The organism is Nocardioides sp. 503, assembly GCF_004522095.1.
In the GTDB taxonomy this organism is placed as follows: domain Bacteria; phylum Actinomycetota; class Actinomycetes; order Propionibacteriales; family Nocardioidaceae; genus Nocardioides.
In genome coordinates, this window is record NZ_SPUI01000003.1 from 1,300,752 (window position 1) to 1,356,674 (window position 55,923).

The following is a 55,923-nucleotide window of genomic DNA, read 5'->3' on the forward strand; positions in this document are numbered from 1 at the left end:
GCCTGGACCCGGCGCACGTGCACGTCGTGACCGTGCCGCCCTCGGGTTCCGGCGGCGACGAGCTCTGGCTGCGCTTCTGCGCGGTCCTCGGCATCGACCCGGCCTGGGCGCCGCGCGACAGCGAGCTGGTCAACGAGTCGCTGGGGGTCGCCGAGACCCAGGTCGTCCGGCGCCTCAACCGGAGCATGGACCGCGCCACCCGCCGCGAGTCGACGTTCGACGAGCTGATCCGCGAGATGCTCGCCCACAACGAGCTCGTGGGGCGGGTCTCGCCGCCGGTGCGGATGCCGCCGCGGCTCCAGCCCTGGGCCGAGGCCGAGACCGGACGCTGGGTGGAGTGGATCGAGCAGAGCGGCGTCGACGTCGTCGGCGACGTCGCGGACCTGCGTCCGCTGCCCCTGCCCGCAGGCGAGCGCTACGTCGACCCCGACAAGGTGTCCACCAAGCAGCAGCTGCGGGTGGCGATGGACGCGCTCACCGCCATGACCCACGAGGCCGCCCGGCGCCCCGACCCCGACCAGCAGCTCATCAAGAAGGTCCGCACCCACGCGAAGCGGATCCGCGAGTAGTGGCCGGCGACGACGGCCGGCGGCGCGCGTGGGGGTGGGTCGCCCACCTGCGCGACGGGGGTACGACGCCGTGGGCCGGCTGGCACGCCGAGGCCGAGCGCGGCCCCTACCTGCCCGGTGCCCAGCAGCTCGAGCTCCTGCGCCGCCTCAACCTCGCAGGCAGGCCCTCGGCCGCGCTGGTCGACCGCGTCCTCTCCGCCAGCGCCCCCGGACGCGGCACGCCCGACCTCGAGCTGGTCGGCGCCGACTCGGGCTCGGCCTTCGGCCCCCGTCCGGTCGACCCCGCGCAGCTGCCCGAGGTCGAGCTGACCCGGGTGGCGAGCAGCCTGGTGGCCGACGACCTCGTCACCGCCGGCACGCCGGCCCTCCGCGAGCCGGCGTTCGTGCGGCCCTGGCGCACCCGCTACCGCCTGGTGGGCGACCCGTGGCTGGCCGACCCCGCGCGCGACGCGCTGACCGCCCGCGGCCGGCCGCCCGGTGGGCGCGGCGCCGTCGTGCTCGTGCTCGGGACCGACCTGGCCACGATGGTCGCCGACGTCTGGACCGCCCGCGCGTTCGGCGCCGGCGTCGCGTCGTGGCGCGAGTGGCTCGACCCGCTCGCCCGTGCCCGCAGCGTGCCGCCGCGGGTCGACCTCCCACGGACGGCGACCGCCTGGGCCGGACGCGTCGGCGCGGGCCGGGTTCGGGTGGTCCTCGACCCCGCCGCGCTGCCCCGCCTCGTGGGCGTACGCCGGTCGCTGCCGGCCCGGCCGCGCCCGAGCGCCGACGCGACCGACCTCGCCCGCCGGGTGGGGGCGGTGCTCGGCATCCTGGTGCTCCCGCAGCGCCGCACCGAGCTGCTGCGCCGCTCGCTGCTGCCGCGCCTGCTCGAGGGTCCCGGGGCACCCGGCGCACCGCTCGCCGTACCTCCTCAGCACGCCGACTGGGCCCTCGACCGGGCCGCCCGGATGCGCGACGACCTGACCGGCGCTGGCTACGCTGTCCACGGCGACCCGGACCTGCTGCTGCCCCGCCGCGAGGACCTCGCGGCCGCGACGGCCGGCCCGACCGAGTCGGGGGTGCTGGAGCTCGCGCTCCGGCTGCTGCTGGGGTCGGGGGACCGGCCGGCCGACACGTCCGACAGGCCCACGGAGAGGGAGGGGCACCGATGACGCGGCGCGTGCTGCTGCACGTCGGCACCCCCAAGACCGGCACGTCGTACCTCCAGGACGTGCTGTTCCGCAACCGTCCGACGCTGGCGAGTGCGGGGATCCTCTACCCCGCCGACCGCTTCGACGGCCACTTCCTCGCCGCGCTCGACCTGATGCGACTGCCGTGGGGCGGGCTGGAGCGGGAGGCGATCGGCGCCTGGGACCGGCTCGCCACGCAGGTGCGGGCCCACCCCGGCACCTCGATCATCAGCCACGAGATCCTCGCCGCGGCCTCGCGCTCGCAGGTGGGCCAGGCGATGGAGTCGCTGGGCCACGGCAGCGGCACCGAGGTGCACGTCGTCCTGTCGGTGCGCGACCTGGTGCGCCAGGTGCCGGCGGAGTGGCAGGAGAACGTCAAGCACCGCAGCACGATCAGCTACCAGCGCTTCCTGCGGCAGATCCGGGACCCCGCGCGGCGCGGCCGGATCTCCAGCTGGTTCTGGAGCGTGCAGGAGATCCCCGACATCCTCAACCGCTGGGGCCTCGACCTGCCGCCCGAGCACGTGCACCTGGTGACCGTGCCTCCGCGCGGTGGCGACCGCGAGCTGCTGTGGAAGCGCTTCAGCCACGTGCTCGGGCTCGACGGCCTGGACCTCGACCTCGAGGCGGAGCGGGTCAACCCCTCGCTGGGCGTCCCGGAGACCGCGCTCATCCGGCGGATCAACCGCGCGGCCAACCGTCAGGTCGCGCCGGTCGACTACCGTCCGCTCGTGCGCGAGCTGCTCGCCCACCAGACGCTCTCGCGGCGCACCCGCTCGCCGCGCCTCGCGCTGCCGCCCGACGTCCACCCGTGGGTGCGCGACCTCGAGGACGCCTGGGTCACCGAGATCCGCGAGCGCGGCTACGACGTGGTCGGCGACCTCGAGGACCTGCGCGGGGGTCCGCCGCCCCGGCGGTGGGCCAACCCCGACTCACCGGTCGAGAAGCAGGTCGCCCGCGCCGCGGTCGACGCGGTCAAGGCGCTGCTGCTGGAGAACGCCCGTCTGCAGCAGGAGGTCCGCGACGTGCGGGGCGAGCTCGACGAGGCCTACCGCGCCCTGGAGCGGTCCTACCTCCGACCGACGTACCGCGCGCGCGCCAAGGCCGTACGCCGCCTGCAGGCCTCGGCGATGGGCCGCAACGCGCTGCAGGCCTACCGAGCGGCGCGGGGCAGGAACTCCCGGTCGGCGTAGCGGCCGATCTTCCAGGTGAGGTAGCCGTCGGCGCCCATGCCAACGATGCCGCCCACGACCGGCACGCGACGCCCGATCGTGATCGCGAGGCGCTTGCCGGCGACCTTGGTGATCAGGTCGGAGGCGACCTCGGTGGAGATGACCTGGTCGAGGGCGGCGTCGTGCACCGGCGCGGTGGCCAGCGCCATCGGCGGCGCGGGCAGCTTCTTCTTCTTGACCAGCGAGGTGACGGAGTCCTCGCCGAGGATGGTCACGAGCAGCGCGTTGCGCACGCGGGGGTCGTCGAGGTCGTAGCCGCGCAGGTGCGCGATCGCGGCGATCATCCGGCACTGCACCAGCGCCAGGCCGGTGATGTTGGTGGGGATCGTGAGCGCGGCCGTCACGAGCCCGCCGATGTTGGTGACGAAGCCCTGGGCGCCGGCGTAGCGGACGTGGTTCTCGATGACCTCGTGGACGGCCTTGTCGACGTCGCCGTGCTGCTCCGCGAGCTGCTTGTCGGCCGCCACCGCGGCGGGCGGCAGCGGGCCCACCCCCGTGATGGCGCGGTGGAGCGCCTCGCGCACGAACGACGCCGTCAGCCCCGGGGCCAGCCCCGCGACCTTGGGCGCGAGCTGCTTGCCGACGCGTCCGGTGAGTCCCATGCCCCGATCCTAGAACGGCTACGGTCGTGGCCGTGCCTCCCGTCGAGCCTCCCCCCACCGCGTGGGTGTTCGGCGACCCCGGACGCTTCGACCCCGAGGACGACCTCGTCGGCATCGGCGCCGACCTCGAGCCGGGCACCCTGCTGGCGGCGTACCGGCGCGGGATGTTCCCGATGCCGGTCGACGAGGTGGCCGGCCCGATGTACTGGTTCAGCCCCGTGGAGCGCGGCGTGCTGCCGCTGGACGGGCTCGTGGTGTCGAGGTCGCTGCGGCGCTCGGCGCGCGACTTCGAGATCCGCGTCGACACCGCGCTGCCGGAGGTGATCGACGCGTGCGCCGACCCCACGCGGCCGGCGGGCTGGATCGACGGCCGCGTCCGCGAGGCCTACCTGCGCCTGCACGAGCTCGGCTGGGTGCACTCCGTCGAGGCGTGGCGCGACGGGGAGCTGCAGGGCGGGCTGTACGGCGTGGCGATCGGCGGCCTCTTCGCCGGTGAGTCGATGTTCCACCGCGCCCGCGACGCCTCGAAGGTGGCGCTGGTGGGGCTGGTGGACCTGCTGCGCGACGAGCACGCCGAGCGGCGGCTCATCGACACCCAGTGGGTCACCCCGCACCTGGCGACCCTGGGCGTGCGCGCGCTGCCGCGCGACGACTACCTCGCCCGGCTGCCCTCGTTGTTCACCGTCCCGCCACCGACCCGACTGGCGATGTGACGTGGTCGAAGGCGTGAAGCGGGTGTGAGGTGGGTAGGTAGCGCCTTCATCCCCGAACTGAGGAGAACCAACCCCATGAAGATCGCCCTGCTCGCTGCCAGCCTCGTCCTCGTCGGCGGTACCGCCACCGCCTGCGGTGGTGGAGCGCCGACGGACGCGTCGAAGGCTGACTTCTGCGACTCCTTCACCAAGATCAGCGAGAGCGCCGCCGGCTCGGACGGCGGGGACCCGAGCAAGGAGGACATCAAGAAGGTCAAGGACGCCGTCAAGGACCTCGAGGACACCGGCACCCCCGAGGGCATCTCCGACGACGCGCGCGAGGGCTTCGAGATCTTCACCGACGCCGTCGCCGACATCGACGACGACGCCTCCGCCAAGGACCTCGAGGAGCTCGACAAGTTCAGCGGCGACGAGAAGAAGAAGTTCGAGGCCTTCGGTGAGTACGTCTCCAAGACCTGCGCCCCCGAGACCCCGGACGCGCCCGAGACGGAGTGACCCCGACCGAGCACCGGGACGGCCCTCGCGGGTCCGGCCCGGTGCTCGGTGCTATTTCGGGCCTACTTCGGGCTTGCTTCGGGCCCCGTTGGGGCGGAGCTCAGACGACCTGCGGGGGCTGGCCGGTGTCACTGACCATCGGCCGGCCGGCCGCCTCCCACTCCAGCATCCCGCCGTCGAGGTTGACGACGTCGTAGCCCTGCTCGGCGAGGTAGCCGACCGCCTGCGCGGACCGCCCGCCCACCTTGCAGACCACGAGCGTCTGCTCGCGCGGCAGGTCGGCGAGGCGCTGCGGGAGCTCCATCAGCGGGACGTGCAGGGCGCCCTCGATGTGCCCGTGGGCCCACTCGGCGGGCTCGCGGACGTCGAGGACGGCCAGACCCTCGGGGAGGGGGTCGGGGACGCCGGAGACGGACACGGTCGGGATCGCGGTCATGGACCTATTTGAGCAGCCGGCTCATGCGCCGGTCGGCCAGGGGCTTGCCGCCGGTCTGGCAGGTGGCGCAGTACTGCAGGCTCGAGTCGGCGAAGGACACCTCGCGCACGATGTCGCCGCACACTGGGCACGGCTTCCCGGTCTGGCCGTGCACGGCGAGGTTCGACTTCTTCTCGCTCTTCAGCTCGCTCGCCGCGAGCCCCCGCGAGCGGTCGACCGCGTCGCCCAGCACGCCCCGGATGGCGGCGTACAGGGTGTGCAGCTCCTCGTCGTCGAGGCTGTTGGCCGGCTTGAACGGCGACATCCGGGCCGCGTGGAGCAGCTCGTCGGAGTAGGCGTTGCCGATGCCGGCGATCGTGCCCTGGTGGCGCAGCACGCCCTTGAGCTGCTTGCGGCCCTCGCGCTGCAGGATCTCGCTCAGCACCTCGATGGTGAACTCGTCGGCGAGCGGGTCGGGCCCCAGCCGGGCGATGCCGGGGACGTCGGCGGGGTCGCGGACGACGTACAGGGCCAGGGACTTCTTGGTGCCGGCCTCGGTGACGTCGAGGCCCGTGTCGTCGTCGAGCACGATCCGCACGGCCAGCGGCGACTTGTTGCTCGGCTTGGGCGGCAGCGCCGGGACCTCGTCGCGCCACCGGATCCAGCCCGCGCGGGCGAGGTGGAAGACGACGTGGAGCCCGGAGGCGTCGATGTCGAGGAACTTCCCGTGCCGCGTCACCCCGTCGACCAGCGTGCCCTCGAGCGCGCTGAGCGGCGGGTCGTAGGTCTTCAGCGCGCTGAACGCCGCGATGTGCACCTTGGTGATGGCGCGCCCGTCGAGCCGGCCCCGCAGGTCCAGGGCCAGCGCTTCCACCTCGGGCAGCTCGGGCACGCAGCGATTCTAGGCGGCACGACGTAGCCGGCGGGGCTGTTGTGCGCTCGCGTGGGTGAGGTTCTGGGGGTTCTCCGGCGCTTCTGGGCCGGAGTTCTGGCCCGGAAGCGCCAGGTTTTCAGCAGATGCTGAAAAACCTGCTCCCGCGCCACCTCCCACGAAACCGGTGACAGCAGGCGAGCAGCGGGCGCATGATGGGGCATGCCCGCCGCACGTCCGATGCCCGAGACGGGGTCGATCTTCCTCGACGCCCGGGGTGCGGACCGAGCCCTGCGGGTCTCCTGGCACTCCGAGGCCGACGTCGTCGTGCTGTCGCTGTGGCGCGACAACCTCTGCACCGGCTCGTTCCGGCTGGCCATCGACGAGGTCCCCGACCTCATCGACCTGCTCCGCGGCGGCCTGGCCCAGTCGTACGCCGCCGTCCACCGCCCCGACCCCTGGGACGACACCGCCACGCGACCCCGCACCGCCACCGGCTGACCGCACGTCGGGGTAGTCCCTGACGAACGTGTCGTCAAAAGTCGACATCCACAGCACGAACGTCAGGGACTATCCCGACGGCGCGCCACTCTAAGGAATCGGCTAGACATCCGGATACGGTCCTCGCATGGACCCGATCCGCAACCCGTACGCGCCCGGCGCGGGTCAGCGTCCGCCCGAGCTGGCGGGGCGCGACGAGCAGCTGCGGGCCTTCGACGTGGTGCTGGAGCGGGTGGCGCGGGGGCGACCGGAGCGGTCGCTGGTGCTCACCGGGCTCCGGGGGGTCGGCAAGACCGTGCTCCTCAACGCCCTGCGCTCGCAGGCCGTGCGCAAGGGCTGGGGCACCGGCAAGCTCGAGGCGCGGCCCGACCAGCACCTGCGACGACCGCTGAGCAGCGCCCTGCACCAGGCCGTGCGTGAGCTGGCGCACCCCGAGACCGACCAGAGCGACCACGTGCTCGGCGTCCTGCGCGCCTTCGCGCAGCGCGAGGCCGGTCCCCAGGCCAAGCTGCGTGACCAGTGGAGCCCCGGCATCGACGTGCCGGCGGCGCGCGGCCGCGCCGACTCCGGCGACATCGAGATCGACCTGGTCGAGCTCCTGACCGACGTCGGCGGCCTGGCCGCCGACCTCGGCAAGGGTGTCGGCGTCTTCCTCGACGAGATGCAAGACCTCGGGCCCGACGACGTCTCCGCGCTGTGCGCGGCCTGCCACGAGATCAGCCAGACCGGGCTGCCGGTCATCGTCGTCGGCGCCGGGCTGCCGCACCTGCCGGCCGTCCTGTCGGCCAGCAAGTCCTACTCCGAGCGGCTCTTCTCCTACCAGCGCATCGACCGCCTCGACCGGGCCGAGGCCGACCGGGCGCTGACGGCGCCGGCGGGCGAAGAGGAGGCCACGTTCACCGACGACGCGCTCACGGCGATGTACGACGCCACCGGCGGCTACCCCTACTTCGTCCAGGCCTACGGCAAGACCGTGTGGGACGTCGCCCCGCGCTCGCCGATCACCGTGGACGACGTGGCGGTGGCCGCGCCCGAGGCCGAGCGGGAGCTGGCCGTCGGCTTCTTCGGCAGCCGCTTCGAGCGGGCGACGCCGGGGGAGCGCGAGTACCTCCACGCCATGGCCGACGCCGCCGGCGACGAGGTGGACGCGGTCGGCTCGGTGCCGACCGCCGACGTCGCGGCCGTGCTCGGCAAGAAGCCGCAGTCGCTCTCCCCGGCGCGCGACTCGCTGCTCAAGAAGGGCCTGATCTACTCCGGGGAGCGGGGCCGGATCGCCTTCACGGTGCCGCACTTCGGCCGCTTCCTGCGCTCACGCTGACCCGCGACGCGACGCGGCCCCCACCGACAGGCAAGACTGGTCCCATGAGGCCGCAGGTCGTCGCCCATCGGGGAGCGAGCCACGAGAGGGCCGAGCACACCCTGGGTGCCTACCTCGCCGCGCTCGACACCGGAGCCGAGGGCCTGGAGTGCGACGTCCGGCTCACCGCCGACGGCCACCTCGTGTGCGTGCACGACCGCGACCTGCGCCGTACGGCGAGCCGCAAGGGCGCGATCTCCACGCTCGACCTGGCCGACCTCTCCGAGCTCGACTTCGCGTCGTGGAAGAACCCCTGGTCCGAGCTCGACGACGAGGCGCCCGACCGCGACGAGGAGCTCGACCGGGTCCTGACCCTGCGCAAGCTCCTCGAGACGGTCGCCGACTACGACCGCCGGATCGAGGTCGCGATCGAGACCAAGCACCCCACCCGGTACGGCGGTCTGGTCGAGAAGCGGCTCGTGGAGATGCTTCGCGACTTCGGCTGGGACCGGCCCGGCTCGCCCGTGCGCGTCATGAGCTTCTCCTTCACCGCCCTGCAGCGGGTGGAGCGCATGGCGCCCGACGTCCAGCTCGTGCAGCTGGTCGAGCACGCCGTCAGCTGGCGGATGCTGCGCCGCGTGATCGGCAAGGACTGGATCGTGGGGCCCGGCATCGACGAGCTGCGGGAGAGCCCGCGCTTCGCTCGCCGCATCGCCGGCAGCGGCCACGACGTCCACGTCTGGACGGTCAACACCGCCGAGGACCTCGAGCTGTGCCGCAGCCTCGGGGTCAAGGCGGTCATCAGCGACCGCCCGGCCTACATGCTGGAGCTGCTCGACCAGTAGGTTGCGGCCATGGCCAAGCGCAACCGCAGCATCCGTCGAGAGAACCTCCCCGCCGGCGAGGTCGGCCCCCGCCAGCCCTGCCCGTGCGGCTCGGGCAAGCGCTACAAGGCGTGCCACGGCGCCAAGGGCGGCGCGCCCGACGTGTTCGTCGGCCGCACCTTCGAGGGGCTGCCCTCGGAGTGCGACATCGTGGCGCTGCGCGAGCTCGTCCCGGCGGCCACCGCGCCGCTGACGGTCCCCACCGCCGGCGACCGCCCCGTCGTGCTGTGCTCGCTGCTGCCGATGGCGGTGCCGGCGATGTCGCGCGACAGCGGCCAGGTCTGGCTGGGCCTGCAGGTGCAGCACAACTACGGCGACCCCTCGCGCGACCTGGCCGCGGTGCTCACCCGCGCCCTGGAGGCCGAGCCCGGCATCGTGGGCCTGACCGAGGCGCCCGGCGAGGGCCCCCGGCTCCAGGACCTGGTCACGGGCACCTCGCTGGACGTGACCGTCCACGACGGCTTCGACTTCTGGGTCAGCGACGTCGAGGACACCAGCGGCATGGAGGCCGCCCTCGAGCAGGCCAACCAGCAGGCGACGCCCACGGCCCGGCTGACGTCGGTCGAGGCGGCGTACTGGACCAACGTCGGCAGCAAGGAGCACCTGCGCTGGGTCATGCCCGAGCCGGAGGACCAGCTGCTCGACGCGCTGGCCCGCCTGCACGCCGCCGGTCAGGACTCGATCGCGACCGACTCGCGCCTGGTCGGCATGTTCCGCGCCCACGGGCTGCTCGCGCCGGTCTGGGACCTGCCGGTCGGCACCGGCGCGGAGGTGCTCGAGGACAGCGCGGCGGCGTTCGCGAAGGACCTCGCCGAGGCGCTCGCGGACACCTCCGACCTCACCACCGAGCAGCGGGCCGCGCGCTCGGGTCTGGCCAACCGCCAGGTGACCATCCGCTGAGTCCCCGAGAGTTGGCCCGGGCGCGGCGGAGCGTTTAGATTTGTCGCTGGCTCGGTCGCTGCCGAATCCCCCGTTGGCAGCGGCCGAGCCGCTTGCTTCCCTCCGCCCGTGCGGGTGCCGGGCTCAGCCCAGGCGCGACTCGGCGACCGCGTCGAGGGCCTTCTTGAACGACGGCATCTCCTCGCACAGCTGGCGCACCGTCTCGTCGGTGAAGTGGATCACCTCGAGCGGCGTGAGCGCCACGATCGAGGCGTTGCGGAGCTTGTGGCCGATGATCGCCTGCTCGCCCATGACGTCGCCGGGGCCCAGCTGGGCGATCTCGGTGCCGTCGCGGCGCACCGAGACGGTGCCGTCGATGAGGATGTAGGCCTTGTCGGCGGGCGTCCTCTCCCAGATCGGCGACCAGCCCTGGGGCAGCCGCACGTGGCGGCCCTGCGCGCTGATGCGCGCGACCTCCTGCGGGGTGAACGTGTCGAAGAACGAAGCCATGCCGTGCCCTTTCGCCGTGGGGCCCTCCCCGCAGGGGATCCTCTCCCGCGCCGCGGGCACTGTCCAGCAGCGGTCCACCCCGGCGCGGGGAGAGCCCGCGCTACACCAGCGGGTCGCGGGCGACGGGGCAGCTCATGCAGCGCGGGCCGCCACGGCCCGACCCGAGCTCGGAGCCGGCGATCCGCACGACCTCGATGCCGGCGTCCTCCAGGCGGTCGTTGGTCTCGTCGTTGCGCTCGTAGGCCACCGCGACCTTGGGCGCCAGCGCGAGGGTGTTGTTGCCGTCGTCCCACTGCTCGCGCTCGGCGGTGACCGGGTCCAGGCCGGTGTCGATCTGGTGCAGCTGGTCGATGCCCATCGCCTTGGCGGCCGCCACCAGGAACGGCTCGGCCTCGGCCACCAGCAGCCGCAGGGTGCCGTCGTCGTCCTGGCCGTCCTGCGTGACGGCGTACGCCGTGAGGGTGTGCGCGACGTTGGGGTACATCACGACCTTGTCGACGTCGACCATCGTGCAGACCGTGTCGAGGTGCATGGTCGCGCGCTCCTGGGCGATCGGGACGGCGAGCACGGTGTCGGCCAGGGAGGCCTCGAACACCTGCCGCGCGAGCCGCTCGACGCCGGCCGGGGTCGTGCGCTCGCCGACGCCCACCGCGATCACGCGCGGCGCCAGCAGCAGTACGTCGCCGCCCTCGACGTGCTCGAAGTGGTGGCCCAGGATGCGGGGCGAGTCGGCGAAGCGCGGGTGCAGGCTGTAGATGATCTCGGTCAGCTGCGACTCGCGCTTGCGCGCCGGCATCGCCAGCGAGGTGATGGCGATCCGGTCGTGCACCCACACCGAGGAGTCGCGCGTGAAGAGCAGGTTGGGCAGCGGGTCGACGAGGAAGTCGTCGTGGGCCAGCAGGGAGGTGACGAGACCGAAGCCACCGCGCACCTCGTCGTTGCGGATGCCGGCGGTGAGGTAGCCGGTCAGGTCCTCGGCGCTCGCGTCGTGCAGCATCCCGTTGAGGTAGCCGCGCATCGTGTCGCCCAGGTCGAGGTCGGCCAGGGCGGTGGCGATCGCGCTGTCGCGGGCCGCCTGGGTCTCGAGCGTCTCGGTCAGCAGCTCGGTGAGGTAGAGGACCTCCACGTCGCGCGAGCGCAGGGCCTCGGCGAACGCGTCGTGCTCCTCCTGGGCCCGCGCCACCCACGGGATGCCGTCGAAGAGCAGCTTGTCGTTGTTGCGGGGCGTCAGGCGCTTGAGCTCGTTGCCGGGCCGGTGCAGCATCACGGTCCGCAGCCGGCCGACCTCGCTGTCCGCTCCGTGGGTCGCAGTCATGAGCCCACACTAGGGCCCGGGGCGGCGCTCGGGGGTCAGCGCACCAGCTCGTAGATCGTGAGGGCGGCGAGCACGAGGCACACGACCGCCCCGAGGTAGTGCAGCACGTGGATCGAGATGAAGCGCAGCAGGCTGCGACCCACGATCACCGCTAGCGCGCTCACGGTCAGCAGCGCCCCGAGGGCGCCGACGAAGACGCTCAGCGGCGCCTCGTACTTCGCCACCAGCGACAGCGTCAGCAGCTGGGAGAGGTCGCCCCACTCGGCCGCGAAGAGCACGAGGAACGACGCCAGCACGGCGCGGAAGCCCTGCACGGGCTGGGCCTTCTCGGCGAACTCCTCGCCGTCGGCCTCCTGGTGGCTGCGGCCCTCGCGGAAGAGGACGACCGCCCCCACCAGGAACAGCACGATGGCCGCGGTCTTGACGACGTCCGGCGGCAGCAGGGACGCGGCGTGGCCGAGCAGCACCGCGACCAGGGTCTGCACGGTGAAGGCCAGGCCCACCCCGATCCACACGAGGATCGGCCGGTACTTGGTGGCCAGCACGAGCGTCGCCAGGAACGTCTTGTCCGGCAGCTCCACGAGGAAGATCGCCCCGAAGGTGAGCGCGACGGCGGCGAGGTCCATGGGTGCCATTCTCCGTGGTCCGCAGGCGTGGGCCCACTCAGGGTGGGCTCACCCGGGCCAGCCGTGTGAGGTACGCCGCGATGCCGGCCGCGCCCTGCATCCAGCCCGTTCCGGGCGGCAGCAGCGGGTCCGGCTGCTCGGGGGCCACGAACCGCCAGCAGGCCCCGTCGCCGTCACGCACCGCCCGCTCGACCAGCGCGTCCCCGAGCCGGCGTGCGAAGGCGAGGTCGTGCGCGTCGCCGCCGGACTGCCACGCGTCGAGGACGATCTCGCCCACGCCGGCGGTGCCGCAGCAGCGCCCGTCGTTGTCCCAGAAGCCGGGGCGCAGCCGCTCGGGCAGGCCGGAGGAGACGACGCTCGCCAGCAGGCGGCGCCGCCAGGTCGCGGGCGGCTCCCCGGCCACGGACGGCACGCCGGCCCGCTCGAGCGCCGCGAAGAGCTGGGAGGTGCCGGCGGCGCCGTGGCACCAGCCGAACGAGTAGGGCTCCTCGTCGGGCAGCGGCTCGGGCGCGTAGCGGGGCAGGACGACGCCGTCGCCGCTCGGCACGGCCAGCGTCACGAGGTGCGCGGCCCCGGCCGTGGCGGTCTCGACGAGGTCCGCGCGGCCGAGCGCCTCGCCGGCCAGGGCCAGCGCTGCGGCGATGCCGGCGGTCCCGTGCGACCAGTTGGGCATCTCGGTGGCCGGCGTGGTGCGGAAGCGCTCCGGCACGAACCGCCACCGCAGGCCGCCCTCGGCCGGCTCCGCCTCGGCGAGGAGCACACCGGCGGCGTGCTCGGCCACCTCGCGCGCGCCCGTCACGTCGTGCTCGAGCCCGGTCACGGCCGCCAGCAGCACCCCGGCGGTGCCGAGGGTCGCGTCGCTGATGCGCGCGCCGGGGAGGAACTTCGGCGGCGTCGTGACCGTCTGCGCCCAGCCGTCCGGCGTCGCCAGCTCGGCCAGCCGGGCGAACGCCGCCTCGGCCCCGTCGGCCCCGTCGGCGCCGTCGGCGCCGTCGCCACCGTCGGAGCCGAGGGCCAGCAGGGCGCACGCGTCGCCGGGTAGCCCGTCGAACCAGGTGGCGTCGTACGACGTGGGGATGCGTCGCCGCAGCCGCTCGGCCACTCCGAAGGCGAGACGCTCCTCCTCGTCGGTCCACGGACGGGTACGGGCGACCTCGGCGAGAGCCAGGGCGAGCCCGGCCACCCCGCTGTGCAGGCCGTCGCGGTCCGGAGGCGGGCCGGCGTCGTCCGGCCACGGCACGGAGGTCGGCAGCCACGGGCCGTCGTCCCAGCGGACCTGGGCCAGGACCCAGCGCCACGCCTCGGCCGCGACCTCGGCGTACGTCTCGTGCGCGGACACCTCAGGCGAGCGCGAGGGCCCCGCGGCGCCGGCCCTCGGACAGCGAGGTCCGGGTCTGGCGCCACAGCTTGCCGAGCTGGCGCGGGAGGGTGCGGCGGTCGGTCTCGGCGAGCCAGTCGTTGGGCAGCGAGAGCCGCAGCACGCGGTGCCAGGCGCTGGCGACCTGCTGGGGGAGCGGGCGCGCGTTGTAGCTCAGGCCGTAGCGCTCGAACAGCTCCCGCACGCGCGGCGCGATCTCGGCGTAGCGGTTGCTCGGGAGGTCGGGGAACAGGTGGTGCTCGATCTGGTGGGAGAGGTTGCCCGAGAGCAGGTGCATGATCGGCGGGCCCGAGATGTTGGCCGAGCCGAGCATCTGGCGCAGGTACCACTCGCCCTTGGTCTCGCGGGTGTCGAGCTCGCGCATCTCGAACGTCTCCACGCCCTCGGGGAAGTGGCCGCACATGATGATCGAGTGGCTCCACAGGTTGCGCACGAGGTTGGCGGTCGCGTTGGCCGTCAGGGTCGCCAGCCAGCCGGGGCCGGCGAGCAGCGGGTGCACGACGTAGTCCTTGGTGATGCCCTTGGACGCCTTGGCGGCGGCGGCGCGGATGCGCTCGCGCAGCTCCGGGGTGAAGCCCTTGCCCTGGCGCAGGTGCTCGCCGAACTCGATGTCGTACATCGCGATGCCGTACTCGAAGATGCACGCGTTGACGAAGTTCCACAGCGGCTGGGCGAGGTGCCGCGGCTGCCACTCCTGGTCCTCGTCGACGCGCATGATGCCGTAGCCGAGGTCGTTGTCCTGGCCCAGGATGTTGGTGTAGGTGTGGTGCGTCTCGTTGTGCGCGCGCTTCCACTGCGCGGGCGGCGAGGCGTGGTCCCAGTCCCAGGTCGTGGAGTGGATCTTGGGGTCGCGCATCCAGTCCCACTGCCCGTGCAGGACGTTGTGGCCGATCTCCATGTTGTCGAGGATCTTGGCCAGGCTCAGCGCGGCGGTGCCGGCGACCCACGCCGGCGGGAACCGGCCGGCGAGCAGGATCACGCGGCTGGCGAGCTCGAGGCGGCGCTGGACCGCGATCACCCGCCGGATGTAGGCCGCGTCGCGCTCACCGCGCGTGTCGAGGACGTGCTGGCGGATCCGGTCGAGCTCCTCGCCGATCTGCTCCACGTCGTACGGCGTGAGGTGGCGGACCTGGCTGTGGGCCTGTCGTTCGAGCGCAGTCATGGGGTGACCTCTTCGCGATGGGGGCGCGACGTGCGGTACCCATTCTCCCCGATCGCGACGCGACCGCGCGCGCGGCCCGGTCGTGGCGGGAGGTTCTGGGGATTTCCTGGCGGTTCTGGGGCGGAATTCCGGCCCAGAACGTCAGGTTTTTCAGCAGATGCTGAAAAACCTGCCCCTCACGACCGGAACGGGTCGGCCGCGTAGACGCCCAGGATCTTGATGTCGGTGGTGAAGAACGCGAGCTCCTCGAGGGCACGGGACAGGCCGGGGTCGTCGGGGTGGCCGTCGACCTCGGCGAGGAACTGGGTGGCGGCGAAGTGGCCGCCGACCATGTAGCTCTCCAGCTTGGTCATGTTGACGCCGTTGGTGGCGAAGCCGCCGAGGGCCTTGTAGAGCGCCGCGGGCAGGTTGCGCACGTTGAAGATGAAGCTGGTGACCACCGGGCCGTCGCCGGCGGGGGCCTGGACGAGGTCGCGGGAGAGCACCACGAAGCGGGTGGTGTTGTGGTCCTCGTCCTCGACGTCCTTCGCGAGGATCTCCAGGCCGTAGATCTCGGCGGCCAGGGGCGGGGAGATCGCGGCCTGCGTGGGGTCCGCGGCCTCGGCGACCTCGCGGGCGGCGCCGGCGGTGTCGCCGGAGATCAGCGGCACCAGGCCGTGCTCGCGGATGATCTTGCGGCACTGCCCGAGGGCGTGGACGTGGCTGTGCACCGTGCGGACCTGATCCAGTGTCGCGCCGGGCACCCCCATCAGGTGGAAGCGGATCCGCAGGAAGTGCTCCGCGACGATGTGCAGCCCCGAGCCGGGCAGGAAGTGGTGGATGTCCGCGACGCGGCCGGCGATCGAGTTGTCGATCGGGATCATCGCCAGGTCGGCCTCCTCGGCCTCCACGGCGGCGAAGACGTCCTCGAACGACGCGCAGGGCAGCGTGTCCCAGTCGGGGTAGTGCTGGCGGCACACCTGGTGGGAGTTGGCGCCGGGCTCGCCCTGGTAGGCGATGCGTCGAGGGGAAGTCACGCCCAGAGTTTAGGGTCGGCGACGTGGTCTTCCTCGTCGTGCTCAGCCTGGTGGTCGCCCTCGCCTCCCTGACGGTGTCCGCGCTGGTGCTGCGCCGCCTGCGCCGCGCGAGCGACGAGATGGGGGCCGACGCGCTGCCCGAGGACGTCCACGGCCTGCGCCAGGAGGTCGCCGCGCTGCGCGCGGAGGCCCGCGGCTCGCTGCGGCACGTCGCGGTGGTGCGCTACGACGCCTTCGGCGACATGGGCGGGCGGCTCTCGTGGTCGCTGGCGCTCCTCGACGACGGCGGCGACGGCGTCGTCCTCACCTCGATCCACGGGCGCTCCGACGCCCGCGGCTACGCCAAGAACATCGCCGGCTGGACCTGCGACCAGCAGCTCTCGCCCGAGGAGGACGAGGCCATCGCCCACGCCCGGCCGTGAGCGCTGGCCCGCGAGGGCGGGTCGGGTGGACAGTGAGCAGTCGGTGAGCCGAGACAACCTCGGAGGGCGTCGGGCGTCTCATCAGCATGACCACCGACGTGACCACGAGAGGCAGGCCCATGGCCAGGACGCGTGCGGGAGCGCCCCCGACCTTCGGTGAGGCCGAGCTCTCGGAGCTGTACGCCGCCCACCGGCTCTCCCTCGTCCGCCTGGCGATCCTGCTCGTCGACGACCTGGCCTCGGCCGAGGACGTCGTGCAGGACGCCTTCGCGGCGATGGCCGGGCGCCGCGGGCGCCTCGACAACGGCGCGGCCGCGCTGGCCTACCTGCGCACCTCGGTGGTCAACGGCAGCCGCTCGGCGCTGCGCCGCCGGCGTACGGCGCGCGGCTACGTCGCCCCGCACGACACCCCGCCCGACGGGCCGGAGGCCACGGCGGTGCTCGCCGAGGAGCACCGCGAGGTCTACCAGGCGCTCGAGCACCTGGCCCCGCGCCAGCGGGAGGTCCTCGTCCTGCGCTACTGGTCGAACCTCTCCGAGATCGAGATCGCCGAGGCCCTGGGCATCTCCCGGGGCTCCGTGAAGTCCACCGCCAGCCGCGCGCTCGACGCGCTCGAGAGCATCCTCAGCAAGGAGGGCCACCGATGAGCACGATCGAGGACCGCCTCACCCGCGCCCTGCAGGCGCGCGCCGACCAGGTCCAGCCCGAGGACCTGCGCCCGCTCGAGGCCCCCACCGCAGAGGTCCACTGGCTGCGCCGCCCCGCGACGTACCTGGTCGCGGCCGCGGCCTGCGCGGGGATCATCGCGGCACCGTTCGTCCTGGGGGTCGGTGACGGGGACGTCCACCCCCGGCCGCCGGTCGGCTCGCAGGCCGCGGAGCCGACCCTGCCCCCGCAGGAGGACGTCGGCGGCGACTGGCCGATCGAGTTCCCCACGGACCCGGTCGACGTGGACGGCGACAGCGTCGAGGACGCCGTGCGCATCCGGCAGGAGCCCGGGAAGCCGCTCGTCGGCCCGCGGGCCCGCATCGAGGTCGACCTGTCCGCCTCCGGGGACACGGTCTTCGGGCTCGTCGAGAGCTTCGGCGTGCTGGTCAACGTCGCGGACGTCGTGGACCTCGACGGCGACGGCGACCGGGAGCTCACGATCTACCGGGGCGACAGCGACGACAGCAACGGTCCCGAGACCTTCGCGGTGCTCGCGCTGGTCGACGGGCAGCTCGTGGAGGCGTCGCAGCCCGACGAGCCGGCGCTCACCACCGGCACCGTGCCCGCCGAGGACGGCCGCGGGCGTGACTCACGGGTGTTCGTGCGGGAGGGCGCCCTCTACTCCTACCTCTCGGTCGACGCCTTCTCCGGCGGCGAGCCGCTCGCGCTGCCGCAGACCTACCCGGTCGAGGTCACGCGCTGGTCGCTCGTCGACGGGGCGCTGGTCCCCGGCGAGCCCGACCGCCAGTGCGTCGACCACGCCGCCACCGACCCCATGACCTACGACGGGCTGCCGATCGCGTGCCTCGACGGTGACGGCACCGCGGTGCCGCAGCTGTTCCCGGCGGCCGAGGCCACCATCGGTGTCGGGGGGTCGGAGGACTACGAGCTCGACGGCGAGCCCGTCACCGTCACCCTGGAGCGCAGCCGGGTGGTCCTGACCGGCGCCGGTCCCGAGCGGTCGGTCCCGCTCCCGCAGGGCGGGGAGCCGGTGCTGTTCATCGACCAGCTCCTGGTGCCGGGCGACGAGCTCTCGCTGCTGGTGCGCCAGGAGTCCGGGGAGTTCGACGAGCTGACCGTGGTCACGACCTTCGACGGCGGCTTCTTCGCCGCCGAGGTCCCCGACGGGGTGCTGTTCGGCAACGGCGCCACCGACGCCGGGACCTACGACACCACCATCGGCGCGGACCGCACGCTCTACACACGGCTCCTGACCGACCCCGACAGCCAGGAGTACGAGGTGAGGTCGTGGACCCTCGGGGGCACGGTCGCGGCTGGCACCGCTCCGCCGCTGCAGCCACTGAGCCAGGGCTGCGTCCGCATCGACGAGACGCTCAGCCCGCCGACCGTCCAGCGCTGCTGACGGACCGGCGGTCAGGGCTCGAGGGTGTAGCCCAGCCCGCTCGTGGTCACGAGGTGGCGCGGGTGGGCCGGGTTGTCCTCGAGCTTGCGGCGCAGCTGGGCGGCGTAGACCCGGAGGTAGTGGCCCTCGTGCTCGTAGCCCGGTCCCCACACCTCGCGCAGCACCTGCTCGCGGGGGACCAGCCGCCCGAGGTTGCGGGCCAGCAGCTCCAGGAAGGCCCACTCCGTGGGCGTCAGCCGTACGTCGGTCCCGTCGCGCGCGACCCGCTTGCGGGCGAGGTCGATGAGGAGGCCGCCGACCTGCACCGTCGAGACCGTCGGGGCGACCTCCTCGGCCCGGCGCACCGCCGCCCGCAGGCGGGCCATCAGCTCGTTCATGGCGAAGGGCTTGGTGACGTAGTCGTCGGCGCCGAGGTCGAGCGCCTCGACCTTGTCCTCGCCGTGCTGGCGCGCCGAGAGCACCACGATCGGCACGCTGGTCCAGCCCCGCAGCCCGGAGATGACCTCGGTGCCGTCGAGGTCGGGCAGCCCCAAGTCGAGCAGCACCACGTCGGGGTGGGTGGTCGCGGCGGCGTCCAGCCCGCTGCGGCCGTCGGCGGCGGTGACGACCTCCCAGCCGTGGGAGCGCAGGTTGATCGCGAGGGCCCGGGCGAGGGCGGGCTCGTCCTCGACGACCAGCACCTTGTGGCTCACGCGTCCGCCTCCTCGGGTGCCCGCGGCACCGACACCACCATCGTCAGGCCCCCGCCGGGGGTGTCCTCCGCCGACAGCGTGCCACCCACGGCCTCGGTGAGCCCGCGCGCGACCGCGAGGCCGAGGCCCAGGCCGCCGGGCGAGCTGTCGCCGAGGCGCTGGAAGGGCTCGAACATCCGCTCGCGCTGGTCGGGCGGTACGCCGGGGCCGCGGTCGACGACCATGACCTCGACCGAGTCCGGCAGCACGTGGGCCAGCACCCGCACGGGCGCCCCCTCGGAGACCCGCACGGCGTTGCCGACGAGGTTGGCCACCACGCGCTCGAGGAGTCCGGGGTCGGTGAGGACCAGCGGCACGGACTCGGCGACGTCCAGCGACACCGCCCCGGGCGGATGACCCGTCACGGCGATCGGCAGCACCTCCTCCAGCGACAGCGGACGCAGCACCGGGTGCAGCAGGCCCGTCTGGAGGCGGGACAGGTCGAGCAGGTTGTCGATGAGCCGCTCGAGCTGGTCGGTGGACCCCTCCAGCGCGTCCAGCAGCGTCTGCCGGTCGGTGGGGTCGAGGTCGCCCGAGACCAGCCCGTCGACCGCCGTGCGCATCGTGGCCAGCGGCGTGCGCAGGTCGTGGCTGACCGCCCGCAGCAGGGCCGTGCGGGTCGCCTCGGCGCTCTCCAGGGTGGCGGCGTGCTCGTCGCGCTCGCGCAGCCGGCGGTACTCCAGCACCAGGCTGGTCTGCAGCGCGAACGCCTCCAGCACCCGCTGGTCGGAGGCCCGCAGCCGCTCGCCGCGCAGGCACAGCACGTGCTCGTCGTCGACGCGCACCTGCGTGTCGCCCTGGTCGGGGGCGCAGGCGTGCTCCGGCCCGCTGGAGGTCACCACCGACCAGCCGGACCCGGAGCGGCCCAGCAGCGACACCGACTGCTGGGCGAAGGTCTCGCGGACCCGGGCGACGATCGCGTCGGCGGTGTCCTGACCGGTCAGCACCGAGCGCGACAGGGCGCTCATGGTGGCGGCCTCGCCCCGGGCGCGGGTGGCCTCGCCCGCCCGCCGGGAGGCGCGGTCGACGACGGTCGCGACCCCGACCGCGACGGCGACGTAGACGCCGAGCGCGACCACGTCGCTGCCCTGCGCGATGGTCAGCCGGCCGAGAGGCGGGGCGAAGTAGTAGTTCAGCGTCATGAAGCTGACCACCGCCGCGAGCAGGGCGGGCAGCAGGCCGCCGACGAGCGCCACCACGACGGTGCACGCGAGCAGGAGGAGCTCGGCGACCGCCAGCTGGTCGGTCTCGCCCGACCGGTCGAGCGCGAGCGCCATCACCACCGGCAGGGCGAGGGCCAGGACCCAGCCGGCCGCCTGCCTCGCTCGCGAGAGCGGCGAGAGGAACGACCGCGTGCGGGCCGCGCGGGCGACCTCGTCGTGGGTGACGAGGTGGACGTCGATGGCGCCGGCCAGGGAGGCGATCCGGTCGCCGGTCGTGCCGGCGACCAGCCGGCGCAGGCGCCCGTGGCGGCTGACGCCCACGACCACCATCGTGGCGTTGGCGCCGGAGGCGAAGTCGACCACCGCGGCCGGGACGTCCTCGCCCACCACGGAGTGGAAGGTCCCGCCCAGCGAGGCCACCAGCTCCTGTGCCCGCCCGAGTCGCCGGTCGTCGGGGGAGCGCAGGCCGTCGTCGGCGACGACGTGGACGGCGAGCAGGTCGGCGCCGGCGGCCCGCTGCGCCAGCCGCGCCCCGCGGCGCAGCAGCGTCTCGCTCTCGGCCCCGCCGGTGACCGCGACGACGATCCGCTCCTTGGCCGGCCAGGTCTCCGCGATCCGGTGGGCCCGGCGGTAGTCGCCCAGCGCGTCGTCGACCCGGTCGGCCAGCCACAGCAGCGCGAGCTCGCGCAGCGCGGTGAGGTTGCCGACCCGGAAGTAGGAGGTGAGCGAGGCGTCGACGTTGTCGGCGGCGTAGATGTTGCCGTGCGCCATCCGCCGCCGCAGCGCGTCGGGGTCCATGTCGACGAGCTGGATCGAGTCGGCGGTGCGCACGACCCCGTCGGGCACGGTCTCCTGCTGCCGGACGCCGGTGATCCGCGCGACCTCGTCGTTGAGCGACTCCAGGTGCTGGATGTTGACGGTCGTGATGACCGAGATCCCGGCCGCGCGGATCTGCTCGATGTCCTCGACCCGCTTGGCGTGGCGGCTGCCCGGCACGTTGGTGTGGGCGAGCTCGTCGACCAGCACGACGGCGGGGGCCCGGGCGATGACCGCCTCGGTGTCCATCTCGGTGAACGTCGAGCCGCGGTAGGTCACCTCGCGCCGCGGGACGACCTCCAGGTCGCCGACCATCTCCTCGGTGTGGGCGCGCCCGTGCGTCTCGACGTACCCGACCACCACGTCCGTGCCGCGCTCGCACCGACGCCGGGCCTCGCCCAGCATGGCGTAGGTCTTGCCCACCCCCGGCGCGGCGCCGAGGTAGACGCTCAGCCGACCTCGGCGCGGCTCGTCGACCATGTCCCCACTATCCCAGTGCGGCGAGGACCGCGGCGTCGAGCGTCAGGACGTTGACGTGCGGCTCGCCGAGGACGCCGAGCGTGCGGCCGTCGGTGTGGTCCTCCACCAGCCGGCGCACCTCGTCCTGGTCGAGGCCGGTGAGCCGGGCCACGCGCGGCACCTGGAGGGCGGCGTACGCCGTCGAGATGTGCGGGTCGAGACCGGACGCCGACGCGGTCACCGCGTCCGCGGGCACGGCCGAGGCGTCCACGCCCTCGCGCTCGGCGACCTCGGCCTTGCGCTCCTCGATCGTGGTGACCAGCTCGGGGCTGAGCGGGCCGAGGTTGGAGCCGTAGGTGCTCAGCAGGTCGTAGCCGTCGCCGGCGGCCGAGGGCCGCGGCTGGAAGAGCCGCTCGTCGTCGACGACCTGCCCGACGATCGCCGACCCGACGGCGTCGCCGCGGTCGGTGGTGTGCGAGCCGTCGGCGGTGACCAGCGAGCCGTCGGCGTGCCACGGCATCGTGGCCTGGGCGATCCCGGTGATCGCCAGGGGGTAGGCGACGCCGAGGACCAGGGTCATCAGCACGAGCACGCGGAGCCCGGCCAGGCTGGTGCGGAAGAGCGTGTGCAGGTCTTTCATGGCGGTGTCCTCAGAGTCCGGGGATGAGCGAGATGACGAGGTCGAGCAGCTTGATGCCGACGAACGGCGCGACCAGGCCGCCGACGCCGTAGAGCAGGAGGTTGCGGCGCAGCAGGGCCGTCGCGGACGACGGCGAGTAGCTCACGCCGCGCAGGGCCAGCGGGATCAGCGCGACGATCACGAGCGCGTTGAACACGACCGCGGAGACGATCGCCGACTCGGGGCTGCTGAGCTGCATCACGTTGAGCACGTCGAGCTGCGGGAAGGCGACCACGAACATCGCCGGCAGGATGGCGAAGTACTTCGCCACGTCGTTGGCGACCGAGAACGTCGTCAGCGCGCCGCGGGTGATGAGCAGCTGCTTGCCGATCTCGACGATGTCGAGGAGCTTGGTCGGGTCGGAGTCCAGGTCGACCATGTTGCCGGCCTCCTTGGCCGCGGTCGTGCCGGTGTTCATGGCGACGCCGACGTCGGCCTGGGCCAGCGCGGGGGCGTCGTTGGTGCCGTCACCGCACATGGCGACCATGCGGCCGCCCTCCTGCTCCCGGCGGATCAGCGCCAGCTTGTCCTCGGGCGTGGCCTCGGCGAGGACGTCGTCGACCCCGGCCTCGGCGGCGATGGCCCGGGCGGTCACCGCGTTGTCGCCGGTCACCATGACCGTGCGGATGCCCATGGCGCGCAGGTCGGCGAAGCGCTCGCGGATGCCCTCCTTGACGACGTCCTTGAGGTGGATGACGCCCAGCAGCCGGGCAGGGCCCTCCCCGCGCTGCTCGGCGACCACCAGCGGCGTGCCGCCGCTCGAGCTGACCCGGTCGACGAGCTCGTCGAGCTCGGCCGAGGCCTCGCCGCCGGAGTCACGGACCCACTGGACGGCCGCGGACGCGGCGCCCTTGCGGACCCTGAGGTCGTCGGCGTCCAGGCCGCTCATCCGCGTGGTGGCGGAGAACTCCACGAGCGTGGCACCGGCCGGGACCGGACGGCCCTCGCCGATCAGGGCCACGATGCTGCGGCCCTCGGGGGTCTCGTCGGCCAGGGAGGACAGCAGCGCCGCCTCCACCAGGTCGTCGCGGGCGACCCCGGTGATCGCGAGCAGCTCCGAGGCCTGCCGGTTGCCGTAGGTGATCGTGCCGGTCTTGTCGAGCAGCAGCACGTCGACGTCGCCGGCCGCCTCGACCGCGCGCCCCGACATGGCGAGCACGTTGCGGCGTACGAGGCGGTCCATGCCGGCGATGCCGATGGCCGACAGCAGCGCCCCGATGGTCGTCGGGATCAGGCAGACCAGCAGCGCCGTCAGGACGATCAGCGACTGGTGCGCGCCGGCCTGGTCGGCGATGGGGTAGAGCGTGGCGCACACCACCACGAACACCACGGTGAGCGCCGTCAGCAGCACGTTGAGCGCGAGCTCGTTGGGCGTGCGCTGCCGCTCGGAGCCCTCGACCAGGGCGATCATCCGGTCGACGAAGGACTGGCCCGGCTCGGAGGTGATCCGCACGACGATCCGGTCGGACAGCACCACGGTGCCGCCCGTGACCGCGCTGCGGTCGCCGCCGGACTCCCGGATCACCGGGGCCGACTCGCCGGTCACGGCCGACTCGTCGACCGAGGCCACGCCCTCGACGACGTCGCCGTCGCCGGGGATGCGCTCGCCGGCCTCGACGACCACGCGGTCGCCGGTGCGCAGGGCGGTGCTCGGCACCGCCTCCTCGCTGCCGTCGGTGCGCAGGCGGCGGGCGGTGGACTCCTGCTGCAGGGCACGCAGGCTGGCCGCCTGCGCCTTGCCGCGGCCCTCGGCGACCGCCTCGGCCAGCGTGCCGAACAGCACGGTGAGCCAGAGCCAGACGGTCACGAGGACCGAGAGGCTCGAGGGGTCCAGGACCGCCATGACGGTGGTGGCCAGGGCGCCCACCTCGACGACGAGGAGCACCGGGGTGGCCAGCAGGGCGCGGGGGTCGAGCTTGCGGAGGGCGCCGGGCAGCGCCTCGGACAGGGATGAGGCGTTCACGACAGGGACTCCACGATCGGGCCGAGGGCGAGCACGGGCACGTAGGTCAGACCGACCACGACCAGGGCGACGCCCGAGAGGAGGGCCACGAAGAGCGGCCGGTGGGTGGGCAGCGTGCCGGCGCTGGGCGGCGCCTGCTGCTGGGAGGCGAAGCGGCCCGCGAGGGCCAGCACGAAGATCATCGGCAGGAAGCGCCCGACGAGCATCAGGACGCCGAGCAGCGTGTTCCAGAACGGCGTGCCGGAGGTGAGCCCGCCGAACGCGCTGCCGTTGTTGTTGGACGCCGACGTGACGGCGTACAGCGCCTCGGAGAGGCCGTGCGGGCCGCTCTCCTGCAGCCCCGCGAGCCCGTCACCGGCGGTGAGGGCGACCGCGGCGCCGCACAGGACGAGGACCGGCGTGGTCAGCACGTAGAGGGCGACCAGGACGATCTCGCGCTGGCCGATCTTCTTGCCGAGGTACTCCGGCGTGCGTCCGACCATCAGGCCGCAGAGGAAGACCGTCACGATGGCGAGCATCAACATGCCGTAGAGGCCGGAGCCGGTGCCGCCGGGGGCGATCTCGCCCAGCATCATGTTGAAGATCGCGACGCCTCCGCCCGGTGCGGTGAGCGAGTCGTGCATGGAGTTGACCGCCCCGGTCGAGGTGCCGGTCGTGACCGCCCCGAAGAGCGCCGAGCCGGCCTCGCCGAAGCGGACCTCCTTGCCCTCCATCGCGGCTCCGGCGGCGTGCGGCGCGAGGCCGGGACCGGCCATCTCCGACCACGTCATGAGCGCGATCGAGGCGCCCAGCAGCAGCGCCATGACGCTCAGGATCGCGACGCCCTGGCGCCGGTCGCGCACGATCAGCCCGAAGGCCCACGCCATCGCGAAGGGGATCACCAGCATCAGGAAGACCTGGAGCAGGTTGGACAGGGCCGTGGGGTTCTCGAAGGGGTGGGCGGAGTTGACGTTGTAGAAGCCGCCGCCGTTGGTGCCGAGCTGCTTGATGGCCTCCTGGCTGGCCACGGGGCCGCCCGTCAGCTGCTGGTTCCCGCCGGTGAGCGTGCGGACCGGCGAGGTGCCCGACAGGTTCTGGATCGCGCCGAGCGCCACCAGCAGCAGGGCGGAGACCACCGCGCCGGGCAGGAGCACGCGCAGGACGCCGCGCACGAGGTCGGACCAGAAGTTGCCGACGCGGCCGTCGCGCTGGGAGCGGGCCAGGCCGCGGGCGAACGCCGCGGCCGCGGCCATGCCGACCGCAGCCGACACGAAGTTCTGCACCGACAGGCCCGACATCTGCATCAGGTGGCCGACGGTGACCTCGCCGGAGTACCACTGCCAGTTGGTGTTGGTCACGAAGGACACCGCGGTGTTCCAGGCGCCGTCGGAGGGCAGGGCGGAGAACCCCAGCGACAGCGGCAGGTGCTGCTGCAGCCGGCCCAGGCCGAAGAGGGCCAGGATGCTCACGAGCGAGAAGCCGAGCAGCGACACCGTGTAGGTGCGCCAGTGCTGGTCGGCTTCGGGGTCGAGGCGCAGCACCCGGTAGGCGGCGCTCTCGACACGCAGGTGGGTCGGCGAGGTGTAGAGGTGCGCGAGGTAGCGGCCCAGGAAGGGCACGGCCACCGCGAGCGCGGCGACGAGCAGGAGGACCTGCCCGAGGGCGGGGAGGACGTCGCTCATCGGTCGAGCCTCCGGTCGATCACGCCGACCAGGAGGACGGCGAGCGCGAAGAGGACGAGGGTCAGGAGGAGGAAGAGGAGATCGGGCACGCCCCCACTACAGACCCGCCGGGACCGCTCGCCGTACGTCCTTGACGCTTCCTTGACGCCCGCGGGCCGGTTGTTGACGCAATCCGTCGGCCCGGGTGCTTCAGCGTGTGAGCTCGGCGCCCATCGCCGCGACCAGCGCGTGCAGGCCCTTCATCGGCCGGACCATCACGGTGAAGGAGGTGAGCCGGCCGTCGTCGCCCCAGCGCAGCATGTCGACGCCGTGCACGGTGAGCCCGTCGACGACGGACTCGAACTCCAGGACCGCGCTGCCCTCGGCGTACCACTCGTCGACGTAGCGCAGGCCCGGCCCGAGCACGACCATCGCCGCCGCGAGGTACGCCGTGGTGACCGCCTTGCCCTCCTGCGGGGTGTGGACCGCGGGCGATCGGAACACCACGTCGTCGGCGAGCAGCTCGTCGAGGCCGGCGGGGTCGCGCGACGCGGCCACGCGGTGCCAGGCCTCGACGGGGGCCGGTCGTGAGGTCATGCGGTCTCCTTGGTTCAGCGTGGGACGCGGACGAGGAGCCGCCCGTGGACGCACTCCATGTCGAGGGTGCGGCCGGGGCCGACGGAGTCGCCGTCGAGCTGGCGGGGGGTGTCGGTGTGGGCCCTGATCGAGACCCGCTGGCCGGTCATGCGGTTGATCGTGTCGTCGGTGCGCGCGCCGCGCGAGAGGACCCGCACGGCGAGCGGGATCCAGGACAGGAAGTGGCGCGGGTGCAGGATCACCACGTCGATGACGCCGTCGTCGATGGAGGCGTCGGGCAGCAGCGGCATCCCGGCCTGCAGGAAGCCGACGTTGCCGACGACGATCGTGCGGGCGCGGTGGGTGGTGGCCTCGGCGCCGTCGATGCTGATGTCGACCTTGACCGCGGGGAACATCAGCGACTTCAGGCCCGACACGACGTAGGCGACCCAGCCGACGCGCTTCTTGAGGTCCTCGTTGACGCCCTCCATGATCGCGGCGTCGAAGCCCATGCCGGCCATCACCATGAAGTGGCTGTCCTCGAGGTGGTCGCCGGTCACCTTGACCATGTCGATGGCGCGGTCCTGGCCGGTGAGGGCGATGTCGATGGCGGCGCGGATGTAGAGGGGGATGTCCAGGTTGCGGGCCAGCAGGTTGCCGGTGCCGGCCGGGACGATGCCGACCGGGATGCCGGTGCCGGCGAGCTCGGCGCACACCTCGCGCACGGTGCCGTCGCCGCCGCACACGATCACCAGCGCGGCGCCCTCGACCGAGGCCCGCTCGGCCTGGCCGGTGCCGGAGTCCTCGACGGTCGTGAGGTGCCACGACGGCGTGGACCAGCCGGCTTCGACGGCCATGGCGTCGACGATCGCCTGGAACTGGCCGACGTCCTCGACCTTGATCGGGTTGAGCACGACCGCGAGCTTGCGCCCGTGGGGCAGCACCTCCGCGAGCGGCTCGCTCTTCTTCGCGTGGCTGCGGGGCAGCGGGTTGAGGACCACGAGGCCGAGCAGCACGACGCCGGCGCCGAGCAGCACCCCGCCGATCACGTCGGTCGGGAAGTGGCGGCCCAGCAGGACCCGGTCCAGGCAGACGGCGACGACCACCAGGACGACCAGGAGGCCGATCAGGCGGCGGATGTTGGGCCGGCGCAGCAGCATGGTCGCCAGCACGACGACCACCCCGCCGAGCGCCGCGACCGACGAGGCGTGGCCCGAGGGGAAGGCGTTGTTGCTCAGGAGCCACTCGGTCTCCTGCCACTCCGGCCGGTCCCGGCCGACCGCGAGCTTGATCAGCGTGGTCGCCACGGACGTCGAGGCCATCACCGCGGCCGTGTAGTAGGCCGCGCGCCGGTGGCCCTTGACGAACATCGCGACCGCGAGCACGACCGTGTACGCCGTCATCGCGACCGTGCCGAAGCCCACCTCCACGACCCGCAGCACGTGGCGCAGCGTGGCGTCGTCCACCGCCCAGCCGCGGACGGTGTTGCCGCGGTCGTCGAAGGAGGCGAGTCCCGCCCAGCCCTGCACGACCGCCACGGCGAGCACCGCCAGGACGGCGAGGCACAGCACGCTCCAGCTGAGCAGGAAGGCGCGGGTACGGTCGAGCACGGCGACCAGTATGGGCGACGGGGTCGTCACCGCGGCCGACCAGGGGCAACTCGGATGAGCTGCGCCACGTCGCCCCGATAGCCTGAGGCCATGATCGACCCACGCATCCTCCGAGACGACCCCGACCGCGTCCGCGCCGCCCAGGCCAAGCGCGGGCTGTCCGACGAGGTGGTCGACCGGGCGCTCTCCGCCGACACCGCCCGCCGGGCCGCGATCGTCGCCTTCGAGGCCAAGCGCGGCGAGCAGAAGCGCCTCGGCAAGCTCATCCCGCAGGCGCAGGGGGACGAGAAGCAGGCCCTCCTCGTGCAGACCAAGACCCTCTCGGCCGAGGTCAAGGAGGCCGAGGCGGCACAGGCCGCCGCCGAGGAGGAGTGGCAGCAGGCCCTGCTGTCCATCCCCAACCTCGCCGAGGACGACGTCCCGGCCGGCGGCGAGGACGACTTCGTCGTGCTGGAGACCGTCGGCACGCCCGCGGAGTTCGACTTCGAGCCGCGCGACCACATCGAGCTCGGCCGCCTGCTGGGGGCGATCGACCTCGAGCGCGGCGCCAAGGTGTCGGGCTCGCGCTTCTACTTCCTGACCGGCATCGGCGCGGAGCTGGAGTTCGCGCTGATCAACCTCGCCAACGAGACCGCCCGCGACTTCGGCTTCACCCAGGTCATCGCCCCGTCGATGGTCAAGCCGCGCGCCATGGACGGCACCGGCTTCCTCGGCCAGGCCGCCGACGACGTCTACCGCATCGAGGGCCAGGACATGTACCTCGTCGGGACCTCGGAGGTCCCCATGGCGGCGTACCACTCCGACGAGATCCTCGACGGCGCCTCGCTGCCGCTGCGCTACGCGGCGTTCAGCCCCTGCTTCCGCAAGGAGGCCGGCTCGCACGGCAAGGACACCAAGGGCATCATCCGGGTCCACTGGTTCGACAAGGTGGAGATGTTCGTCTACTCCACGACCGAGGAGTCCTACGCCGAGCACCGGCGCCTGCTCGAGATCGAGAAGGCCTTCCTCGACAAGCTCGAGCTGGCCTACCGGGTCATCGACGTCGCCGCCGGCGACCTCGGCCTGTCGGCGCAGCGCAAGTTCGACTGCGAGGCGTGGATCCCGACGCAGGGCAAGTACCGCGAGCTCACGTCGACCTCCAACTGCACGGAGTTCCAGACCCGGCGCCTCGACACCCGCGGCCGCTTCGGCGACGAGGTCAAGGCCATCTCGACCCTCAACGGCACGCTGTGCGCGATGACCCGCACCATCGTGGCGATCCTCGAGACCCATCAGCAGGCCGACGGGTCCGTGCGGGTGCCCAAGGCGCTGCAGTCGTTCCTCGGCGGCCGCGAGGTCCTCGCGCCGGTCACCGCGTGAGCACGCCCGACGGCTGGCGGCCCGGCATCGTCGCCCTGGACATCGACGGCACCCTGCTCAAGTGGGTCGAGGGCGCGGGCATGACCTACGAGCAGGTCGAGCCGGCGGTCTACGACGCCGTGCACCGCGCGCTCGACGCCGGCGCCCACGTGGTGCTCGCCAGCGGGCGCTCCCCCCACGGCATGACGCCGATCGCCGACCTCCTCGACCTGCGCGGGCAGGGCGAGGAGCGGGTCTGGGTCGTCGCCAGCAACGGCGCGGTCATCTTCCGCTACCCGCCCCTGGAGGTCGTGCGCGAGGAGACCTTCGACGCCGGGCCCGCGGTCAAGGCGGTCCTGGAGCGCCAGCCCGGCGCCATCGTCGCCGTCGAGGAGCGGGGCGTGGGCTACCGCGTCTCCACGCCGTTCCCCGAGGGCGAGCTGTCCGGCGACATGATCGTCACGCCCGTCGACGAGCTGGTCGCGGGCCCGGTCAGCCGGGTGATCATCCGCGACCCCGAGTCGAGCGCCGACGAGTTCGTCGCCATGGCCGCCGAGCTCGGCCTGCACGGCACCAACTACGTCGTCGGCTGGACGGCCTGGCTCGACCTGTCGCCCGTCGGCGTCTCCAAGGCCTCGGGTCTCGAGTACGTCGCCCGCGAGCTCGGCCTGACCAGCGCGGACGTGCTCGCCATCGGTGACGGCCGCAACGACATCGAGATGCTGCAGTGGGCCGGCCGCGGCGTCGCGATGGGCCAGTCCGTGCAGGACGTCATCGACGTCGCGGACGCCGTGACCGGCTCGGTCTACGAGGACGGCGCCGCCACCGAGATCGACCGGTACTTCGCGTGAGCGACCAGCCGGCGCTCCCGGAGCTGATCCGTTCCGAGCGGCTCCGGCTGGTGCTCCTCACGCCGAGCGACGCCGCCGACATGCGCGCCGGGCGGCACCAGGACCGCTGGCACCCCGACTACCCGCGCACCGACGACGTCGACGCGGCCGGGATGCTCCGTGAGGGCGACACCTGGGGGCCGCGCCACGTCGTGCTCGGCGTGCAGGCCGTCGGCAGCATCGGCTGCTACGGGCCGCCGGTCGACGGGGAGACCGAGGTCGGCTACGGGCTGGTCGAGGCGGCCCGAGGGGCCGGCGTCGCCACGGAGGCGCTGCGCGCGCTCACGGCCGAGGCCGACCGCCTCGGCGTCCGGTTGCGGGCCTCCGTCGAGCCCCACAACCGCGCCAGCCTGCGGGTGCTGGCCAAGTGCGGCTTCACCCAGCTGCGCGGCAGCGACGAGGACGGCAACCTGGTCATGGCCAGGCCGCTCCCGTGAGCCGCCCCCGGCTGGTCGCCACCGACCTGGACGGCACGCTGGTGCGCAGCGACGGCACGGTCTCCCCGCGCTCGGCGCGGGTGCTGGCCGACCTGGACGCGCGCGGCGTACCCGTCGTCTTCGTGACCGCCCGCCCGCTGAGGTGGATGGACGAGCTGTGGCCGATGGTGGGCGAGCACGGCCTGGCGATCGTCTCCAACGGCGCGATCCTCTACGACGTCACCCACCGCGCGGTGCGCGAGGTGCGCGGCCTCGAGCCGGCCGCCGGTCTGGCCGTGGTCGACGCGATCGCCGCGGCGCTGCCCGCGGCGACGTTCGCGTTCGAGTCGGTCGACGGGCTCCGGGTCGACGAGCGCTACGTCGACGTCGAGGGCACGGGGGAGGAGACGGCCCGCGGGCCGCTCGCGGAGCTGTGGACCGCCCCCGCCGTCAAGCTCCTCGTGCGCGACCTCGACGCCGACCCCGAGGAGCTGCGCCGGGCCGTGTTCGAGGCGGTGGGCGACGCCGCGGTCGCGACCTGGTCGGTCGACCACCTGCTCGAGATCAGCGCGCCGGGGGTCACCAAGGCGGCCACCCTCGCGCGGGTCGCGACGGAGCTCGGGGTGGAGGCGGCCGACGTGGTGGCCTTCGGGGACATGCCCAACGACCTGCCGATGCTGCGCTGGGCCGGCACGCCGTACGCCGTCGCCAACGCGCACCCCGACGTGCTGGCGGCGGGGCGGGTCGCTCCGAGCAACGACGACGACGGCGTGGCCCGCGTGCTCGAGGAGCTCTTCGGCCCGTGAGCGCGCGCTCCTCGACTGGTGCGCGTCACCACCGATCTGTTGTGATGGGGCCCGTGCTCGCCTCCGTACGCCGTCTGCTCCTCGCCGCGCTCGTGGTGGGCTGCTTCGTCACGGTGGGCGCGGCCCCGGCCCAGGCCGCGTGCTCGTGCGCGGAGGCCGCGACGCCCCTGATGGCGCGCCTCAAGGCCGCCGACGCGGTGTTCACCGGCACCGTCACCTCCGTGGAGCGCCTCGGCAGCGTGCCGTCGGCCCCGGGAGGCGTGGGCGCCGCCAGCCGGGTGTTCACCCAGCAGGTGGAGGCCGAGACCGTCTACAAGGGCCGCGTGGACGCGCCCGCCCAGGTGGTCACCACGACCCCGCAGGTCCGACCCACGTGCGGCCTCGGCCGGCTCGTGAGCGGTGAGCGCTACGTCTTCCTGGTGCAGGCCGCGGGCACCGCCGGCGCCGAGGGCTGGTCCGACGACGGCTGCGCCGGCACCCGCCTGGCGACCGACGCCTACGTCGCGCAGGTCGAGGAGGTGCTCGGCAGCGGTGACCCCGTCACGCCGCCCCCGCCCCCGCCCGCGGCGGTGCTGACCGACGTCGACACCGACGCCCCGACCTCGGTGGGCCGTGCCGTGGCCCCGGGCCTCGCGCTGACGCTCGTGGGGCTGCTCGGGCTGGTGCTCGTGCTGCGGCTGCGCTCGCGCCGCCGCTGAGCCCGCTGGGTCGGGCGGAACGCTAGAGGTACATCCCGCCGGAGCTGCCCGGCCGAAGATCCTCGTCCTGCTGCGGCGCGGCGGCCTGCGGTGCCTGACCGCCCATGCCGGCCGGCAGCGCGCGGCGCATCTCCTCGAACTGGGCGCGGGCGGCCATCTGCTGGGCGTACATCGCGGTCTGGATGCCGTGGAACAGGCCCTCCAGCCAGCCGACGAGCTGGGCCTGGGCGATGCGCAGCTCCCCGTCGGAGGGGGTGGCGTCGTCGGTGAACGGCAGCGTGAGCCGGCCGAGCTCCTCGATCAGCTCGGGCGCGAGGCCCGCCTCCAGCTCCTTGATCGAGGCCTGGTGGATGTCCTTGAGCCGGTTGCGGCTGGCCTCGTCGAGCGGGGCGGACTTCACCTCCTCGAGCAGCTGACGGATCATGCTGCCGATCCGCATGACCTTCGCCGGCTGCTCGACGAGCTCGGTCAGCGGCCGCGCCGAGCCGCCGTCCTGCTCGCCGTCGTCGTCGGCGCCGTCCTCGCCGGCCTGGGCCAGGGCGGACGCCGGCAGCGTGCCGATCGGCTTCCCGTCGGGACCGACGATGACGACCTGCTGCTCCTGCTCGGTCTGCTCGCTCATGCAGGCCACCCTATGCGGCGGGTGGGCGGGACTTGCGGGGGGCAGTTTCCCCAAGGTATGCAGCCGAAGCGTCACTTCCCTCGGTGTGCAGCGGGCGGGAAGTGACGCCTTCCCTGCATACCTTGGGGAAACTGCCCGCGCCCGGCCCGGCTCAGACCGTCAGCACGATCTTGCCCATGTGCTCGCCCGACTCCATGAGGGCGTGGGCGGCGGCGGCGTCCTCGAGCGGCATGGTGCCGTGGACGATCGGGCGCACGAGCCCCTCGGCGACGAGCGGCCAGACGTGCTCGACGAGCGCGGCGCAGATGGCGGCCTTCTCGCCGACCGGCCGCGAGCGCAGCGAGGTCGCGATGACCGCGCCGCGCTTGCGCAGCAGCGCGTTGATGTCGAGCTCGCCCTTGCTGCCGCCCTGCATGCCGATGATCACCAGCCGCCCCTCGAGCGCGAGCGCGTCGACGTTGCGGCCGAGGTACTTGGCGCCCATGTTGTCGAGGACCACGTCCACGCCGGCGCCGTCGGTGGCGTCCTTGACGACCTCGACGAAGTCCTGGTCGCGGTAGTTGATCGTCACGTCGGCGCCCAGCGCGGCGCAGGCCGCGAGCTTGTCCGCCGTACCGCCCGTGGTGAGCACGCGCGCGCCGAGCCGGTGGGCCAGCTGGATCGCGAACGTCCCGATGCCGCCCGCGCCGCCGTGCACCAGGAGGCTCTCGCCGGGCTGGAGCCCCGCCACCATGAAGACGTTGGACCACACGGTCGCGGCGACCTCCGGGATCGCCGCCGCGGTCACGAGGTCCACGCCGGCGGGCACCGGCATGACCTGGCCGGCGGGTACGACGACGCGCGAGGCGTAGCCGCCGCCGGCGAGCAGGGCGCAGACCTCGTCGCCGACCGCCCAGCCCTCCACTCCCTCGCCGAGCGCCGCGACCGTGCCGCTGCACTCCAGGCCGATGATCTCCGAGGCCCCCGGGGGCGGCGGGTAGAAGCCCTGGCGCTGCAGGGTGTCGGCCCGGTTGACCGCGGTCGCAGCGACCGCGACGGCGATCTCACCGGGACCCGGCTCCACGTCGGGCACCTCGGAGACGGACAGGACCTCGGGGCCACCGGCTTCGGCGGCGATCACGGCGCGCATGCGGCCAGTCTGTCAGGCCTCGAAACGCTCGTCGGAGTGGTCGACGGCGCTGTCGTCGGGCACCGGCTCGTCGACGTCGAGCGGGTCGCGGAAGCCCGCCGGCCGGTCCCAGCCCTCGGCTAGCGCCTGGGCGAGCGCGGCCAGCCGCTCGACGCGCTCGGGGTCGGCGGTCCGGGAGCCGGCGGCGTAGCCGAGGAGGTAGGTGGTCACCGGCCCGGCCGTGCGCTCGACGTTGTCGATGGCGATGTCGCTCAGGTCCTTGAGCAGTCCTTCGTCGACCTCGGTCTCGATGTCGAGCACGTCGCAGAGCTCATCGATCCAGTCGTGGAGGTTCACGCCCCCAGACTCCCCAGTGACGCGCGAGGCCGCAACCCCCTTCCGGCGACCGGCTCCCGACCGGCCGGGGTCAGGAGAGGTCGCGCAGGTCCGACCAGGTGTCGACGTCGCGGTGCTCCTGGCCCACGGAGGCGACGGGGACGAGCTCGAGCGTCGAGAGCAGCCGGTGCAGCGGCAGGTCGTGCTGCTCCTCGTGACCGGGTCGCACGGCGTCGAGGCGGCCCACGTCGAGCACCAGCGCCAGCTGGCGCCGCCCGTCGGGGTCCACGAGCGCCGCCCCGTCCGCGGTGCCGGCGGCGGCGGCGGTGAGGAGGCGGCGGAAGGTGTGCGTGTCCAGGCGCGGCATGTCGACCGCCAGCACCGCGAGGTACGGCGTGCGGTGCAGGAGCGCGTCGCGCCCGGTGAGCAGCGCGGCGACCGGACCGCCGTAGCGGGGGGACTCGAAGGTGAACGTCACGGGCCGCTCGGTCGGGACCGGCTCGCCGACCACCACCAACTCGGTGGCGTCGATGACCGCGTCGATCGCGTGCGCGAGCAGGGTGCGCCCGGCGATCTCGACCGAGGCCTTGTCCACGCCGCCCAGCCGGGCCGCGCGGCCGCCCGCGAGGATCACCGCGCTGAAGGGGCTCAGGCCCGGGTCGACGTCCACGCGAGGAGTCTGTCACCGCCCGCCTCGCCGCCACGGTCGGCCGTGGCACTCTGGGGCGGTGACCTCGACCACCGCCGACGAGCTGCGCGTCGCCCTCGTGCAGGAGGCCGCGGGCCTCGACCCCGCGGGCAACCGCGACCGGCTGGAGGGGCTGACCCCGGCCGGGGCCGACCTCGTGGTGCTCCCGGAGGCCTTCGCCCGCGACTTCGGCGAGGCCGGCTCCGACGTCGGCCCCTTCGCCGAACCCGTGGACGGTCCGTTCGGGCGCGAGCTGGAGCGCGTGGCTGCCCTGCGCGAGACCACGCTGGTGGCCGGCATGTTCGAGGCCAGCGACGACCCGGCCCGCCCGTGGAACACCCTGCTGGTCCGGGGCGCAGCGACGGCGGCGTACCGCAAGGTGCACCTCTACGACTCCTTCGGCTACCGCGAGTCCGACCGGCTGCTGGCCGGGCCGGTCGAGCCGACCGTGGTCGAGGTCGGGAGCTTCTCGGTGGGCCTGCTGACCTGCTACGACCTGCGCTTCCCCGAGCTGGCGCGGGCGCTGGTGGACCGGGGGGCCGAGGTGCTCGTCGTGCCGGCCGCGTGGGTGGCCGGCGAGCGCAAGGTCGACCACTGGCGCACGCTCGTGCGCGCCCGGGCCATCGAGAACACCGTCTTCGTGGCGGCGGCCGGGCAGCCCGGGCCGCGCTACTCCGGCCACTCGCTGGTCGTCGACCCGCTCGGCGACGTGCTCGCCGAGGCGGAGGACGGGCCGGCCCTGCTCGAGGCGACCCTGAGCCGGTCCGTGCTGGACGCGGCCCGCCGGACCAACCCCTCCCTGGCCAACCGTCGTCTGTAGCCTGTTCCTCCGTGTCCAGGTCCGCCGCTCGTCGCCGCGCGCCCGACCCGCGCACCGGTTGGCGGGGCCGGGTCTCCGGCATCGGTGAGAGCCACCTGCCGGTCGGCGCCTTCCTCGCGCTCGTGGCCGTCGGGCTCGCCGCGCTGGTCGCCGGCGTGGTCACGGTGGGGCCTGACTGGCTGCCGGGCGTCGGCGCGGTCGTCGTCGCCAGCGCCTACTCGTGGGCGCTCGCCGCGCGCACCGGCGGCCGTCCGGTCGTCTACGGCAGCCTCGCGGTCGCCCTCGGCGTCGTGGTCCTGGTCAGCGACGAGGACTACCTGCGCACCGGCGCCGCCGTGATGACCTGCGTGGTGTCCTCCGTGCTGGGCGTGATGGCCACCGTGCCCGCCGTGCGGTTCGTCGAGGCGGCGCGCGAGTGCGTGATCGCGATCGGCATCGCCTGCGTCGGGGCGCTGGCCACCGTCGGCTTCGAGCCGACGATCACGGTGGTGGAGTTCGAGTACGCCACCTTCGGGCTGGGCCTCGTGGCGGCGTTCGCGGTCGTCTACCGGCTCGGCGCCGGCCTGCACGGTCTGGGGCGTCGCGGGGTCGCGATCGTGCTCGTCGGGATGCTCGTCCTGGCGGTGACGCTGCTCTACGCCGAGCTGCTGCGCCGCTACGGCACGCCGGGCCTGGTCGAGTCGCTGCTGGACGTCGTGCGCTGGAGCCGCGAGAACCTCGGCGCCTTCCCGCGCCCGATCGAGACCGTCCTCGGCATCCCGGCGCTCGCCTGGGGCTGCCACATGCGCGCGCGCCGGCGGCAGGGCTGGTGGGTCTGCGCGTTCGGCGTCGCCGCCACCTCCGCGGTGGCCAACTCGCTCGCCAACCCGGCCATCACGCTGCGCGAGAGCGGCCTGTCGGTGGTCTACGGGCTCGTGGCGGGGCTGCTCATCGGCTTCGTGGTGATCCGGGTCGACCTGCGCGTGACCGGCTCCGCCGGCCGCCGCAGCCGGCGCGCCGAGGAGGCCGCCGCCATCCGGCCGGAGCCGGCCCGCACCAGCGCGCTCCACTGACGCTCGCTGACTGGGGCATACCTGCCGGTAACGGCTAGCGTGCCGGGCATGGCCCGTGAACAGGTGACCGAGATCCTCGCCGAGATGGTGGCCAACGTGCTGTCCCTCACGGTCGCCCCCGGTGACACCGTGGCGCCCGGCGACACCGTCGTGCTGCTGGAGTCGATGAAGATGGAGATCCCCGTGCTGGTCGAGATGTCCGGCACCGTCCGGGCCGTGCGCGTCGCGCCCGGCGACGTCGTCCAGGAGGGCGACGTCCTCGTCGAGCTCACGCCCGACGCCTGAGCGACACGCCGTACTCGACGGGGATCCCTGCAGGCACGGCAGAGGGGGCGGGATTCGAACCCGCGGCTGACATCTCTGCCAGCGACCGCTTTCAAGGCGGTTCCGATCGGCCACTCCGGCACCCCTCCGTGCACGCCGAGGCGTACGGCGGGCAAGTCTAGGCCGCGCGGGGCCGGGCGAGGGTCGCGGCTACTCGGAGCCGCCGAGCTCGATCTCGACGTCGTCGTAGGCGAGGTCGTGCAGCCGCTGGACGTGGCGGCCGATGTCGACCAGCAGGCGCTTGCCCTCCACCCGCACCGCCTCGACGTCCGCGCTCTCGAGCACCCCGGGGCCGAGCGAGCCGAGGCGGGCGAGCAGCGCGTTGCGCTCGCGGAAGGCCGTGCCTCCCCGCGCGGCCAGCCACCCGTCGTCGGGGGAGCTGGTCTCGCCCACCAGGGCGTCGCGGACGACGGCGATGCGCTGGCGCACCACCCAGCGCCAGTTGCCGAGGGCCGCGCCCTCGCGACGGGGTGCGTCGAGCGCGGCGTCCAGGCCGCGCAGCGCGCTCGCCAGGCCAGGGGTGATCGCGGGCATGGCTGCCTCCCGGTGGTCCGGCGCGCGGTGGACTCCCGAGCATGGCCCCCCGCGCGGGTCCCGGCAAGACCGGGTGGGCGGCGAGTTGCGGTGTTGTGTTCAATTCTTCCCATGACCGCCGCCGAGACGTCCGACTATCGGCTCTCGCGCGCCTTCGCCGCCCGGTTCGTGGGCACCTACCTCGTCCTGCTCGCCGTGCTCATGTTCGTGGCGACCGCCGTGGTCGCCACCACCGGCTTCGTGACCCCCGACGCCCTGCTGGTGCTGCTGGTCGTGGGCGTGGTCGGGCTCGTCGTCCTGGGCTCCTGGCTGCGCTCGTCCTACGTCGTGCGGTTCGACCCGACCGGCTACCACGTGCGGATGATCCGCGGTGCCGGCGTCAAGCAGGCCTCCTGGAAGGAGGTCGAGGACGCCGGCACGGCCTCGCCCAGCGGCATCCCCTGCGCGGTGATCCGGCTGCGCGACGGCCGCAGCACCACGATCCCGATGCCCGCGCTCGAGGCCGACCGCGAGCAGTTCGTCCGCGACCTCGCCGGCTACCTCAACCGCGGTGAGGGCCTGCGCCCCCTCTGAGCCACGAAGGTCGGCCGCGGCGGCGTCGGGCGCGACAACCGGCCCGGGACCGGCGCCCGCTCAGCGAGCCGGGTCGAGGCTCGCGAGGAGGCGGACCATCCGGGTCTCGATGTCCTCGGGCCACGGAAACCGGGCGGCCACGGCCCGCTGGTGCGCCAGCCCGTGCAGGCCCAGCCACAGGGCGGTGGCATCGGCGCGGACGTCGGTGCTGAGCGACGTGCCGTCGGCGACGCACTCCGCGAGACCGGCGGCGAGCACCTCGAGCGCCTCGGCCCCGAGGGCGAGGACGCTGGCCTCGGTCAGGGAGTCGCCCCGGTCGGGGTCGGCGCGCCAGACGCCGCCGAACATCACGCGGTAGCGCGACGGGTGCTCCTCCGCGAACCTCAGGTAGCCGCCGCAGACCGCCTGCAGCCGAGCGGTGGGGCCGCCGCGCTCGGACTCCGCGGCCTCCGCGAGCCGGTGCCGCAGCATCTCGAAGGCCTCCTGGGCGACGGCGAGCAGGATCGCGGGCGGGTCCGGGAAGTGCCGGTAGATCGAGGGGGCGCTGATGCCGGCCCGCCGGGCCACGGCGCGCAGCGTCACGGCCTCCGCGGTGCCGGCCTCGTCCAGCACGGCGGCCGCGGCGGCCACGATCTCGTCGCGCAGCCGGTCGCCCTGGCCGCGGGGGTTCCGGGTGCGGGTGTGGCCCTCCGGAGGTGTGCTCACCCGGGCGACGCTAGCGGAGGCGGGGTGGGCGGCGGCACTCACGGGACGAGCACCACCTTGCCGCGCACCTGGCGCGACTCGGCGACGGTCATCGCCTCGCGCACGTCGACCAGCGGGTAGGTCGCCGCGACCTGGGGAGTGAGCGTGCCGTCGGCGAGCAGCGCCAGCACCGCGTGGATGTCGTCGCGGACGCGCGAGCGGAACCGGGCGGGACGGCGCAGGTGCCCGGACCAGAGGTCGTAGAAGGTGGCGCGCTTGCCGTTGGGCAGTGCGTTCCACGCCAGGACCTTGCCCAGCGCGGCCAGGAACGGCCCCCAGATCGAGCCGGTGCCCCGCACCTGGGTCGCGATGGCGTAGGCCACCAGCCTCCCGCCGGGGGCCAGGAGGTTCCAGGACCGGGTGAGGCTGTCTCCTCCGAGGTGGTCGAACACCGCGTCGACGCCCTGGGGCGCCAGGCCGCGCACGGTCTGGAACAGCTGCGGGTCGTCGTAGTCGACGGGGACGACCCCGAGGGCGCGGAGCGCGTCGTGGTGACGGGGGTGGGCGGTCCCGACGACCGTGACGCCGTGATGCACCGCCAGCTGCACCAGCGTGGTCCCCACGCCGCCGCTCGCGCCGTGGACGAGGATCGTCTCGCCGGGCGCGACGCGGGCGCTGCGGTGCAGCATCTGCCAGGCCGTGACGCCGTTGACGACGAGGGTCTCGACCTCGACGGGGTCCAGCTCACGAGGTACGACGACCAGGTCCCGGGCGTCGAGCGCGGCGTGGGTGGCCCAGCCGCCGGTCTTCGTCATCGCGGCCACCCGGGTGCCCACCAGCGTGGGGTCGACCCCGGGACCGGTGGCGGTGACGGTCCCCACCAGGTCGTAGCCCGGCACGAACGGGAACTTCGGCTGTCCGGGGTAGCGGCCGCGCCGCATGGACTGCTCGGCCATCGAGATCCCGGTGGCCTCGACGCTGACGAGGACCTCGCCCTTGTCGGGGACCGGCAGGTCGCGCGTCCGGATCTCGAGGCCGTCGGGCTCGACGACGCCGGGCAGGACGACCTCGGTCATGGTCGTGGTGGTCGTGGTGGGGCTCGCTGCGCTCTCGGACATGGGGGCCTCGTTCTTGGAGTGGGTTTACAAGCGTTAAGTTACACCCGTATATCCACCCTGCCAAGGGGCTAGCGAGGGACGAGCAGGTGCCGTTGGTGCTCGACGGCGAGGTCGCCCGCCAGGGCGAGCGCGCCCAGCACCTCCGAGCGCTCGCCGAGGGTCGAGGCGCGGACGACGACGCGCGCCGCGGCGGCCGGCTGCGCCCAGTGCTGCACCGCGGAGGCGACGTGCTCGGCGAGGAGCTCGTTGACCGAGGCGAGGTGGCCGCCGACCAGGAGCAGCCCGGGGTTCAGGACGGTCACGAGGCTGGCGAGCACCTGTCCGACGGTGCGGCCGGCGTCGGCCACCACGCGCACGGCGCCGGGGTGGCCCTCGCGGACCAGGCGGCCCAGCTCGTCGGCGTCCAGGTCGTCGCGCGTGACGGGGGCGAGGGCGCTCAGCAGCCGTGGCACGGAGACCACCGTCTCCAGGCAGCCGCGCGAGCCGCAGCGGCACAGGACCCCGGCGGGGTCGACCTGCACGTGCCCGATCTCGCCGGCAGTGCCGCCCTCGCCGCGGAACAGCCGCCCGCCGAGCACCAGCCCGGCGCCGATGCCGGTGGCGAGCTTGAGGTAGACCAGCGACCCGGACGTCGGCGAGGCGTCGCCGGTCGCTCCGGCGCCGTGTCGCTGCTCGCCGAGCGCCCCCAGGTTGGCGTCGTTCTCGACCACGAGCCGGGTGCCGCCCGGGTCGCCCCCGAGGTGGCCCCCCTGGTAGCCCAGCAGGTCGCCGAGCTCGACCCCGGGCTGGCGCCCGACCCACAGCGGGAAGATGTTGTTGTCGGCCACCCGTCCGGTGCGCTCGTCCAGGGGCACGGGGACCCCGACCACGGCGATGCGGACGTCGCCCAGGTCGTGCCCGGCCTCGGCGAGGGTCTCGCCGACCAGGGTCGCCGCGCGGCGCAGCGCGTCCTCCGGCTCCTGCGCCCGGGCCAGCGGCACGCACCGCTCGGCGAGCACCGGGCCCCGGACCTCGCCCACCGCGACGCGGATGTGGGTGTTGCCGATGTCGATGCCGGCGACGACCCCCTCCGGCGCCCGCAGGCTCAGCAGGTACGCCGGGCGGCCGCGCCGCCGCTCCTGGCGGGAGTCCGGCCGCTCGTCCAGGAGGCCCTCGGCGAGGAGCTCCTGGGTCAGCGCGGAGATCGCGGAGGACGACAGGCCGGTGCGCCGGCCGAGGTCGACGCGGCTGCCGGGGCCGTGCTCGCTGAGGGCGGCCAGCACCTGTCGTCGCCCGGCGCCGCGCCCGCGGGACGCCGTACCGAGTGGTGCCGGGGTGTCCTCAATTTGTCCGTTCACAGCATGAAATGTGGCAGAGAAAGGAGCACCCGGGAAGAGGTAGCGGCACTTCCTCCGGCAGTGCTCTAATGCCGCAGTGACGGTCGTCACGGCATCGGTAGATTCAGCCAGTTGAGCGAAGGAAACACAGCTCCCCATGAGACTTCAGCTTCTAACTCGGGCGACGGCGGCGACGCTGAGCCTCGCCACCGCGACGGCCCTCGTCGCCCTGCTCCCCCTCGCGCCCGCGACCGCGGTCGACCCCGACCTCGCGCAGCTGGGCACCATCACCGCTTCGGCGTCCCAGGACGACCAGGACGGGGCGTTCCCGGCCGAGAAGGCCATCGACGGCGACCCCGCCACGCGGTGGGCCAGCGGCAACGGCCCCGACGACGTCGACGCGGTGTTCACCGCGGACCTGACCTCCGACCTCGGACGGGTCGCGACCGTCTCGTCGGTGGAGCTGTCGTGGGAGGCCTCCTACGCCACGGCCTACGACGTGCAGGTGGCGACGGCCGACCCGCAGGAGCCGGCCAGCTGGACCACCGCGTTCTCGACCACGACCGGTGACGGAGCCCAGGACGTCGTCACCCTCGACGCCCCGACGCCTGCCCGCTACGTGCGGGTCGCGATGAAGAAGCGCTCGGCGGCCACCTGGGACTCGCCGCGCCTGCACTACTACGGCTACTCGCTCTACACCTTCGCGATCCGGGGCAGCTTCTCCAAGCCGCTGGTCAACCTCGGCGCCCCGGCCAGCGTGCCGGCCGGTGCCACCGCGACCATCCCGGTCCGCCTCTCCAACGCCTCCGAGACCGAGGAGACCGTCCGCGTCCGCACGGAGGGCGGCACGGGCGTCGCCGGCACCGACTACACGGCCGTCGACGAGGTCGTCACGTTCGCACCCGGCGACACCGAGGAGACCGTCGACGTGGCCACGACCAGCCGCGGCGCGCTCGCTCCGCGCCGTACGGTCCAGCTCACGCTCAGCGAGCCGTCGCCCGGCATCGACACCGGCGCCCGCACGAGCACGACGCTGACGATCACCCCCACCGGCGCGCTGCCTGAGTCGGGCTCGCAGCAGGTCCTCCAGGGCTTCGAGGACGGCGTGCCCGCCGGCTACACGACCTGGGCCAGCCGCGACGAGGTCAAGCCCGTCCTCACCGCGGTCGTCGATGACACCGTGCCGGGCGCGGCGACCGACAACCACGTCCTGGTCGCCACCGTCGGCGGCGAGCCCACGGGCGCCGACTGGTTCGGCTTCACCAACGACACCGCCGCCACCGACTGGAGCGACCAGGACGGCTTCCGGTTCTGGTTCCTCGGCACCGGCTCGGGCAAGCGCCTCAGCTTCGAGCTCAAGAGCGACGGCAAGATGTTCGACCAGGACGTCACGGACGACAGCGTCGGCTGGCGACGCATCTCGGTGCTCTTCTCCGACCTGCGGGTCAAGGGCAACCACGCCTCCGAGGTCCGGTTCACCCCCCACGCCTCGACCGGCTTCGCGGTGACCCTCACCGGACTGGGCCAGGGCGCCTGGCGCTTCGACGACATCGCGCTCTTCGAGCGGGCGGTGCTCGTCGACGACTACGAGACCCCGGTCGCCGTCGGCTCGACCGACGACCCCGTCGGCTACTTCACCTGGAAGGGCTCCGAGGCCACCACCATCACCCTGGGCCGGGAGCCTCAGGAGCGCGGTGACGTCGTGGACAACGACGTCCTGTCCGGCACCTACGACATCCCGACCGGGAGCTACGGCGGCTTCAGCAAGAACCTGCCCGACTCCCAGGACTGGAGCAGCTTCCGCGGCCTCCGCTTCTGGTGGTACGCCTCGCAGGCCAGCAACCCCGCCTCCCCGACCGCCGGCGCCGACATCGCCGTCGAGGTCAAGGACGGCGGACCCGACGGCGAGCACTCCGAGCTGTGGCGCGCCACCTTCAAGGACCGCTGGGGCTCGGCCGACAGCCGGTGGAAGCTGGTGGAGCTGCCCTTCTCCTCGTTCACGCCGAGCGCCTACCAGCCCGGGTCGCCGGAGACCAAGAACGGCACCTTCGACCTCACCAGCTCCTGGGGATTCGCGCTGACCTTCGCGCCAGGCACGACCGCACCCGTGCGGTGGGCCGTCGACGACGTGGAGCTCTACGGCACCCCGGCCACCGCCGGCACGGTCGCCGTGGCCCCGACCCAGGACGTGACGCTGGTCGACGCCGGCGACACCGCCGCGGTCACGCTGCGGCTCACCACCACGACCGGGGAGCCCCTGGCCTCGCCGGTCGAGCTGACCTGGTCCACCGGCGCCGGCAGCGCCGTCGCCGGCACCGACTACGAGGCGACGTCCGGGACGGTCACGTTCCCGGCCGGCTCGGAGTCCGGCGCCACCCAGGTCGTGGAGGTGAGCACCCTGGCCCGCGACGGCGCCTCGGAGGCGCTCGACGTCCCGATCGACCTGACCGGCACCGGGGTCGCCCTGCCGGAGACGCGGACCCGGGTGGTCATCAACGCCCACGGTCTGCCCTACCTCGACGACACGCTGCCGACCGATCAGCGCGTGGCCGACCTGCTGGGTCGCATGACGCTCGAGGAGAAGGCCGGCCAGATGGCCCAGGCCGAGCGCCTCGGGCTCGACAGCCCCGACCAGGTCGCCGACCTGGGTCTCGGCTCGATCCTCTCCGGCGGTGGCTCGACCCCCGCGGCCAACACGCCCGAGGCGTGGGCGGCCATGATCGACGGCTTCCAGCGCCAGGCGCTCTCCACCCGGCTCCAGGTGCCGCTGGTCTACGGCGCGGACGCCGTCCACGGCCACAGCAACGTCAAGGAGGCGACGATCTTCCCGCACAACGTGGGGCTCGGCGCGACCCGCGACCCCGCGCTGGTCGAGGAGATCGGTCGGGCCACGGCCTCGGAGACCCGGACCACCGGCGTCAACTGGGCCTTCGCCCCGTGCGTCTGCGTCAGCCGCGACGAGCGCTGGGGCCGCGCCTACGAGTCGCTGGGCGAGGACCCGGCACTCGTGCGCGCCTTCTCCCGCTCGGCCATCGTCGGTCTGCAGGGCGAGGACCCCACCGACATCACCGGCGCCGACGAGGTGCTGGCCTCCGCCAAGCACTGGGCCGGTGACGGCGGGACGACCTACGACCCGTCCAAGATCGGCAACGGCTACCCCATCGACCAGGGCCTGACGCAGGCCTCGTCGATGGCGGAGTTCCGCCGGCTGCACGTCACGTCGTACGAGCCGGCCGTGGAGGCCGGCGTCGGCACGATCATGCCGTCGTACTCCGGGGTCTCGATCAACGGCGGCCCCGACGTCCGGATGCACGAGAACACCGAGCTCAACACCGGTGTCCTCAAGGGCGAGATGGGCTTCCAGGGCTTCCTGATCAGCGACTGGGAGGGCATCGACAAGCTGCCGGGCGGCACCTACGCCAACAAGGTGGAGCGCTCGATCGGCTCGGGCCTCGACATGGCGATGGCGCCGTACAACTTCGGCGCGTTCATCGACGCGGTCACCGCCGGTGTCACCGCCGAGCGGATCCCCGCGGCGCGCGTCGACGACGCCGTCACCCGGATCCTCACCGAGAAGATGGACCTCGGCCTCTTCGAGCAGCCGTTCACCGACGCCTCGCAGCGCGACGCGTTCGGCGGCGAGGCGCACCGCGCCACCGCCCGCCGGGCCGCCGCGGAGTCGCAGGTGCTGCTGCGCAACGAGGGCTCCCTCCCGCTGGCCCACACCGGCAAGCTGTACGTCGCCGGCTCCAACGCCGACGACCTCGGTAACCAGATGGGTGGCTGGACCATCTCCTGGCAGGGCGGGTCGGGCAACACCATGACGACCGGCACCACCATCCTCGAGGGCATCCGCCAGGGCGCCCCCGACCTGGACGTGACGTACTCCAAGACGGCGACCGAGCCGACCGCGGGCTACGACGCGGGCCTGGTCGTCGTGGGCGAGACGCCCTACGCCGAGGGTCAGGGCGACGTGGGCAACAACGGCAAGTCCTTGACCCTGTCGGCGGCCGACCGCGCCGCCGTGGCCACGGTCTGCGGCGCGATCGAGACCTGCACCGTCGTGGTCGTCTCCGGACGCCCCCAGGTGCTCGGCGCCGAGCTCGCGCAGGCCGACGCGGTCGTCGCGTCGTTCCTGCCGGGCAGCGAGGGCACCGGCGTCGCCGACGTCCTGCTCGGTGACGTGCCCTTCACCGGGCAGCTGCCGCTGACCTGGCCGGCCTCGACCGACCAGGTGCCGGTCAACGTCGGTGACGCCACCTACGACCCGGCCTTCGCCTACGGCTGGGGCCTGCGCACGGACGTCCCGCGCGAGCGGCTCGGCGACCTGGTCGCCGAGCTGGACGGTGAGGCTGCCGCCGCCGGCCAGGCGCTCCTCGACGCCCCGGTGTGGGACGAGGACGGCGCGATCGACGACGCGGCCGCGGCCTGGCCGCTGCTGACCGAGCTCGCCGAGGCGCTGGCCGGCACCGACGACGCCACGCTGCCCCGCGCCGCGACCGCGGTGTCCCTGGCGCGCGACCTCGCCCAGGCCGCCGTCGTGGCGGGCACCACGGGCGTCGCCGACGGTGCCGCCCAGCGCGGCATCGCCGACGCCGAGCACCTGGTGTGGACCGGCGACGCCGCCGGCGCGGTGGAGCTGCTCGGCGAGGTGGCGGGCGTGGAGCCGGGCGGTGAGCCGACCGCGGTCACGTCGACCTCCGCCCCGGTGGTGCGCGGCACCCCCGTCGCGGGCGGCCGGCTGAGCGCCACTCCGGGGGCGTGGTCGGTGGCGGGCGTGGCCACGACGTACCAGTGGCTGCGCGACGGTGCCGTCGTGCCCGGCGCGACCGGGTCGACGTACCGCCTCGGTGCGGCCGACGTCGGTCACCGGCTCTCGGTCCGGGTGACCGCCACCGCAGAGGGCTACCTGCCGGGGACGGCGACGTCCGCGGCGACCGGGGCGGTGCGCAAGGCCCGTCCGGTCGTCACCGTCAGGGTCTCGGACCGCACCCCGCGTCCGGGTGCCCGACCGACGGTCCGGGTCCGGGTGTCGAGCCCGGCTGCCGCCCAGCCGACCGGGCGGGTCGTGGTCCGCTACGCCGGTCGCGTGCTGCGGGTCAACCTCACCGCGCGGGGCAACGGGGTCGCCACGGTGCGGCTGCCGGGACGACCGAGGGGCGCCTACCGCGTCCAGGTGTCCTACACGCCCACCGGCCAGTCCGCGCGCGTGCTGACGGCGGCCACGGCGCAGGTGGTCAGGGTCGTCGTCCGCTGACGTCACCCTCCGTCAACGGCGTCGTCCCCTCGGGGGCGGCGCCGTTCGCCGTTCCGGGGCACCTCGAGGAGGAGCGCTCGTGGTGCGCCGCTCGCATCCTCCGCCGGACCGCGCTGGCTTCACGAGAAAGAAGAAGCCCCAGGTCAAGGAGCTGACCTGGGGCTTCTCGCTGCGGTGCGCCTGTAGGGATTCGAACCCCAAACCTTCTGATCCGTAGTCAGATGCTCTATCCGTTGAGCTACAGGCGCGGGACGCTCACCGAGGCGAACGACTGCACGAGGATAGCCGACCACCCGGGGCATCTGGAAATCACCCCGAGGCGCACCACGGTGGAGAAGCGCTGAAGCCGTGTGGGACAGTGCGATGCATCCACCAGGCGGGACCACGCGCCCGCGCCGACGGCAGTTCCACGAGAGGGAGCCAGGCAGAGATGGCAGATGTTGAGGCGGCCCTGGAGGCTGCCGGACTGACCAACCCCCACGTCCTCGAGTACGTCCGCCACTACGCGGACCTCACCGGGGCCGAGCGCGTCGAGGTCGTCAGCGCCGCCGACGACGCCCGCCTGATCCAGGAGTCGCTGGACGCCGGCGAGCTCCAGCAGGCCGGCGAGGGGCGCTACTACTCGCGCAGCTACCACAAGGACACCGCCCGCTCCGAGGAGCGCACGATCGTCGCGACCAACGACGAGAAGGACAAGGGCGTCTACAACAACTGGCGCCCCGCCTCGGAGATGAAGCCGCTCCTGCACGACCTCATGCGCGGGCAGTCGGCCGGCAAGACCATGTACGTGATCCCGTACCTGATGTCGCCCCCCGGCAACGACCTCGCGCCCTGGGCGGCCGGCGTCCAGCTTACCGACACCCGCACCGTCGTGCTGCACATGATCCGGATGTCGCGTGTGGGTCCTCACTTCCTCAATGACCTCGAGGACCCCTCGCACTTCGTGCGCGCCGTCCACGTGACCGGCGACCTGGAGAACCTCGGTCAGGGCACCCCCGACGACAAGCGCTACTTCGTGACCGTCGCCGACGAGCGCACGATCCTGCACTTCGGCTCGTCGTACGGCGGCAACGCGCTGCTGGGCAAGATCGCCCACGGTCTGCGCCAGGGCGCCTACGACGGCTGGGCGTCGAAGAAGTTCCTCGCCGAGCAGTACATGCTGATCGGGATCCACGACAAGGAGACCGGCACCGACTACCACATCTGCGGTGGCTTCCCGAGTGCCTCGGGCAAGACCAACCTCGCGATGATGCTGGCCCCGGACGTGCTCGGCGAGCGCTACCACGTCTCGTTCTACGGCGACGACATCGCGTGGCTGTGGGTCGACGAGAGCACCGGCCGGCTCATGGGCATGAACCCCGAGTACGGCGTGTTCGGCGTCGCCAAGGACACCAACGAGAAGACCAACCCCACCGCGCTCGCGTCGCTGGACGAGGGCACCAAGACGATCTTCACGAACGTCGCCTACAACCCGCAGTCCGGCGAGGTCTGGTGGGAGGGCCGCACCAAGCAGCCGCCGGCCGACACGAGCGGCTGGCTCGACTGGACGGGCGCGCCCATCGCGGACCGCAAGGACGAGGACGAGAGCCCCTGGGCCCACCCCAACAGCCGGTTCACCACGACGCTGGACAACGTGCCCAACATCGCCGCCGACTACGACGCCGCGCCGGGCGTGCCGATCGACGCGATCATCTTCGGCGGCCGCACCCGCGACCGGGAGCCGCTGATCCGGGCCATCCACGACCTGGCCGAGGGCGTCTACGACGGCCTGACGCTCGGCGCGGAGGCGACCTCGGCGGCGGAGGGCAAGGAGGGCGTGCTGCGCTACGACCCGATGTCCAACCGCCCGTTCATGGCCTACGGGGAGGGCGACTACGCCCAGCACTACCTCGACGTCGTGGGCGCGGCCACCGACCAGCCGATCTTCGCCCACGTCAACTGGTTCCAGCGCGACCCCGAGGACGGCCATTTCCTGTGGCCCGGCTACCGCGACAACCTGCGCCCGCTGCTGTGGCTGCTCCAGCTGCGCAACGGCGAGGTCACCGGCCGCCAGACCCCCGTGGGCATCATCCCGACCGAGGAGGAGCTCAACCTCGAGGGCGTGGAGATCACCCCGGAGGACCTGGCGACCATCCTGACGATCGACAAGCCCCGCTGGCAGCAGGAGATGACCCACCGCGCCGAGCACCTGGAGCTGTTCGACCGCATGCCCGAGGCGATCTGGGAGGCCCACCGCCGCGTGGCCGGCGCCCTGGAGCGCGACGAGGCCTGACGCACCACCCGACGGCCCGGATCCCCTGTGACGGCAGGGGTCCGGGCCGTCGTCGTACGCATTGATCGTTCCAATATGTGAACCCGGCGGCCCGGGTTAGCCTCGCCCCACCCATCTCGTCGGGCAATGGAGCCGGACGACACAGCACACTCCACGACACCTTCGTCGACACGCTCGACGACGCGGCGCTCTCGGCCCCCGGCTGCGGCGACGTGCAAGGCGCGAGAGGGACATCAGGCATGACAGCCGACACGCACACCCCTACCCAGACCACGGCGACCGACACCGCCCCCACCACCCACCAGGGCATCCTCGACTTCGTCGCCGAGGTGGCTGCCATGACGCAGCCCGACCGCATCCACTGGTGCACCGGCTCCGACGAGGAGTGGACCGAGCTGACCGCAGCCCTCGTCTCGACCGGCACGTTCACCCAGCTCAACCCCGCGATCAAGCCCAACTCCTTCTACGCCGCCTCCGACCCGATCGACGTCGCGCGTGTCGAGGACCGCACCTACATCTGCTCGGTCGACGAGAAGGACTGCGGGCCCACCAACAACTGGATGGCGCCCGAGGAGATGAAGGGCATCATGCGCGGCCTGTACGACGGCTGCATGAAGGGCCGGACGATGTACGTCATCCCCTTCGTCATGGGCCACCTCGAGGCCGAGAGCCCGATGTTCGGCGTCGAGCTGACCGACTCCGCCTACGTCACCGCCTCGATGCGCGTCATGTCCCGCATGGGCAGCAACGTCCTGGCCCGCATGGAGGAGCTGGACGCCTCCTTCGTCCAGGCCGTCCACTCCGTCGGCCACCCGCTGGCCGAGGGCCAGGCCGACGTCCGGTGGCCGTGCAACGACACCAAGTACATCGTGCAGTTCCCCGAGGAGCGCGCGATCTGGTCCTACGGCTCCGGCTACGGCGGCAACGCGCTGCTCGGCAAGAAGTGCTACGCGCTGCGCATCGCCTCGGTGATGGCCCGCGACGAGGGCTGGCTCGCCGAGCACATGCTCATCCTCAAGCTCACGAGCCCGACCGGCGTCAAGAAGTACATCGCCGCCGCCTTCCCGAGCGCCTGCGGCAAGACCAACCTCGCCATGCTCCAGCCCACCGTGCCGGGCTGGACCGTCGAGACCCTCGGCGACGACATCGCGTGGATGCGCATCGGTGCCGACGGCAGGCTCTGGGCGGTCAACCCCGAGTTCGGCCTGTTCGGCGTGGCTCCGGGCACCAACGAGCACACCAACCCCAATGCGATGAAGACCATCAACAAGGGCAACTCGGTCTTCACCAACGTCGCGCTCACCGAGGACGGCGACATCTGGTGGGAGGGGCTGGAGAACCCGCCGGCCAAGGCGACGTCGTGGAAGGGCGAGCCGTGGACGCCCGACAGCGACGAGCTGTCCAGCCACCCCAACAGCCGCTACTGCACCCCGATCAAGCAGTGCGACATCCTCGCGCCCGAGTACGACGACCCCCGCGGCGTCCCGATCGACGCCATCCTCTTCGGCGGCCGACGCAAGACCACGATCCCGCTGGTCTTCGAGGCCCGCGACTGGACCCACGGCACCTTCCTGGGCGCGACGCTCTCGAGCGAGACCACCGCGGCCGCGGTCGGCCAGGTCGGCGTCGTGCGCCGCGACCCGATGGCCATGCTGCCGTTCATCGGCTACAACGCCGGCGACTACTTCAGCCACTGGATCAACGTCGGCAAGGACAACGACGCCTCCAAGCTGCCGCGGATCTTCTACGTCAACTGGTTCCGCCGCGACGACGAGGGCGGCTTCCTGTGGCCCGGCTTCGGCGAGAACAGCCGGGTCCTCAAGTGGGTCGTCGAGCGCATCGACGGCCAGGCCGCGGCGGTCGAGACCCCGATCGGCCACGTGCCGGCGCCGGGGTCGCTCGACGTCGAGGGGCTGGACATGAGCGAGGCCGCGCTCGAGCAGGCCCTCGCGGTCGACCCGGAGGAGTGGAAGGCCGAGATCCCGCAGATCCAGGAGTGGTTCGAGAAGTTCGGCGACGACCTGCCGGCCGTGCTCTGGACCGAGCTGGACGGCCTCAAGGCCCGCCTGGGCGTCTGAGGCGAGCAGCACACCGCGCGACCGCAGGCCCCGCCCCCTCGGCGGGGCCTGCGTGATTTGTGGGACGATCCTGTGGCTCGGGGGAGCAGAGTCGGTGGGTGGGCCGAAAGGGGAGCACGGTGGCGAGCTACGGTCCCGACGAGCGCGCGGTCTTCGAGACGGCGTCCGCGAGCCTCTTCGAGGCGATCCTCGCCCAGGGCGGCATCCCGGCCGACGACGGCCGGATCGCGGCCGGCTCCGAGCAGCGGCCGGCGTTCGACCTGCTCGTCGAGCTGGGGCTCGTGCAGCACGACCAGGAGTCCGACACCTGGCTGCCGGAGGATCCCACGAGCGTCCAGTCGCGCATCGTGTCGCCGCTGAGCCAGGAGGGCGCCCAGCTCCTGGAGGAGTCCTCGCAGTGGGCCAAGGCCTTCGGCGGGCTCGCGCAGAGCTGGCGGCGCTCGCCGATGTCGTCGGCGCGCGGCCCCTTCACCCACATCCACGACGAGGCCATCGGTCCCTTCCTCACCGGGCTGGTCGCCGAGTGCGAGGACGAGGTGCTGACGGCGCAGCCCCAGACGGGCCGCGACGCCCAGTCGCTGGCCGCCGCCGCCCTGCGCGACACCCAGATGCTCGAGCGCGGCACCAAGATGCGCACGCTCTACCAGCACAGCGCCCGCCGCAGCTCCATCACGCACAAGTACGTCGCCGCCGTGACCGCCCGCGGCGCCGAGGTGCGTACCCTCGACGAGTTCTTCAACCGGATGCTGGTCTTCGACCGACGGATCGCGGTGATCCCGGGCCGTGAGGACCTGCGCGCCGCGATCGCGATCCGCGAGCCCTCGGTCGTGGCCTACCTCGTCGACATCTTCGAGCGGGCGTGGGAGCGGGCCCGGCCGTTCACCAACCGCGACGCGACCATGATGAAGGACATCGCGGCCGAGCAGCGCGCCATGACGATCCGGATGCTCATCGAGGGTCACTCCGACCCGGTCAGCGCGAAGCGGCTGGGGGTCTCGCCACGCACCTACGCCGGCTACGTGGCCGACCTCAAGGAGGAGTACGAGGCCGAGACGCGCTTCCAGCTGGGCTACACCATGGGCCAGCAGGGCGTCTCGGGCAGCGAGCCCCCCGACGGCGGCGGCTGAGCCGGACCCTGGCTCGCCCGGGGTGCGTCGTGGTGGAATGCAGCGAGGGCGGTGACTCGAGTCTGGATCGAGTCACCGCCCTCACCTTCGTTGAGACCGGCCGGGGGGTGGCACGGGGGCCCAACAAGTGGGGGGATGGTTGGGCCCGGGTCTCAAGTTCTGGGGGTCGTGCTGGTCGTGCCGGTGGTGCGGGTCAGCGCGCGGTGCGGCAGTAGCCGCCGCAGCCCCAGCTGGTGTCCTTGGCCTGCGCGGGGGCGGAGACGCCGAGGAGGCCGACCGACAGGGCGGAGGCCGCGACGAGGATGCCGAGCTTGCGAGCGATGTTCATGGGGTTCCCACCTTCATTCTCGTAGGGCCCACGGAATGGCCCTGAGAAGGAGTCTGGTCGCTCGCAGCGTCCAGGCGTGAGGGATGGGTTGGTTCATAAATGTGCATTGCAGAATGCTGCAATGCAGGTCTGTGCATCGCCGGGCCCCCGAGGCGCGCGGGTGTCCCATCGCCGGGTGACCCTCCGTCGTGCGAGAGAAGGTACCCGACGAAGCGCAGGATGAGCGCCGCCACGACGGGGAAGGTTCCGGCGCGAGCCGGCCTGTCCGGTTTGGCCGGGACCGGGACCGGGACCGGGACCGGCCAGGGCTGCACGCACGACACCCGGGCCCACGTCTCCGTGGGCCCGGGTGCGGCCGGTGCCCGAGGCACCACATGGCGGAGGCGGAGGGATTTGAACCCTCGATGGGGTTGTAGCCCCAAACCCGCTTAGCAGGCGGGCGCCATAGACCGGACTAGGCGACGCCTCCTCCGCGTCCCAGGCGGACCTGGAACAGCCTGCACAGGCTACAAGGACGCCCAGCCGCAGGACGAATCACCCCTCGGGCGAGTCGTGCGGCGCGGCGGCCTCAGTCCCGGGGCTTGGTCATGCGCGCCAGGAGCGGGGTCGCGAGGGCGTCGGGCAGGTGGGTGCCGAGCTCGGCCTGGATCCGGTTGCTGAACGAGCCCGCGACCACGCTGGAGCGCCCGGCCATGAGCGCCTCGAAGCCGTCGTGGGCGACGGTGGCGGCATCGTCCTTGTTCTCCATCTGGCCGATCTTGGTGTCCTCCATGTCGGCGCGGGAGAAGAACTCGGTCTCGGTGGGCCCAGGCATCAGGGAGGTCACGGTCACGCCGGTGTCCTTGAGCTCCTCGCGGATGCCCTCGGCGAAGGAGTGCACGAACGCCTTCGAGGCGGCGTACGTCGAGTGGTAGGGACCCGGGGCGACCGCCGCGATCGAGGAGGTGATGAGGATCCGACCGGCGCCGCGGGCCACCATGTCGGGCAGCAGCAGCTTGGCCAGGTGCACCGTCGAGCGGACGTTGAGGTCGACGAGGTTCAGCTCGGCCTCCAGCGACGACTCGTGGAAGGGCCCGTTGACCCCGACGCCGGCGTTGAGGGCCACCGCGTCGACCGGGCGGCCCTGGTCGCGGACGACCCGGGCGAGCTCCTCGACGCCCGCGGCCGTGGCGAGGTCGACCTGGACGGGGGTCACGGTGCGCCCGCCCCGGCCCAGCTCGGCGGCGGCCTCGTGGATGGCGGCCTCGTCGGCGGCGATGACGACGTCGAAGTCGTGCTCGACGAACTCCGCCGCGAGGGCGCGGCCGATGCCGGTGGAGGCGCCGGTGACGACGGCCAGGGGGGCGTAGGTGTCGGTGGTCATGGGCGGCCGGTAACCCGGGGGCGGCGTTCCATCCCCGGGCGCGGCGTCAGTCCGGGAACGAGCGCTTCCGGGCGGTGTCGAAGCCGTGCTCCAAGGCCCAGCGGGTCGCCTGGCTGCGCCGGTTCACACCGATCTTGGCGTAGGCGGTGCGGATGTAGGTCTTCACCGAGTTGACGCTGAGGTAGGCCGTGGCCGCGATCTCGTGGTTGCTCAGCCCCTTGGCGATCAGCGCCATCATCTCCGCCTCGCGCGGGCTCAGCCCGAACTCGCTGCCGGGCTGCACCGGGTCGGACTCCAGCGCGTCGACGTCGGCGGCCGGCACGACCCTCTCACCGGCCTGGATCGCATCCAGCGCGTCGATGAGCTCGAGCGCGCTGAGCGACTTGGGGACGTAGCCCGAGGCGCCGTCCGCCAGCGCCCGCTCCACGGCGCGCGGGTCGGTGCTGGAGCTGAAGACCACGACGCGCGGTCCTCCGGGGCGCACCAGGTCCACGATGTCGACGCCGTCTCCGGGCACGTAGCCGAAGGTGTCCAGGAGGACCACGTCCACGTCGGAGACGACGGTCTCCTGGTTGTCGAGCTCCACCACCTCGACCCGGTCGGGGTACGGCGCGAACATCGCCGCGAGACCCAGCACGACGAGCTCGTAGTCGTTGACGATCGCCAGGCGCAACGGCCGGGGAGCAGCAGCGGTCACGGTCGGCTCGTTCCTGGGGACGGGGAGGAGGTCCGACCATAACGCGGCCCGACCCGTCGTCACTCGGACGCGAGGTCGACGGGGCGCCCGAGCAGGGGAGCCACCATGGTGCGGATCGCCGGCGACGGGCGCAGGCCCAGCTCGGAGGCGAGCAGCCGGCGGTACCCGTCGTACTGGCGCAGCGCCTCGGCGTGGTTGCCCTCGGCGAGGTGGACCGCGATCACGCTGCGGTGGGCGCTCTCGCGCAACGGCTCGGACTCCACCGCGCCCAGCCCCGCGCTGAGCGCATCCGTGTAGCGAGCGCGCTGGCGCAAGGCCTCGGACGAACGTTCGAGCGCATGGAGCCGTTTCTGACGGAAGCTCTCCTGGGCCACCTGGAGCCAGTCGTCGTGCCAGCCGGGCAGGAGGTCCCGGGTGAGCGCGGTGAGGTCGACCAGGGAGTCGGCGGGCGGCGAGTCGTGCGCACACAGCAGGCGGGCCTGCTCCTCGGCCTCCCACAGGTCGACGCGCACGTCCTCGGCGAGCCGCACCGTGGTGGCCGTGCAGGTGACGAGGGTGCGACCTCGCGGGCGCGGCAGGCGCCAGAGCACCGATCGGAGGCTGGACGCGGCGCGGGCGGGCGGCGTCTCGGGCCACAGGCGCTCGGCGAGGGCGGTGCGCTGCGTCGGCCGCCCGCGCTGCACGACCGCCAGCTTCGCCAGGAGGCGCTGGGCCGGAGCCGCGACGTGCAGCACCTCGCCGGCGAAGCTGACCTCGAAGTCCTCGAGCAGGCCCAGGCGCACGTAGGGGTGTTCCACCGCTTCCACCGCTTCCACCGCGCCTCCCGCCTCTCGTCGCTCCCGACCTTCGGCAGGTGCCCACGCCCCGCGGCTCCCGTCTCACCCGACGGGGTGATTCGCGTCGAACCGGTCGCGAGACGGTGACGCTCGTGGGACGCGCGGCCGCACGTCGGACGTCACGATCCGGCGCACAGGTCGACCCACGGGCCGATCCACGCGCCGACCCACGGGCCGGACACGAGCGGCCGGAAGGGTCGTGGTCATCGGGAGCGATCGGCGCCCCCGCTCCGGAAGGACAGTCATGTTCCGACACAGCATCGAGCTGCAGAACGACGTCAAGCCCGACCGCCCGGACGCGCTGTTCGCGGCGAAGATCCAGGAGCTGGTCGGTGGCCAGTTCGGCGAGATGACCGTGATGATGCAGTACCTCTGGCAGGGCTGGAACTGCCGCATCCCCGGCAAGTACAAGGACATGCTCCTCGACATCGGCACCGAGGAGATCGGCCACGTGGAGATGCTCGTGACCCTCATGGCCCGCCTGCTCGAGGGAGCCCCCTCCGAGACCCAGGCCGAGGCTGCCGCGGCGAACCCGGCGCTCGCCGCCGTCCTCGGCGGGCAGAACGTCCAGCACGCGATCGTCACCGGCGGGGCGGCCATGCCCACCAACAGCCAGGGCGTCCCGTGGAACGGCGGCTACATCGTCGCGAGCGGGAACCTGCTCGCCGACTTCCGCAGCAACGTCGCCGCCGAGGCGCAGAGCCGCCTCCAGACCGCGCGCGTCTACCAGATGACCGACGACGCGGGGGTCAAGGAGACGCTGAAGTTCAACCTCGGCCGCGACACCTTCCACCAGCAGCAGTGGCTGCTCGGCATCGAGCAGCTCATCGAGGACGGCTACACCGACGGCCTCGAGGACTCGCTCAAGGAGGAGGAGG

At 73.2% G+C, this 55,923-nt stretch carries 54 protein-coding genes and 3 tRNA genes (2 of these 57 running past the window's edge); 26 read left to right on the forward strand and 31 right to left on the reverse strand.

The features are described from left to right. The 3 genes in view from E4622_RS13310 to E4622_RS13320 are tightly spaced (each overlapping or abutting the next) and all read left to right on the forward strand, a layout consistent with a single transcriptional unit that may run on beyond the window. Positions 1-569, forward strand: partial view of a hypothetical protein gene (locus E4622_RS13310; protein WP_134740629.1) — the 3' portion only. 523 nt of this gene lie to the left of the window's left edge; the window shows 569 of its 1,092 coding nt (coding positions 524-1,092); the start codon falls outside the window, past its left edge; it ends in the stop codon at positions 567-569. Further along, positions 569-1,720, forward strand: a complete 1,152-nt coding sequence (locus tag E4622_RS13315) for a hypothetical protein (protein ID WP_134740630.1) — start codon at positions 569-571, stop codon at positions 1,718-1,720. Before E4622_RS13310 ends, E4622_RS13315 begins: the two co-directional genes overlap by 1 nt. After that, positions 1,717-2,931, forward strand: coding sequence for a hypothetical protein (locus tag E4622_RS13320; protein ID WP_134740631.1), 1,215 nt, complete (start codon positions 1,717-1,719; stop codon positions 2,929-2,931). The genes E4622_RS13315 and E4622_RS13320 overlap by 4 nt, the downstream gene beginning before the upstream one ends. Here the strand turns inward: E4622_RS13320 and E4622_RS13325 are convergent. Beyond that, the gene (locus E4622_RS13325) at positions 2,892-3,572 is read right to left on the reverse strand and encodes an EcsC family protein (RefSeq protein WP_134740632.1); all 681 of its coding nucleotides are present in this window, start codon (positions 3,570-3,572) and stop codon (positions 2,892-2,894) included. The genes E4622_RS13320 and E4622_RS13325 overlap by 40 nt on opposite strands. Before the next feature lie 32 nt (positions 3,573-3,604). On the opposite strand from E4622_RS13325, the gene aat reads away from it, so the two are divergent. Together aat and E4622_RS13335 are read left to right on the forward strand one after the other, a co-directional pair. Continuing rightward, complete coding sequence (gene aat / locus E4622_RS13330) at positions 3,605-4,285, forward strand: leucyl/phenylalanyl-tRNA--protein transferase (RefSeq protein WP_134740633.1); 681 nt, start codon at positions 3,605-3,607, stop codon at positions 4,283-4,285. 75 nt (positions 4,286-4,360) lie between these two features. Beyond that, positions 4,361-4,780, forward strand: coding sequence for a hypothetical protein (locus E4622_RS13335; RefSeq protein ID WP_134740634.1), 420 nt, complete (start codon positions 4,361-4,363; stop codon positions 4,778-4,780). A 100-nt stretch (positions 4,781-4,880) separates the two neighbouring features. Here the strand turns inward: E4622_RS13335 and E4622_RS13340 are convergent, their stop codons facing one another. Next, positions 4,881-5,216: a rhodanese-like domain-containing protein gene (locus E4622_RS13340; protein WP_134740635.1), complete on the reverse strand. Its 336-nt coding sequence runs from the start codon at positions 5,214-5,216 to the stop codon at positions 4,881-4,883. Between the two features lie 4 nt (positions 5,217-5,220). Beyond that, positions 5,221-6,087, reverse strand: coding sequence for a DNA-formamidopyrimidine glycosylase family protein (locus E4622_RS13345; RefSeq protein WP_134740636.1), 867 nt, complete (start codon positions 6,085-6,087; stop codon positions 5,221-5,223). Between the two features lie 201 nt (positions 6,088-6,288). Here E4622_RS13345 and E4622_RS13350 point away from each other — a divergent pair, with 201 nt between their 5' ends. The 4 genes from E4622_RS13350 (at position 6,289) to E4622_RS13365 (ending at position 9,648) form a co-directional block, all read left to right on the forward strand. Continuing rightward, positions 6,289-6,567 carry a hypothetical protein gene (locus tag E4622_RS13350; RefSeq protein WP_209021902.1) on the forward strand — a complete coding sequence of 93 codons (279 nt, stop codon included), beginning with the start codon at positions 6,289-6,291 and terminating at the stop codon, positions 6,565-6,567. Between the two features lie 127 nt (positions 6,568-6,694). Next, positions 6,695-7,885, forward strand: a complete 1,191-nt coding sequence (locus E4622_RS13355; RefSeq protein WP_134740637.1) for an ATP-binding protein — start codon at positions 6,695-6,697, stop codon at positions 7,883-7,885. Between the two features lie 44 nt (positions 7,886-7,929). Continuing rightward, on the forward strand, positions 7,930-8,709 hold the full coding sequence (locus tag E4622_RS13360) for a glycerophosphodiester phosphodiesterase family protein (protein WP_134740638.1): 780 nt from the start codon (positions 7,930-7,932) through the stop codon (positions 8,707-8,709). Between the two features lie 9 nt (positions 8,710-8,718). Then, positions 8,719-9,648, forward strand: a complete 930-nt coding sequence (locus tag E4622_RS13365; RefSeq protein ID WP_134740639.1) for a DUF5926 family protein — start codon at positions 8,719-8,721, stop codon at positions 9,646-9,648. Positions 9,649-9,771: 123 nt separating this feature from the next. Here the strand turns inward: E4622_RS13365 and E4622_RS13370 are convergent, their stop codons facing one another. The 6 genes from E4622_RS13370 to E4622_RS13395 all read right to left on the reverse strand — a co-directional run bounded on the left by E4622_RS13370 (position 9,772) and on the right by E4622_RS13395 (position 15,634). Further along, on the reverse strand, positions 9,772-10,137 hold the full coding sequence (locus tag E4622_RS13370; protein ID WP_134740640.1) for a cyclic nucleotide-binding domain-containing protein: 366 nt from the start codon (positions 10,135-10,137) through the stop codon (positions 9,772-9,774). Positions 10,138-10,237: 100 nt separating this feature from the next. Continuing rightward, positions 10,238-11,452: an arginine deiminase gene (locus E4622_RS13375; RefSeq protein WP_134740641.1), complete on the reverse strand. Its 1,215-nt coding sequence runs from the start codon at positions 11,450-11,452 to the stop codon at positions 10,238-10,240. Positions 11,453-11,487: 35 nt separating this feature from the next. Beyond that, positions 11,488-12,078 (reverse strand): TMEM165/GDT1 family protein, encoded by a 591-nt coding sequence (locus E4622_RS13380; RefSeq protein WP_134740642.1) that lies wholly within the window; start codon positions 12,076-12,078, stop codon positions 11,488-11,490. A 37-nt stretch (positions 12,079-12,115) separates the two neighbouring features. After that, positions 12,116-13,417 (reverse strand): lanthionine synthetase LanC family protein, encoded by a 1,302-nt coding sequence (locus E4622_RS13385; RefSeq protein ID WP_134740643.1) that lies wholly within the window; start codon positions 13,415-13,417, stop codon positions 12,116-12,118. A 1-nt stretch (position 13,418) separates the two neighbouring features. Next, on the reverse strand, positions 13,419-14,618 hold the full coding sequence (locus tag E4622_RS13390) for an acyl-CoA desaturase (protein ID WP_134740644.1): 1,200 nt from the start codon (positions 14,616-14,618) through the stop codon (positions 13,419-13,421). 176 nt (positions 14,619-14,794) lie between these two features. Further along, complete coding sequence (locus E4622_RS13395; RefSeq protein WP_134740645.1) at positions 14,795-15,634, reverse strand: prephenate dehydratase; 840 nt, start codon at positions 15,632-15,634, stop codon at positions 14,795-14,797. Between the two features lie 23 nt (positions 15,635-15,657). On the opposite strand from E4622_RS13395, the gene E4622_RS13400 reads away from it, so the two are divergent. The 3 genes from E4622_RS13400 to E4622_RS13410 all read left to right on the forward strand — a co-directional run bounded on the left by E4622_RS13400 (position 15,658) and on the right by E4622_RS13410 (position 18,127). Then, a complete protein-coding gene (locus E4622_RS13400; protein WP_209021903.1) occupies positions 15,658-16,056 on the forward strand; it encodes a DUF4446 family protein in 399 nt (132 codons plus the stop codon). Between the two features lie 119 nt (positions 16,057-16,175). Beyond that, positions 16,176-16,703, forward strand: a complete 528-nt coding sequence (locus E4622_RS13405) for a SigE family RNA polymerase sigma factor (RefSeq protein WP_209021904.1) — start codon at positions 16,176-16,178, stop codon at positions 16,701-16,703. Then, positions 16,700-18,127 carry a hypothetical protein gene (locus tag E4622_RS13410; protein ID WP_134740647.1) on the forward strand — a complete coding sequence of 476 codons (1,428 nt, stop codon included), beginning with the start codon at positions 16,700-16,702 and terminating at the stop codon, positions 18,125-18,127. The genes E4622_RS13405 and E4622_RS13410 overlap by 4 nt, the downstream gene beginning before the upstream one ends. Positions 18,128-18,138: 11 nt before the next feature. On the opposite strand, the gene E4622_RS13415 is transcribed toward E4622_RS13410, so the two are convergent. The 7 genes from E4622_RS13415 to E4622_RS13445 all read right to left on the reverse strand — a co-directional run bounded on the left by E4622_RS13415 (position 18,139) and on the right by E4622_RS13445 (position 27,764). Then, positions 18,139-18,819, reverse strand: coding sequence for a response regulator transcription factor (locus E4622_RS13415; RefSeq protein WP_134740648.1), 681 nt, complete (start codon positions 18,817-18,819; stop codon positions 18,139-18,141). Beyond that, entirely contained in the window at positions 18,816-21,317 is a 2,502-nt protein-coding gene (locus tag E4622_RS13420; RefSeq protein WP_134740649.1) for an ATP-binding protein, read from the reverse strand. The genes E4622_RS13415 and E4622_RS13420 overlap by 4 nt, the downstream gene beginning before the upstream one ends. A gap of 7 nt (positions 21,318-21,324) precedes the next feature. After that, positions 21,325-21,936, reverse strand: a complete 612-nt coding sequence (kdpC, locus tag E4622_RS13425) for a potassium-transporting ATPase subunit KdpC (RefSeq protein WP_134740650.1) — start codon at positions 21,934-21,936, stop codon at positions 21,325-21,327. Between the two features lie 10 nt (positions 21,937-21,946). After that, the gene (gene kdpB, locus E4622_RS13430; RefSeq protein ID WP_134740651.1) at positions 21,947-23,938 is read right to left on the reverse strand and encodes a potassium-transporting ATPase subunit KdpB; all 1,992 of its coding nucleotides are present in this window, start codon (positions 23,936-23,938) and stop codon (positions 21,947-21,949) included. Then, entirely contained in the window at positions 23,935-25,599 is a 1,665-nt protein-coding gene (kdpA, locus tag E4622_RS13435; RefSeq protein ID WP_134740652.1) for a potassium-transporting ATPase subunit KdpA, read from the reverse strand. The genes kdpB and kdpA overlap by 4 nt, the downstream gene beginning before the upstream one ends. Before the next feature lie 189 nt (positions 25,600-25,788). After that, positions 25,789-26,175 (reverse strand): nuclear transport factor 2 family protein, encoded by a 387-nt coding sequence (locus tag E4622_RS13440; protein ID WP_134740653.1) that lies wholly within the window; start codon positions 26,173-26,175, stop codon positions 25,789-25,791. A 14-nt stretch (positions 26,176-26,189) separates the two neighbouring features. Beyond that, positions 26,190-27,764, reverse strand: a complete 1,575-nt coding sequence (locus tag E4622_RS13445) for a YegS/Rv2252/BmrU family lipid kinase (protein WP_134740654.1) — start codon at positions 27,762-27,764, stop codon at positions 26,190-26,192. 90 nt (positions 27,765-27,854) lie between these two features. Here E4622_RS13445 and serS point away from each other — a divergent pair, with 90 nt between their 5' ends. The 5 genes from serS to E4622_RS13470 are packed head-to-tail and all read left to right on the forward strand — an operon-like array spanning position 27,855 to position 31,912. After that, positions 27,855-29,123: a serine--tRNA ligase gene (gene serS, locus E4622_RS13450; RefSeq protein WP_134740655.1), complete on the forward strand. Its 1,269-nt coding sequence runs from the start codon at positions 27,855-27,857 to the stop codon at positions 29,121-29,123. Continuing rightward, the gene (locus E4622_RS13455) at positions 29,120-29,953 is read left to right on the forward strand and encodes an HAD family hydrolase (RefSeq protein ID WP_134740656.1); all 834 of its coding nucleotides are present in this window, start codon (positions 29,120-29,122) and stop codon (positions 29,951-29,953) included. The genes serS and E4622_RS13455 overlap by 4 nt, the downstream gene beginning before the upstream one ends. Continuing rightward, a complete protein-coding gene (locus tag E4622_RS13460) occupies positions 29,950-30,429 on the forward strand; it encodes a GNAT family N-acetyltransferase (RefSeq protein WP_245156007.1) in 480 nt (159 codons plus the stop codon). The genes E4622_RS13455 and E4622_RS13460 overlap by 4 nt, the downstream gene beginning before the upstream one ends. Beyond that, positions 30,426-31,214, forward strand: a complete 789-nt coding sequence (locus tag E4622_RS13465; protein ID WP_134740657.1) for a Cof-type HAD-IIB family hydrolase — start codon at positions 30,426-30,428, stop codon at positions 31,212-31,214. The genes E4622_RS13460 and E4622_RS13465 overlap by 4 nt, the downstream gene beginning before the upstream one ends. Positions 31,215-31,267: 53 nt before the next feature. After that, positions 31,268-31,912, forward strand: a complete 645-nt coding sequence (locus E4622_RS13470) for a hypothetical protein (protein WP_134740658.1) — start codon at positions 31,268-31,270, stop codon at positions 31,910-31,912. A gap of 22 nt (positions 31,913-31,934) precedes the next feature. On the opposite strand, the gene E4622_RS13475 is transcribed toward E4622_RS13470, so the two are convergent. From E4622_RS13475 to E4622_RS13490, 4 genes are all read right to left on the reverse strand, one after another. Continuing rightward, positions 31,935-32,534, reverse strand: coding sequence for a bacterial proteasome activator family protein (locus E4622_RS13475; RefSeq protein ID WP_134740659.1), 600 nt, complete (start codon positions 32,532-32,534; stop codon positions 31,935-31,937). Positions 32,535-32,685: 151 nt separating this feature from the next. Beyond that, positions 32,686-33,663: an NAD(P)H-quinone oxidoreductase gene (locus E4622_RS13480; RefSeq protein ID WP_134740660.1), complete on the reverse strand. Its 978-nt coding sequence runs from the start codon at positions 33,661-33,663 to the stop codon at positions 32,686-32,688. A gap of 12 nt (positions 33,664-33,675) precedes the next feature. Next, the gene (locus E4622_RS13485; RefSeq protein ID WP_134740661.1) at positions 33,676-33,999 is read right to left on the reverse strand and encodes a DUF6457 domain-containing protein; all 324 of its coding nucleotides are present in this window, start codon (positions 33,997-33,999) and stop codon (positions 33,676-33,678) included. Between the two features lie 70 nt (positions 34,000-34,069). Continuing rightward, a complete protein-coding gene (locus E4622_RS13490; RefSeq protein ID WP_134740662.1) occupies positions 34,070-34,648 on the reverse strand; it encodes an NTP transferase domain-containing protein in 579 nt (192 codons plus the stop codon). Positions 34,649-34,706: 58 nt separating this feature from the next. Between E4622_RS13490 and E4622_RS13495 the strand changes: the two genes are divergently transcribed. Genes E4622_RS13495 through E4622_RS13505 form a run of 3 tightly spaced genes read left to right on the forward strand, consistent with a single transcriptional unit; the run spans position 34,707 to position 36,823 of the window. Further along, the gene (locus tag E4622_RS13495) at positions 34,707-35,486 is read left to right on the forward strand and encodes a carbon-nitrogen hydrolase family protein (protein WP_134740663.1); all 780 of its coding nucleotides are present in this window, start codon (positions 34,707-34,709) and stop codon (positions 35,484-35,486) included. 11 nt (positions 35,487-35,497) lie between these two features. Continuing rightward, positions 35,498-36,538: a hypothetical protein gene (locus E4622_RS13500; RefSeq protein WP_134740664.1), complete on the forward strand. Its 1,041-nt coding sequence runs from the start codon at positions 35,498-35,500 to the stop codon at positions 36,536-36,538. A 48-nt stretch (positions 36,539-36,586) separates the two neighbouring features. After that, positions 36,587-36,823 (forward strand): biotin/lipoyl-binding carrier protein, encoded by a 237-nt coding sequence (locus E4622_RS13505; RefSeq protein WP_134740665.1) that lies wholly within the window; start codon positions 36,587-36,589, stop codon positions 36,821-36,823. A gap of 39 nt (positions 36,824-36,862) precedes the next feature. Here the strand turns inward: E4622_RS13505 and E4622_RS13510 are convergent. Next, positions 36,863-36,951 (reverse strand) — tRNA-Ser (locus E4622_RS13510). Between the two features lie 61 nt (positions 36,952-37,012). Next, on the reverse strand, positions 37,013-37,396 hold the full coding sequence (locus tag E4622_RS13515; RefSeq protein ID WP_134740666.1) for a hypothetical protein: 384 nt from the start codon (positions 37,394-37,396) through the stop codon (positions 37,013-37,015). A gap of 111 nt (positions 37,397-37,507) precedes the next feature. Here E4622_RS13515 and E4622_RS13520 point away from each other — a divergent pair, with 111 nt between their 5' ends. After that, positions 37,508-37,969, forward strand: coding sequence for a hypothetical protein (locus E4622_RS13520; protein WP_134740667.1), 462 nt, complete (start codon positions 37,508-37,510; stop codon positions 37,967-37,969). A gap of 60 nt (positions 37,970-38,029) precedes the next feature. On the opposite strand, the gene E4622_RS13525 is transcribed toward E4622_RS13520, so the two are convergent. From E4622_RS13525 to E4622_RS13535, 3 genes are all read right to left on the reverse strand, one after another. Then, the gene (locus E4622_RS13525) at positions 38,030-38,674 is read right to left on the reverse strand and encodes a TetR/AcrR family transcriptional regulator (protein ID WP_209021905.1); all 645 of its coding nucleotides are present in this window, start codon (positions 38,672-38,674) and stop codon (positions 38,030-38,032) included. A gap of 38 nt (positions 38,675-38,712) precedes the next feature. After that, positions 38,713-39,771: a medium chain dehydrogenase/reductase family protein gene (locus E4622_RS13530; RefSeq protein ID WP_134740669.1), complete on the reverse strand. Its 1,059-nt coding sequence runs from the start codon at positions 39,769-39,771 to the stop codon at positions 38,713-38,715. A 68-nt stretch (positions 39,772-39,839) separates the two neighbouring features. Next, positions 39,840-41,108, reverse strand: coding sequence for an ROK family transcriptional regulator (locus E4622_RS13535; protein WP_167736073.1), 1,269 nt, complete (start codon positions 41,106-41,108; stop codon positions 39,840-39,842). Positions 41,109-41,244: 136 nt separating this feature from the next. Between E4622_RS13535 and E4622_RS13540 the strand changes: the two genes are divergently transcribed. Then, the gene (locus E4622_RS13540) at positions 41,245-46,344 is read left to right on the forward strand and encodes a glycoside hydrolase family 3 N-terminal domain-containing protein (protein WP_134740671.1); all 5,100 of its coding nucleotides are present in this window, start codon (positions 41,245-41,247) and stop codon (positions 46,342-46,344) included. A gap of 175 nt (positions 46,345-46,519) precedes the next feature. Here the strand turns inward: E4622_RS13540 and E4622_RS13545 are convergent. Continuing rightward, positions 46,520-46,592: transfer RNA gene (locus tag E4622_RS13545), tRNA-Arg, on the reverse strand. 182 nt (positions 46,593-46,774) lie between these two features. Between E4622_RS13545 and E4622_RS13550 the strand changes: the two genes are divergently transcribed. The 3 genes from E4622_RS13550 to E4622_RS13560 all read left to right on the forward strand — a co-directional run bounded on the left by E4622_RS13550 (position 46,775) and on the right by E4622_RS13560 (position 51,821). After that, positions 46,775-48,616, forward strand: a complete 1,842-nt coding sequence (locus E4622_RS13550; protein WP_134740672.1) for a phosphoenolpyruvate carboxykinase (GTP) — start codon at positions 46,775-46,777, stop codon at positions 48,614-48,616. 239 nt (positions 48,617-48,855) lie between these two features. Next, on the forward strand, positions 48,856-50,694 hold the full coding sequence (locus E4622_RS13555; protein WP_134740673.1) for a phosphoenolpyruvate carboxykinase (GTP): 1,839 nt from the start codon (positions 48,856-48,858) through the stop codon (positions 50,692-50,694). 119 nt (positions 50,695-50,813) lie between these two features. Next, entirely contained in the window at positions 50,814-51,821 is a 1,008-nt protein-coding gene (locus tag E4622_RS13560) for a LuxR family transcriptional regulator (protein WP_134740674.1), read from the forward strand. Between the two features lie 193 nt (positions 51,822-52,014). Here E4622_RS13560 and E4622_RS23340 read toward each other — a convergent pair whose 3' ends face one another. The 5 genes from E4622_RS23340 to E4622_RS13580 form a co-directional block, all read right to left on the reverse strand. Beyond that, positions 52,015-52,149, reverse strand: coding sequence for a hypothetical protein (locus E4622_RS23340; protein WP_264674222.1), 135 nt, complete (start codon positions 52,147-52,149; stop codon positions 52,015-52,017). A gap of 375 nt (positions 52,150-52,524) precedes the next feature. After that, a tRNA-Ser gene (locus E4622_RS13565) sits at positions 52,525-52,618 on the reverse strand. 99 nt (positions 52,619-52,717) lie between these two features. Continuing rightward, entirely contained in the window at positions 52,718-53,512 is a 795-nt protein-coding gene (locus tag E4622_RS13570; protein WP_134740675.1) for an SDR family NAD(P)-dependent oxidoreductase, read from the reverse strand. Positions 53,513-53,558: 46 nt separating this feature from the next. Continuing rightward, positions 53,559-54,209 (reverse strand): response regulator transcription factor, encoded by a 651-nt coding sequence (locus tag E4622_RS13575; RefSeq protein WP_245156008.1) that lies wholly within the window; start codon positions 54,207-54,209, stop codon positions 53,559-53,561. A 59-nt stretch (positions 54,210-54,268) separates the two neighbouring features. Beyond that, on the reverse strand, positions 54,269-55,006 hold the full coding sequence (locus E4622_RS13580; RefSeq protein WP_167736074.1) for a BTAD domain-containing putative transcriptional regulator: 738 nt from the start codon (positions 55,004-55,006) through the stop codon (positions 54,269-54,271). A 283-nt stretch (positions 55,007-55,289) separates the two neighbouring features. Here E4622_RS13580 and E4622_RS13585 point away from each other — a divergent pair, with 283 nt between their 5' ends. Then, positions 55,290-55,923, forward strand: partial view of a manganese catalase family protein gene (locus E4622_RS13585; RefSeq protein ID WP_134740677.1) — the 5' portion only. 287 nt of this gene lie beyond the right edge of the window; only the first 634 of its 921 coding nucleotides appear in the window; its start codon is at positions 55,290-55,292; its stop codon lies beyond the right edge, outside the window.

Excerpts from the sequence above, each read along its gene's own strand:
- kdpC (WP_134740650.1), bottom strand. The coding sequence starts at position 21,936 with ATGAAAGACCTGCACACGCTCTTCCGCACCAGCCTGGCCGGGCTCCGC.
- E4622_RS13505 (WP_134740665.1), top strand. The coding sequence starts at position 36,587 with ATGGCCCGTGAACAGGTGACCGAGATCCTCGCCGAGATGGTGGCCAAC.
- E4622_RS13540 (WP_134740671.1), top strand. The coding sequence starts at position 41,245 with ATGAGACTTCAGCTTCTAACTCGGGCGACGGCGGCGACGCTGAGCCTC.
- E4622_RS13520 (WP_134740667.1), top strand. The coding sequence starts at position 37,508 with ATGACCGCCGCCGAGACGTCCGACTATCGGCTCTCGCGCGCCTTCGCC.
- E4622_RS13410 (WP_134740647.1), top strand. The coding sequence starts at position 16,700 with ATGAGCACGATCGAGGACCGCCTCACCCGCGCCCTGCAGGCGCGCGCC.
- E4622_RS13405 (WP_209021904.1), top strand. The coding sequence starts at position 16,176 with ATGGCCAGGACGCGTGCGGGAGCGCCCCCGACCTTCGGTGAGGCCGAG.
- E4622_RS13340 (WP_134740635.1), bottom strand. The coding sequence starts at position 5,216 with ATGACCGCGATCCCGACCGTGTCCGTCTCCGGCGTCCCCGACCCCCTC.
- E4622_RS13355 (WP_134740637.1), top strand. The coding sequence starts at position 6,695 with ATGGACCCGATCCGCAACCCGTACGCGCCCGGCGCGGGTCAGCGTCCG.
- serS (WP_134740655.1), top strand. The coding sequence starts at position 27,855 with ATGATCGACCCACGCATCCTCCGAGACGACCCCGACCGCGTCCGCGCC.
- E4622_RS13370 (WP_134740640.1), bottom strand. The coding sequence starts at position 10,137 with ATGGCTTCGTTCTTCGACACGTTCACCCCGCAGGAGGTCGCGCGCATC.
- E4622_RS13375 (WP_134740641.1), bottom strand. The coding sequence starts at position 11,452 with ATGACTGCGACCCACGGAGCGGACAGCGAGGTCGGCCGGCTGCGGACC.
- E4622_RS13390 (WP_134740644.1), bottom strand. The coding sequence starts at position 14,618 with ATGACTGCGCTCGAACGACAGGCCCACAGCCAGGTCCGCCACCTCACG.
- kdpA (WP_134740652.1), bottom strand. The coding sequence starts at position 25,599 with ATGAGCGACGTCCTCCCCGCCCTCGGGCAGGTCCTCCTGCTCGTCGCC.
- E4622_RS13570 (WP_134740675.1), bottom strand. The coding sequence starts at position 53,512 with ATGACCACCGACACCTACGCCCCCCTGGCCGTCGTCACCGGCGCCTCC.
- E4622_RS13380 (WP_134740642.1), bottom strand. The coding sequence starts at position 12,078 with ATGGACCTCGCCGCCGTCGCGCTCACCTTCGGGGCGATCTTCCTCGTG.
- E4622_RS13360 (WP_134740638.1), top strand. The coding sequence starts at position 7,930 with ATGAGGCCGCAGGTCGTCGCCCATCGGGGAGCGAGCCACGAGAGGGCC.
- E4622_RS13440 (WP_134740653.1), bottom strand. The coding sequence starts at position 26,175 with ATGACCTCACGACCGGCCCCCGTCGAGGCCTGGCACCGCGTGGCCGCG.
- E4622_RS13530 (WP_134740669.1), bottom strand. The coding sequence starts at position 39,771 with ATGTCCGAGAGCGCAGCGAGCCCCACCACGACCACCACGACCATGACC.
- E4622_RS13420 (WP_134740649.1), bottom strand. The coding sequence starts at position 21,317 with ATGGTCGACGAGCCGCGCCGAGGTCGGCTGAGCGTCTACCTCGGCGCC.
- E4622_RS13475 (WP_134740659.1), bottom strand. The coding sequence starts at position 32,534 with ATGAGCGAGCAGACCGAGCAGGAGCAGCAGGTCGTCATCGTCGGTCCC.
- E4622_RS13325 (WP_134740632.1), bottom strand. The coding sequence starts at position 3,572 with ATGGGACTCACCGGACGCGTCGGCAAGCAGCTCGCGCCCAAGGTCGCG.
- E4622_RS23340 (WP_264674222.1), bottom strand. The coding sequence starts at position 52,149 with ATGAACATCGCTCGCAAGCTCGGCATCCTCGTCGCGGCCTCCGCCCTG.
- E4622_RS13350 (WP_209021902.1), top strand. The coding sequence starts at position 6,289 with ATGCCCGCCGCACGTCCGATGCCCGAGACGGGGTCGATCTTCCTCGAC.
- E4622_RS13365 (WP_134740639.1), top strand. The coding sequence starts at position 8,719 with ATGGCCAAGCGCAACCGCAGCATCCGTCGAGAGAACCTCCCCGCCGGC.
- E4622_RS13320 (WP_134740631.1), top strand. The coding sequence starts at position 1,717 with ATGACGCGGCGCGTGCTGCTGCACGTCGGCACCCCCAAGACCGGCACG.
- E4622_RS13335 (WP_134740634.1), top strand. The coding sequence starts at position 4,361 with ATGAAGATCGCCCTGCTCGCTGCCAGCCTCGTCCTCGTCGGCGGTACC.
- E4622_RS13515 (WP_134740666.1), bottom strand. The coding sequence starts at position 37,396 with ATGCCCGCGATCACCCCTGGCCTGGCGAGCGCGCTGCGCGGCCTGGAC.
- E4622_RS13555 (WP_134740673.1), top strand. The coding sequence starts at position 48,856 with ATGACAGCCGACACGCACACCCCTACCCAGACCACGGCGACCGACACC.
- E4622_RS13480 (WP_134740660.1), bottom strand. The coding sequence starts at position 33,663 with ATGCGCGCCGTGATCGCCGCCGAAGCCGGTGGCCCCGAGGTCCTGTCC.
- E4622_RS13550 (WP_134740672.1), top strand. The coding sequence starts at position 46,775 with ATGGCAGATGTTGAGGCGGCCCTGGAGGCTGCCGGACTGACCAACCCC.